The organism is Stenotrophomonas sp. 01N47 (genome assembly GCF_056399165.1).
On record NZ_JBFTQU010000018.1, the window covers coordinates 1 to 49,542 of the forward strand.

The window sequence follows — 49,542 nt, forward strand, 5'->3', positions numbered from 1 at the left end:
GCGCAGGGGACGCCGTGAATACGTCCCTGTAGGCTCGGGCGCGCCATCCATGGCGCTTACGCCCCTGCGCAACCCACCCGCCCGGCCCCCGACAGGTTCCTGTGGCGCCAGCCACGAGCGCAGGGGACGCCGTGAATACGTCCCTGTAGGCTCGGGCGCGCCATCCATGGCGCTTACGCCCCTGCGCAACCCACCCGCCCGGCCCCCGACAGGTTCCTGTGGCGCCAGCCACGAAAGACAGAGCAAAAAAACAAAAAGCAAAAGCCGGTCGCTGCGCTCTTCAATGCCTGATTTCTGGAATTTCCTGGTTGCCGGCAAGAAGCCGGCACTACCGGGGAGCATCCACGCATGGCGTGGATCTACCGCAGATCGCGGAAATCTGTCGAAGGCGGGGTGGGTCCGGTTGCGGGGGCGTGAGCCGCATGGATGCGGCGACCGAGCCTCCATGGACGGATTCACGGCGTCCCCCGCAACCGGACCCACCCCGCCATCCCACGGGAACCCGGCTTTTGCTTTGGCCGTTGCCTTGGCTTCGGCGGGTGCCGGGCGCCGCCCGGCCGAAGCCTATCCCCGCTTCCGGTACAATGTCGGGCCCGTTTCCCAACTACGGTTCCCCGGACATGATGGTCCTCGAGGGCGCGCCCGCCCTGTCGCCGTTCCGCCGCGAACGTCTTGAATCCCGCCTGCAGTCCATCGCCCCCTCCCTGCGCATCAGCGGTGCCTGGCACGTCTACTTCGTGCAGGCCGAGGGCACTGCCGCCCCCGACGTCGATACCCTGTGCCGCATCCTGGAAGCCCGCCCGCAGTCCGAGGCGGTCGCTGACGGTGCGGTCAGCCGCATCGTGGTGCCGCGCCTGGGCACGCTGTCGCCGTGGTCGAGCAAGGCCAGCGAACTGGTCCGCGGTGCTGGCCAGCCGGTGAGCCGGGTCGAGCGTGGCCTGCGCGTCGACGTGCAGGGCTGGCCGACAGACGCTGCCGCCCAGCAGGCGCTGGTCAAGGTGCTGCACGACCCGATGACGCAGTCGGTGCTGGAGCGCGTCGATCAGGGCCAGTCCCTGTTCTCGACCCCGGCCCGTGGCGAACTGGAGCGCGTGCCGGTGGACCAGCTGGAGGCCGCCAACCAGCGCCTCGGCCTGGCCATGGCGCAGGACGAGATCGACTACCTGCGCGAGCGCTTCACCGCGCTGGGCCGGTCGCCGTCGGACGTGGAACTGATGATGTTCGCGCAGGCCAATTCCGAGCACTGCCGGCACAAGATCTTCAATGCCAGCTGGACCATCGACGGCCAGGAGCAGGACCGCTCGCTGTTCCGGATGATCAAGAACACCCACCAGCAGACCCCGCAGCACACGCTCAGTGCGTACAGCGACAACGCGGCGGTGATCGAAGGCCATCCGGCCTCGCGCTATCGCCCGGACCCGGCCAGCGGCGAGTACCGCCGCGAACCGCAGGTGCCCAGCGCGTTCCAGATCAAGGTGGAAACGCATAACCACCCGACCGCAATCGCCCCGTTCCCGGGCGCGTCGACCGGCGCGGGTGGCGAAATCCGCGATGAAGGCGCGACCGGTCGCGGCGGCAAGCCGAAGGCCGGCCTGAGCGGTTTCTCGGTCTCGCACCTGCGCATTCCCGAGCTGCCGCAGCCGTGGGAAGCGCCGCGCGCGCTGAACCCGCGCATGGCGCCGGCGCTGGAGATCATGACCGACGGCCCGCTCGGCGGCGCTGCGTTCAACAACGAGTTCGGCCGCCCGGCACTGCTCGGCTACTTCCGCAGTTTCGAACTGCCGGAAGGCGCCGACCTGGTGCGCGCCTACGACAAGCCGATCATGCTGGCCGGTGGCCTCGGCGCCATTGATCGCGTGCAGGTCGACAAGATCCTGCTGCAGGACGGCGATGCCGTGATCGTGCTCGGCGGCCCGGCGATGCTGATCGGCCTCGGTGGCGGTGCCGCCAGTTCGGTCGCCTCCGGTGAAAGCGCCGAGGACCTGGACTTCGCCAGCGTGCAGCGCGACAACCCGGAGATGGAGCGTCGCTGCCAGGAGGTCATCGACCGCTGCGTGGCGATGGGTGCCAACAACCCGATCAAGTTCTTCCATGACGTCGGTGCAGGTGGCCTGTCCAACGCCATTCCCGAACTGCTGCACGATTCCGGCGTGGGCGGCATCATCGACCTGGGCAAGGTGCCCACCGACGATCCGTCGCTGTCGCCGATGCAGCTGTGGTGCAATGAGTCGCAGGAGCGCTACGTACTCGGTGTGGCGCAGGAGCGCCTGGCTGAATTCGCCGCGCTGTGCGCGCGCGAGCGCTGCCCGTTCGCTGCGGTCGGTGTCGCCACCGCAGCCGAACACCTGGTGGTGGCCTATGGTGCCGTGCCGGGCAACATCCCGGCCGATGCACCCATCGATTTGCCGATGGACGTGCTGTTCGGCAAGCCGCCGAAGATGCACCGTGATACCGCGCACCCGCCGGCACCACGCTGGCCGGCGCTGAAGACCGGTGGCCTGGATCTGCAGGAAGCCGGTCTGCGCGTGCTCGCGCACCCGACGGTGGCCTCCAAGAACTTCCTGGTCACCATCGGCGATCGTAGCGTGGGCGGCCTGACCGCGCGCGAGCAGATGGTTGGCCCGTGGCAGCTGCCGGTGGCCGACGTGGCGATCACCCTGGCCGATTTCGACGGCGTGGCCGGCGAGGCGATGGCACTGGGTGAACGCACGCCGCTGGCGCTGCTGGACGCTGCCGCTTCGGCCCGCATGGCCGTTGGCGAAGCATTGACCAACCTGTGCGCAGCCCCGGTCGACGCGCTCGATGAAATCAAGTTGTCGGCGAACTGGATGGCCGCTGCCGGCCACCCGGGCGAAGACGCGCTGCTGTACGACGCGGTGAAGGCGGTGGGCATGGAACTGTGCCCGCAGCTGGACATCAGCATCCCGGTGGGCAAGGACTCGCTGTCGATGCAGGCGCAGTGGCACGACCAGGGCGCGGCGCACAAGAGCGTGTCGCCGGTATCGCTGGTGATCACCGCGTTCGCGCCGGTGGCCGATGCACGCCAGCAGCTGACCCCGCTGCTGGACCGCGATATCGACAGTGAGCTGTGGTTGATCGGCCTCGGTGCCGGCAAGCAGCGCCTGGGCGGTTCGATCCTGGCCCAGGTGCACGCCGACCACGGCGACCTGCCGGCCTTCGCCGGTGCCGCCCCGGACTTGGACGATCCGCAGCGCCTGCGTGGCTTCTTCGAGCTGATCCGCGATGCACGCCAGTCCGGCCTGCTGCGCGCGTACCACGACCGCAGCGACGGTGGCGCGTTCGCCGCGTTGTGCGAAATGGCCTTCACCTCGCGCCTGGGCCTGGACATCACCCTCGACGCCTGGGGCGATGATCCGTTCCGCAGCCTGTTCAATGAAGAGCTTGGCGCCGTTGTGCAGATCGCCCGCGAAGACCGCGCTGCGTTCGCCGACCTGGTCGAGCGCCACGCGCTGACCGAATGCGCGCAGCGCATCGCCAAGCCGACCACCGCGCCGGTGGTGCGGGTGTCGCTGGGTGGTGAGTCGCTGGCCGAATGGCGCTGGGAAGCGTTGTTCGACGCCTGGTGGTCGGTCACCCACGCCATGCAGAAGCGCCGCGACAATCCGGCCAACGCCGATGCCGAGCGCGAGATCGCCCGCGCCTTCACCGCGCCGGGCCTGAAGCCGAAGTTGAGCTTCGATCCCAATGAGGATGTCGCCGCACCGTTCGTGCAGACCGGGGCGCGTCCGCGCGTTGCGATCCTGCGCGAACAGGGCGTCAACGGCCAGATCGAGATGGCCAACGCCTTCGAACGTGCCGGCTTCCGCGCATTCGACGTGCACATGAGCGACCTCATCGAAGGCCGCGTGGCGCTGCAGGACTTCACCGGCCTGGTCGCCTGCGGCGGCTTCAGCTACGGCGACGTGCTCGGTGCCGGCCGCGGCTGGGCGACCTCGATCCTGGAACGTACTGCGCTGCGCGATGCCTTCGCCGCGTTCTTCGCGCGCGAGGACAGCTTCGCCCTGGGCGTATGCAACGGCTGCCAGATGATGAGCCAGCTGAAGGACATCATCCCCGGTGCCGAACACTGGCCGCAGTTCCGCCGCAACGCCAGCGAGCAGTTCGAAGCCCGCACCGCGCTGCTGGAAGTGGTGGAGTCGCCGTCGATCCTGCTGCGTGGCATGGCCGGGTCGCGCCTGCCGGTGGCGGTGGCACATGGCGAAGGCCAGGCGGTGTTCGACAACGCCGTCGACCAGGCCACAGCCCGTGTCGCACTGCGCTACATCGATGGCAACGGCAACGTCGCCAGCCAGTACCCGCTGAACCCGAACGGTTCGCCCGACGGCATCACCGGCCTGACCAGCACCGACGGCCGGGTGACCATCATGATGCCGCACCCGGAGCGCACCCCGCGCGCGCTCAACCTGAGCTGGGCCCCGTCCGATTGGCAGGGTGATTCACCGTGGATGCGCATGTTCCGCAACGCACGGGTGTGGTGCGGCTGATCGCACACGTGTTGCGCAGCTGACGATGCCATCGCGTATGGAAACCCGCCGGGAAACCGGCGGGTTTTTCTTTTTGAATACGGAAACTCCTGTGCTGGCCATCAGTTACATACGTTTTCATATGTGAAGATTCCCTCACGTATACCTAACAAAATACGTAAATAAACAAGTGAAACAGTGAACTGCTTCACGGCAATGGCTTTTGCTGCGTCAAAGTCTTGACGATTCGCAAAGATGACGTTAACACTTGACCCCCGTTTCAAATCTGTTCATCCCGCAGTAACCGCACGGCGCATGCGCTCGGTTTTCTGTCCCTGCGCGCCGTTCGGCAATACCCCGCAGTAAATCACGCGAATAACGCCCCCAGGGGACGTTGAACCACGAAGGTTCGGCGGTGGCGTTGCTTTGCCCAAAACCAGTCCAATCAGGAGCCGTACCGATGAATCGGATTTATCGCAAGGTCTGGAACAAAGCATTGGGTCAGTTGGTGGTGGCCTCGGAACTGGCCTCTTCCGGCTCATCAGGCGGGGTCGTCGACCAGCGCCGCAGTGCGACGGATGCCGCGCCGGCACGACTGGCCGCAGCGTTGGCCTTGGCAATGGGACTGGGCATGACCGGCATCGCTGCGGCGCAGTCGGTTGAGATTGGGGGCAGCGCGAACTGCGTGGTGCTCAACAGCAAGGTGCTGGACAAGTGCGTGGTCGATGGCAGTGCCAGCGCCAAGGGCAGCAACGCGGTGGCGATTGGCGCGGGTACCAGCGCCACCGGCGCCAACAGCGTGGCGCTGGGTGCCGGTTCCAAGGCAACGCGCGCCAACACCGTTTCTGTCGGTGATGCCGGCAAGGAACGGCAGGTGACCAATGTCGCCGCCGGTACCGCCGCCACCGATGCGGTGAACAAGGCACAGCTGGATGCACAGGCGCGCGCCACGCAGGCCGCGCTTGCGCAGGCGGCGGCCGAGGGCAGCCGCTATTTCAAGGCCGATGGCGCTGGCGATGACAGCGACGCGGCAAAGATCGAAGGCCAGGGCGCCATCGCGGTCGGTAGTGGCAGCCAGTCGCTGGCCAACGCCACCACCGCGGTCGGCACCCAGGCGATTGCCGCAGGACTTGGTGCCAGTGCTTTCGGCCAGAACGCGCTCGCCTTCGGTGATGCCAGCGTGGTGGTCGGGCAGAGTGCGGCCGCCTTCGGCCTTGGCGATACGGCGGTAGGTGCAAGTGCCGTGGCCGCCAGCGAGAACGGTGCAGCCACCGCGTTGGGTGCACTGTCCGAAGCCAGCGCCGATGGCGCTACCGCGGTCGGCGCGGGTGCCGTGGCGATGGGCCCCGGCAGCACCTCGCTGGGCCGTGGTGCGACCGCCGCCAACGAAGCCTCCATTGCCGTCGGTGCGTTCAGCACGGCGGTGGGCGAATACAGCACCGCGCTGGGTTCCAATTCGGCGGCCGTGGCTACCGGCAGCGTGGCGCTGGGCGCCGGCTCGCTGGCCGACCGCGTCGATACCGTGTCGGTGGGTGCGGTCGACTACGGCCTGACCCGGCAGATCACCAGCGTTGCCGCCGGTACCGAAGATACCGATGCGGTCAACGTCGCTCAGTTGAAGGACGTGGCAGCGGTAGCCGATACCACCGCCAAGCGATTCCAGGCCACCGGCAGCAGCAGCAGCGATGCCGGTGCGTTGGCCGAGGGAGATGACGCGCTCGCCGCTGGCGAAGCCGCCAATGCGATCGGCAACGGCACGACCGCCGTCGGTGCAGGTGCGACCGCCGTCGCGCAGAACGCCACTGCGGTCGGCAACAACGCGCTTGCATCTGGTCAGAACAGCGCGGCCTTCGGCAACAACGCGCAGGCAGTCGGCCCGGGTAGCGTCGCCGTCGGCGGTGCTGCGGTGGATGCCGATGGCAATCCGCTGATCACCAGTGGTGGCGTGCCGGTAGAGACCGGCGCCACCAGTGCCGGGGTCGGTGGTACCGCCGTCGGCGCCAGCGCCGATGCCGGTGGTTTCGCAGCGTCGGCGTATGGCGTGGGAGCCTATGCGGCGGGTGCGCAGTCGTCGGCATTCGGTGCTGTCTCCAATGCCATCGGCGACTATTCCACCGCCGTCGGTACGCAGAGCAACGCTACCGGCACCAGCAGCGTGGCCATCGGTGGCCCGGCCGACCTGATCCCGGGCCTGGGCTTCTTCGTGCAGACCCAGGCCAGTGGCGAAGCGGCCACCGCCGTCGGTGCCGGTGCCATCGCCAGCGGCGACCAGGCCGTGGCCAATGGCAGCCTGACCGAGGCCTCCGGTGCCGAGTCGGTCGCAGTGGGCTACTTCGCCTATGCACCGGGCGAGAACGCCAGTGCGCTGGGCGCACAGACCTGGGCCAGTGGCACGCAGAGCACCGCCGTCGGCTACTACGCTACTGCGCGTGGTGCCAACAGCGTTGCACTGGGCGCCAATTCCGAAGCGGTGCGCGCCAACAGCGTGGCCGTGGGCAGTGCCGGCAACGAGCGACAGATCACCAGCGTGGCTGCTGGCAGCGAAGCCACCGACGCAGTGAACAAGGCCCAGCTGGACGCCGTGGCCAGCACCGCCGACACCACCGCGCGCTTCTTCCAGGCGCAGCCGGAAAGCGGCAGCGATGCCGGTGCCTACGCAGAAGGCGAGGGTGCGGTGGCGGCGGGTTCGGCCAGCAACGCCATCGGTGCCGGTGCGTTGGCACAGGGTGCAGGCGCGGCTGCAATCGGCGCCGACAGCGTGGCACTGGGTCGCAATACCTTCGCCGATGGCGATGGTGCGGTAGCTGTGGGTGGCCTCGGCCAGGCCTACGACGAATACAACCAGCCGCTGCTGGATGACCAAGGCAACCCGGTGCAGATCGGCACAACCGCTTCGGCCGGTTCCACCGCCGTCGGCAATGCTGCGCAGGCCACCGGTACCAGCAGCAGCGCCTTCGGCAATGCGGCACAGGCCACCGGCGACAACAGCTTCGCGGCGGGCGGCAAGTCGCGCGCTACCGGCAGCTATGCCGTCGCCATCGGTGACAGTGCCTTCGCCAAGTCCGACGACAGCACCGCCGTGGGTGGCTACAGCACTGCCAGCGAGGAAGGCGCCACCGCCTTCGGTGCCGGCGCGTGGGCCACCGGCCGCAATGCCTCCGCGTTTGGTCCGGCGGCATGGGCCAGCGCCAACGGCGCCACCTCCATCGGCTACAACAGCTGGGCCAACGGCACCAGTTCCACCGCCGTCGGCCGCGGCGCCTTCAGCTACGGCGACAACAGTGTTGCGCTGGGCTTCCAGGCGCTGGGCAACAGCATCAACAGCATCGCCATCGGCACCAACACGGTGGCCGGCGGTGAAAGTGCGATCGCCCTGGGCGCGGGCAGCACGGCCAGTGGTAACAACGCGGTTGCACTGGGTGCCGGTTCGGTGGCCAGCCGCGACCGCAGCGTGTCAGTGGGCAGCGCGGGCAACGAGCGGCAGATCACGAGTGTGGCGGCCGGTACCCAGGCCACCGATGCGGTGAACAAGTCGCAGCTCGACGCGGTTGCAGCCAGTGCCGCGACCACCGGCAAGTACTTCCAGGCCAGCGGCAGTGCCGACAGCGACGCCGGTGCCTACGTGGAAGGTGACAACGCGCTGGCCGCGGGTGAATCGGCCAATGCAATCGGCAACGGCGCAACCGCCCTCGGCAGTGGCGCCAATGCACTGGCCGGCAACGCACAGGCCATCGGCTTCAATGCGCTGGCCACTGCAGCCAATGCCAGCGCCATCGGTGCCAACGCGCAGGCGACCGGCGAATACGCCACTGCTCATGGTGCCGAGAGTGAAGCCAGCGGCGAGCAGAGTGCGGCCTTCGGTGCGGCCTCGGTGGCCAGCGGCGCCGGCAGCACCGCCAGCGGCGTGCTGTCCGAAGCCAGCGGCGAAGAAGCCGTGGCGGTGGGTTACTTCAGCAACGCCAGCGGTGAGGCCGCCACGGCGGTTGGCAGTGAAAGCGTGGCCAGTGGCACCGCTTCGGCAGCATTCGGCATTGGTGCCGAAGCGACCGGTGGCTACAGCACCGCCATCGGCGGTTACGCCAACGCCTCGGCATTCAACGCCACTGCCTTCGGCAACTTTGCCAACGCCTCCGGTTCCAACAGCGTCGCGCTTGGTGGCGATTCGGAAGCGTCCGGTGCCTACAGCACCGCCACCGGCCAGGGCAGCCTGGCTACCGGCACCAATGCCGTGGCCGTCGGTGGATCGTTGTTCGGCCTGCTGGCGACCGAAGCATCCGGCGACTATTCCACCGCGGTCGGTGGCGGCGCCTATGCGCCGGGCATCAACAGCACCGCGCTGGGCAATGCGGCTGAATCGCGCGGTGCCAACAGCGTGGCGCTGGGTGCCGATTCGATTGCCGACCGCGACAACACCGTGTCGGTCGGTGGCGGCGGCAACACCCGCCAGATCACCAACGTGGCCGCCGGTACCCAGGGTACCGATGCGGTGAACAAGGACCAGCTGGACGCGGTGGCTGCCGAAGGCGCAAAGACCAGCAAGTACTTCCAGGCCAGCGGCAGCGCCGACAGCGATGCCGGTGCCTACGTGGAAGGTGACAGCGCGCTGGCTGCCGGTGAAGCCGCCAATGCGATCGGCACCGGCGCTACTGCACTTGGCAGTGGTGCAACGGCGGTAGCGGCAAACGCCACGGCGGTGGGCTTCAACAGCCTGGCCAGCGGCGGCAATGCGGCTGCGGTGGGCAACAACGCACAGGCGACGGGCGAAGATAGTGCGGCGCTCGGCAGCGGCGCGGTGGCCAGCGAAATCAGCACCACCGCGACCGGCGCAGGCGCGCAGGCGACGGCGGTGTACAGCACCGCCAACGGTGCCGAGGCAGTTGCCAGTGGTGCGCAGTCGCTGGCCAGCGGCTTCCGTTCGGCAGCCTCTGCAGACGGCACCACGGCGGTGGGCGGCTACAGCGAAGCCAGCGGTCGCCTCGGCTCGGCGCTGGGCTATGGCACCGTGGCCAGTGGTGCCAACAGCACCGCTGCCGGTGTGTTCGCTGCGGCGTCGGGCGCCAGTTCGGTGGCGATGGGTGATTCCAGCGAAGCCAGCGGCGATGAGAGCGTGGCCATCGGTGGCAGCACCTTCTTCGGCCTGGTGCCGTCGCGTGCCAGTGGCTACGGCGCAGCGGCGTTCGGCGCCGGTGCCTGGGCTACCGACGACTATGCCACCGCCATCGGCTGGAACTCGTGGGCCGATGGCGCCGAGTCCACCGCGCTGGGTGCCAGCGCTACCGCCAACGGCGCCAACAGCGTGGCCCTGGGCGCAGGCTCCAAGGCCGACCGTGACAACACGGTGGCCGTCGGCAGTGCCGGCAGCGAACGCCAGGTGACCCATGTGGCGGCCGGCACCGAAGGCACCGATGCGGTCAACAAGAACCAGCTCGATGCTGTCGCCGCTACGGCGGACAAGACCAGCAAGTACTTCCAGGCCAGCGGCAGCGCCGACAGCGATGCCGGTGCCTACGTGGAAGGAGACAACGCACTGGCTGCCGGTGAAGCGGCCAATGCGATCGGCAACGGCGCCACCGCGCTCGGCAGTGGTGCCACGGCCGTGGCCGCCAACGCGACCGCCGTGGGCTTCAACACGCTGGCCACGGGCAGCAATGCGGCTGCGGTAGGCAGCAACGCGCAGGCCACCGGTGAAGACAGTGCCGCACTCGGCAACGGCGCGGTAGCCAGTGGCATCAGCGCCACCGCTACCGGCACCGCTGCACAGGCCAGCGGCGTCTACAGCACCGCCAACGGTGCGGAGGCCGTCGCCAGCGGTGCGCAGTCGCTGGCCAGTGGTTTCCGCAGTGCCGCTTCGGCCGATGGCACCACCGCCATCGGTGGCTACAGCGAAGCCAGCGGCCGCCTCGGCACCGCGCTGGGCTACGGTTCGGCAGCGACCGGTGCCAACACCACGGCTGTCGGCTTCGGAGCGGCGGCAGCAGGCAGCGGCGCCGTCGCCGTCGGTCAGTCCAGCGAAGCCAGTGGCGCAGAGAGTGTCGCCATCGGCGGCAGCACCTTCTTCGGCCTGATCCCGTCGCGTGCCAGCGGTACCGGTGCGGCGGCCTTCGGTGCCGGTGCCTGGGCCACCGATGACTACGCCACCGCGATCGGCTGGAATGCATGGGCCGATGCGGCTGACAGCACCGCTCTGGGTGCCAGCGCGACCGCCAACGGTGTCAACAGTGTCGCCCTTGGTGCGGGCTCGAAGGCCGACCGTGACAACACGGTGGCCGTCGGCAGCGCGGGCGGTGAACGCCAGGTCACCCATGTTGCCGCCGGCACCGAGACCACCGATGCAGTGAACAAGGGCCAGCTGGATGCCGTGGCCAGTGTCGCCGACAAGACCAGCAAGCACTTCCAGGCCAGCGGCAGTGCCGACAGCGATGCCGGTGCCTACGTCGAAGGTGACAATGCGCTGGCGGCCGGTGAAGCGGCCAATGCGATCGGCAATGGCGCCAGTGCGCTCGGCAGTGGTGCCACCGCGGTCGCGGCCAACGCCACCGCCGTCGGCTTCAATGCGCTGGCCAGTGGTGAAGACGGTGTGGCGATCGGCAGCAGCGCCAGCAGCACGGCCGGTGGCGCGATTTCCATCGGCGTGGAAAGCAGCAGCGCAGGCCCGGCCAGTGTGGCCCTCGGTGCGCAGTCCCAGGCGCAGGGCATCGGTGCGGTCGCCGTCGGCGGCATCGCCCAGGCCAACGGGCTGGCCGCAACCGCCGTCGGTTATGGCGCAACCGCTGATGGTCGCGAAGCCACCGCCGTCGGCAACTTCTCGTCGGCCAACGGCTGGCAGTCCACCGCCTACGGCGCCGGTGCCACGTCCGCCTTCTTCGGCACCGCGCTGGGCAGTGGCGCGCAGGCCGCCGAAGTGTCCACAGCCGTGGGCCAGGGCACCGTCGCGCAGATCGCCGGTGCTGGTTTCGGCGTGCAGGCGCGCGCCGGCCAGTTCGGTACCGCACTGGGCAACAATGCCACCACCGGGCTCAATGGCGTGGCGGTCGGCTTCAACGCGCTGGCCGGACAGGACGCCAACAGCGTTGGCACGGGCCAGCACACCACCGCGATCGGCAGCGAGGCATGGGCCACCGAGGACGGTGCCACCGTGGTCGGCTACAACAGCTATGCGCAGGCCACCAATGCCACTGTGCTGGGCAGCAATACCTGGACCACCAAGGACGCCGACAACAGCGTGGCGCTCGGTGCAGGTTCGCTGGCCGACCGTGCCAATGCGGTATCGGTGGGTGCGGCGCAGGAGTGGGTCGATGCTGCCGGGGTCAGCCACAGCGCGATCAACCGCCAGGTGACCAACGTGGCCGCCGGTACCCAGGCCAACGATGCGGTGAACAAGGGCCAGCTGGATGCGGTGGCCTCCACCGCCGACGCCACCAGCAGGCACTTCCGTGCCAACGGCAGCGGCACCGCCACTGCCAGCGGTACCAACGCAGTGGCGGTGGGCTCCAGTGCCACTGCCAGTGGCAACCGCAGCAATGCACTGGGCAGCAACGCCAGCGCCGTCGGCAACGCATCACTGGCCGTAGGCGCCAATGCCGCCGTCACCGGCAGCAACTCAGTGGCACTCGGTGCCGGCGCGCGTGCGGTGGATGCAAACGTGGTGTCGGTCGGCGGCGGCAACGGCACTGATGGTCCTGCTACGCGCCGCATCGTCAACGTTGCCGATGGCCGCATCGCCGCCGGCAGCAGCGACGCCGTGACCGGTTCACAGCTCAACGTCACCAACCAGCGCGTGGGTGCGGTGGAAACCCGGGTCGGTGATTTCGACTCGCGCATCGCCACCGTTGAAACCAGCGCGGCCAGCTCGGTCGGCTACGACGATGCCAGCCGTGACCGCCTGACCCTGGCCGGTATCCAGGGCACCACCATCGACAACGTCGGCGCCGGCAGCATCGCCTCCGGCAGCCGCCAGGCGATCAACGGTGGGCAGCTGTTCCAGTCGCTCAGCGATGCCGCCAGCTTCCTCGGCGGCGGTGCCAGCGTCGGCATGCAGGGCGTGTTCGTCGCGCCGAACTATGTGATCCAGGGGTCCACCTACAGCAACGTCGGCGACGCGCTGGGCGCACTGGACCGCAAGGTCAGCGAGATCGATCGTCGCACCGCCAGCGGCACGCGTTCCGGCGCGGCCAGCCTGCGTTCGATGGCCGCCCCGCTGGACGCAGACGCGTCCAACGTGGCCACGGCGTCGGCTGCCACCGACGCGAGCCTGGCGGATGGCGGATCGGCAACGGCCCGTGTGCAGGGCACGCCGACCGCCGCCAGCGCAGGCAGTGCTCAGCCGGCACTGGTCGCAGGCGGTGGCGTCAACGCCGTCGCGATGGGCGATGGCGCAGTCGCCAGCGGTGCATCGTCCACCGCTGTCGGCCAGGGCGCGAGTGCAACGGCGGCCAATGCGGTGGCGCTGGGCCAGGGCTCGGTTGCCGATCGCGCCAACACCGTCTCGGTCGGCAGTGAGGGCAACGAACGCCAGGTCACCAACGTGGCGGCCGGTACCACCGCAACCGATGCGGTCAACAAGGGCCAGCTGGATCGTGGCATCACCACCGCCAACAGCTACACCGACAGCCGCGTTCAGGCAGTCACCGACAGCTTCGATGTGTTCAAGGGCGAAGTTGATGGACGCCTGCGCCACATGGATCGCCGCATCGACCGCCAGGGCGCGATGAGCGCAGCGATGCTCAACATGGCCACCAGTGCCGCCGGCATCCGCACCCAGAACCGGGTCGGCGTCGGCATCGGTTTCCAGGGCGGCGAGTCGGCCATGTCGCTGGGCTACCAGCGTGCGATCAGCGATCGCGCCACGGTCACCGTCGGTGGTGCCTTCAGCAGTGATGACAGCTCGGTCGGCGTCGGTGCCGGCTTCGGCTGGTAAGTGCGCAACAACGTGCCGGTGGGCAACCCATCGGCACGTCGAGCAGTGAGCGCCAAAGGGGCGTGGCATGGCAACCCTGGTGGGCCAGCCAGGGCAGTCGCAGGGAGTGATGGCCGTAGTGAGCTCCGTCCGTGCAACGGGCGGAGAAGGAAAGCTCAACCATGACCTTGAAGAGGATTTCGAACGTGACCAAGAAGCAGACCCTTCGCATCAATGTGCTGGCTGCCGCCGTGTTGTCGCTGACTGTCGGCGTCGGTGCGGCGCATGCGGCCAAGCCGGGCGTGGCCAAGGAGCCGGCGCGCGTGGCCAGCACTGCCCAGCAGAGCGTGGACGGCATCATCGTGAAGTACCGCAACGGCACCGCGGCCGCCAGCGATCGTTCGACCAAGCTCTCGGTCGTGCAGTCGGCACTGTCGCGTGCCATCGTCAGCAGCGGCACCACCAGCCGTGCTGCGGCACTTTCCCCGCTGGTGGAGCGCAAGCTCGGTACCGGTGGCGACCTGATCCGCCTGAAGTCCCGGCTGGGCTCGGCCGACATGCAGAAGGTACTGGCTGAACTGAATGCCGATCCGTCGGTGCAGTACGCGGTGGCCAACGTGCGCCTGCAGCGCTCGGACCTGCGTGCCACCAATGCGCAGCCGGCACTGGTGCCCAACGATCCCAACTATGCGCAGTACCAGTGGAACTTCTTCAACGCCACCGGTGGTGTGAATGCACCGGCCGGGTGGGATCTCTCGCAGGGCGAGGGCATCGTGGTCGCCGTGCTCGATACCGGCATCCTGCCGGGCGTGCCGGATTTCGGCAGCAACCTGCTGGAAGGCTACGATTTCATCAGTGACAAGGAATCCTCGCGCCGCCCGAACGATGGCCGCGCACCGGGTGCCACCGACTACGGCGACTGGGTGGAAACGGCCAACGAGTGCTACACCGGTTCCGAACCGGAAGGCAGTTCCTGGCACGGCACGCACGTGGCCGGCACCATTGCCGAGGTGACCAACAACGGCAGTGCCCTGGCAGGCCTGGCCTACAAGGCCAAGGTGTTGCCGGTGCGCGTGCTGGGCAAGTGCGGCGGCACCCTGGCCGACATCAGCGACGCCATCACCTGGGCGTCGGGCGGCACCGTGCCGGGCATTCCGGCCAACACCAATCCGGCGGAAATCATCAACATGAGCCTGGGTGGTGGTGGCGCCTGCGATGCCGCCTACCAGGACGCGATCAACGGCGCCGTGTCGCGCGGCACCCTGGTGGTGGTCGCGGCCGGCAATGAAACCGACAACGCGTCCAAGTACCGTCCGGCCAGCTGCAACAACGTGGTGGCGGTGGGTGCGACCCGTGTCACCGGTGGCATCACCTATTACTCCAACTACGGCACCGCGGTCGACCTGTCGGCCCCGGGCGGTGGCGGCAGTGTCGACGGCAACCCGAACGGCTACATCTGGCAGGTCGGTTCCAGTTCGGAAACCACCCCGGACGCCGGTGAGTGGGTGCTGATGGGCAAGGGCGGTACCTCGATGTCCTCGCCGCACGTTGCCGCGGTGGCTGCCATGGTGCAGAGCGCGCTGATCGCCAAGGGCAAGGAGCCGCTGGCGCCGGCCGCGCTGGAAACCCTGCTCAAGCAGTCGGCGCGCAAGTTCCCGGTGACCATCCCGGCGGCCACCCCGATCGGTACCGGCATCCTCGATGCCAAGGCCGCACTGGATGCCGCGCTGAAGGAACCGTGCACCGAGAACTGCGAGCCGGAAGGCATTCCGCTGACCAACAAGGTGACCGTGGGCGGGCTGGCCGGTGCGGCCGCCAGCGAAACCGTCTATACCTTCGAAGCGGCCGCCGGCAAGACGCTGAGCGTGCTGACCTACGGCGGCAGCGGCAACGTGTCGGTGTACCTGGCGCAGGGCCGCGTGCCCACCGCGACCGACAACGATGCCAAGTCGACCCGCCCGGGCAATACCGAAACCGTGCGCGTGGCCAAGCCGGTGGTCGGCACCTACTACATCAAGGTGGTGGGTGAGGCCGCTTACAGCGGGGTGAGCATCCTGGCGACCCAGTAATTACCGACGGTCGTAAATGAATAAGCGAGGCCCGTCACCTGTGTGACGGGCCTCGTCTTTTTACGAAAGAAGAACCGGAGAGGGTGGAAACCATGGCTTAACTGCTAAAGTCGGGACGATCGACAGGAGAGTCATGTGAACGCGCTCGCTGCCACTGCCATCGACGACACTGAAGGCCGCATCCTCGATGCGCTGCTGGCGCGTGGTCGGCTCAAGGAAGGAGATCTGGCGCGTGCGCGGCCGCTGCATGCCGAGTCCGGAGGTAGCCTGCTTGGCCTGCTGGTACGGCTTGGGCTGGTGTCCGAACGTGACCAGGCACAGGCCAGTGCCGATGTGCTGGGCCTGCCGTTGCTGGAAGGACGGCAGCTGCCTGAATCGCCACCGCAGGCATTGGCCGAAGGCCTGCCGCTGTCGCTGCGCTTCCTCAAGCAGTTCCACGTGTGCCCGCTGGCGCTGGATGAACACGGCGTGCAGCTGTGGCTGGCCGATGCTCACGACCCTTACCCGCAGCAGGCCGTGCAATTGGCACTGGGCGTGCCGGTCACGCCGCTGTTGGGCATGCGTGCAGAGATCGATGACTTGGTCGAGCGCTGGTTCGGCCAGGGCCGCAGCGCGATGGGGGCGATCGTGGAAACCGCCGATGGCGAAGGCGGCGCAGTGGATGATATCGAGCACCTGCGCGATCTCGCCTCTGAAGCGCCGGTGATCCGCCTGGTCAACCTGGTCATCCAGCGCGCGGTCGAACTGCGCGCATCGGACATCCACGTCGAGCCTTTCGAAAACCGGCTGAAAGTGCGCTACCGCGTCGATGGCGTGCTGGTCGAAGGCGAGAGCCCGCCGGCCAACCTGACCGCCGCGGTGATCAGCCGCATCAAGATCATGGCCCGGCTCAACATCGCCGAGCGCCGCCTGCCGCAGGACGGCCGCATCATGCTGCGCGTGCAGGGCAAGGAACTGGACCTGCGTGTCAGTACGGTGCCCACCGCGCACGGCGAAAGCGTGGTGATGCGCCTGCTCGACCGCGAAACGGTGGTGTTCGACTTCCATCGGCTGGGCTTCACCGATGCCTTCCTGCCGCAGTTCCGCAAGGTGCTTGAACAGCCGCACGGCATCCTGCTGGTGACCGGTCCCACCGGTTCGGGCAAGACCACCACGCTGTACACCGCGCTGAGCCAGCTAAACACCGCCGACGTCAAGATCATCACCGTTGAAGATCCGGTCGAGTACCAGATCGAAGGCATCAACCAGATCCAGGCCAAGCCACAGATCGGGCTGGATTTCGCCAATGCGCTGCGCAGCATCGTGCGCCAGGATCCGGACATCATCATGATCGGCGAAATGCGCGACCTGGAAACCGCGCGCATCGCGATCCAGTCAGCGTTGACCGGCCACCTGGTGCTCTCCACGCTGCACACCAACAATGCCGCAGGCGGCATCACCCGCCTGCTCGACATGGGCGTGGAAGATTATCTGCTGACCTCCACCATCAACGGCATCCTGGCCCAGCGCCTGGTGCGCCGGCTGGAGCCGACCCACGCCGAACGCTACGAAGCCTCGCCGGAAGAGATCGAACGCTTCGACCTGCGCCGCCTGCAACCGGATGGAACGATCTACCTGTATCGCCCGAAGCCTTCGGCGCTGGCGCCGACCGGCTACCTGGGGCGCACCACCATCATGGAATTCCTGGTGATGAACGACGCGCTGCGCCGTGCGGTGATGCGTCGCGATGGCATGGGCGAGATCGAGCGCATCGCCCGCGAAGCCGGCATGCGCACCATGTACGAGGACGGCCTGAGCAAGGCCCTGAGCGGGCAGACGACCCTCGAAGAAGTCCTGCGCGTGACCGAGGAAGGCTGATGCGCGTGCAGGGACGACGCTGACATGCCGAACTACCGTTACAAGGCACTGAACCCACACGGTGAAGTGTTCGACGGGCAGATGGAAGCGGCCAGCGAGGCCGAGCTGGTCGCGCGCCTGCAGGACCAGGGCCATCTGCCGATGGAAACGCAGCTGGCCGACGGGGGGGCGGTTGGCGGCAGCAGCCTGCGTGGCCTGTTCCGCCAGCGTCCGCTGCAGGGCGCTGCGTTGCTGCAGTTCACCCAGCAGCTGGCCACGCTGCTCGGTGCCGGACAGCCGCTGGACCGCGCGCTGTCGATCCTGCTCAGCCTGCCCGAAGACGAGCGCTCGCGCCGCGCGATCACCGACATCCGCGATGTGGTGCGTGGTGGCGCGCCGCTGTCCACTGCGCTTGAACGCCAGCACGGCCTGTTCTCGCGTCTGTACGTGAACATGGTGCGCGCCGGTGAAGCCGGTGGCAGCCTGCACGACACGCTGCAACGTCTGGCCGATTACCTTGAACGCAGCCGTGCGTTGCAGGGCAAGGTGATCAACGCGCTGGTCTACCCGGCGATCCTGCTGGTGGTGGTGGGTGGTGCGCTGCTGTTCCTGCTGGGTTATGTGGTGCCGCAGTTCGCACAGATGTACGAAAGCCTGGACGTAGCGCTGCCATGGTTCACCAACCTGGTGCTGCAGCTGGGCCTGTTCGTGCGTGACTGGTGGGTGCTGCTGCTGGTGGTGCCGGGCGTGCTGCTGCTGTTGTTCGAACGCAAGGCGCGGCAGCCCGCGTTCCGTCTGGCACTGGATGGCTGGCTGCTGCAACGCCGCGGTATCGGCCGCCTGCTGGGCGAGCTGGAAACCGCGCGGCTGGCGCGCACCCTGGGGACACTGCTGCGCAACGGCGTGCCACTGCTGGGCGCGCTGGGCATCGCCCGCAACGTCCTTGGCAACCGCGCCCTTGCGGCAGACCTGGAGACCGCCGCCGACGAGGTCAAGAACGGCACCGGCTTGTCGCTGGCGTTGTCGCGCGGCAAACGTTTTCCCCGGCTGGCGCTGCAGATGATCCAGGTCGGCGAGGAGTCCGGCGCGCTCGATACCATGCTGCTGAAAGCTGCTGATACCTTCGAACAGGACAGCGCCCGCCGCATCGACCGCCTGCTGGCGGCGATGGTGCCGGCGATCACCCTGGTGCTGGCCTCGGTGGTCGGCGCGGTGATCGTGGCCGTGCTGGTGCCGTTGTACGACCTTACCAACGCCATCGGCTGACGATGGCCTCCTTCGCAACCCCGACATCCCGTACCTGAAAGGACCGACCATGATTGCTTCCCGTCGACCGATCCGCCTTTCCTTCACCGCCGCACGTCACCAGTCGGGCATGAGCCTGCTGGAGATCATCATCGTCATCGTGCTGATCGGCGCAGTGCTGACCCTGGTCGCCAGCCGCGTGCTCGGCGGCGCCGATCGTGGCAAGGCCAACATCGCCAAGGCGCAGGTGCAGACCGTTGCCTCCAAGGTCGACAACTACCAGATCGACACCGGCAAGCTGCCCGCGTCGCTCAACGACCTGGTGACCGCACCGGCCGGCGTCGGTGGCTGGCTGGGCCCGTATGCCAAGCCTGCCGACCTCAACGACCCGTGGGGCCACGCGCTGGAGTACCGCGCACCGGGCGAGGGCCAGGCGTATGAACTGATCAGCCTGGGCAAGGACGGCAAGGCCGGCGGCAGCAGCGTCGACGCTGACATCCGCTACCAGCCGTAAGCACGCATGCTGCTTTTCCTGCCGCGCCGGGTGTCACGCCCGCGCCTGCACGGCAGGCGCGCAGCGGGCCTGTCGCTGCTGGAAATGCTGCTGGTGATCGCGTTGATCGCGGCCATCGGCCTGATCACCGCCGCTGGCATGTCGCGCGGCTTTGCCGGCATGCAGCTGCGCAGTGCCGGCAAGGACATCGCCAACCAGCTGCGCATGGTGCGCGCGCAGGCCATTGCCCGCGGCGAACCGCAGCGCTTCGTGATCGAACCGGCGCAGCATCGTTGGCAGGGCGCCAGCCAGCGCCACGGTGAAGTGCCGGCCAAGCTGAAGGTGCAGTTCGAAGGTGCCGCGCAGTTGGCCACCGCGCCCGGCCAGGGCGTGATCGAATTCCATCCCGACGGCGGCTCCAGTGGCGGCCGCATCCGCCTGCAGCTGGACAGCGCCGAATGGCGCATCGATGTGGGCTGGTTGACCGGTGAAGTCCGTTCCGGACCGTGGCGGGCGCAATGAGGTCGCGCGCCCGTGGTTTCACCCTGCTGGAAGTGATCGTTGCCTTCGCCTTGCTCGGGTTGGCGTTGACGCTGTTGCTGGGCAGCCTGTCCGGCGGCGCGCGCCAGGTGCGCGATGCCGAGCTGCGCACGCGCGCGGTGCTGCACGCGCAATCGTTGCTGGCCGCTGCCGGCGTGGAAGCGCCGCTGCAGGCCGGCAGCCAGCAGGGCGAGTGGGAGCAGGGGCGTTATCACTGGCAGCTGCAGGTGCAGCCCTGGGCCGAGCCGCGTAGTGGGGCGCTGCCCGCTGCGCAGTCGCCGGGCGCACCCTGGCTGGCGGAACTGCAGCTGCAGGTGCGCTGGGGCGACAGCGAGCGCGAGCAGTTGCGCTGGCGCAGCCTGCGTCTGTTGCCGCCCGCGCTGGAGAATGCGCGATGAGGCGCCGCGCGCGGGGCTTCACCCTGATCGAAGTGATGCTGGCCACGGTGCTGCTGGCAGGCGGCCTGGCGTTGGCGTTCGCCAGCGTGCGCTCGGCGATGGCGATCAGCCAGCGCGGTGAGCAGATTGCCGCGCAGAGCGAACGCATGCGCGCAGTGCAGGCCCTGCTGCGGCGCCAGCTCGCCAGCGCCCTGCGCAGCCCGCTGGAAGTGCCCGATCCTACCCGCGAACCGGTGTTCTTCCAGGGTGACGATCAGGGCATGCAGTTCGTTGCCGACCTGCCGGGCTATCTCGGTCGCGGCGGCCCCTACCTGCATGCGCTGCAGGTGGATGGCGCAGCCGGCCACCGCCGCTTGCTGCTGGAACTGGTGCTGCTGCAGGAAGGCGAGCGCATCGAAGAGAACCCGCCGCGCCCGCCCGAAGTGCTGGCGGACGAGTTGAAGGACGTAAGGCTGCGCTATCGCGGTGTCGACGCCAGCAACGGGCAGTTGACCGAATGGTTGCCACGCTGGGAGGACACCCGTCGCCTGCCGTTGCTGGTGGAGGTGCAGATCGTGCCAACCCGGGGCACGCCATGGCCGCCGCTGGTGGTGGCACTGCGCGCCGGCGGCAGCGGAGGCGCGCGATGAAGCGTCCACGTGGTGCCGCGCTGGTCCTGGTGCTGTGGCTGATCGCGCTGATGACCGCACTGGTCGGCGCTTTTGCGCTCAGCGCACGGGTCGAACACCTGCAGCAGCGGGTGCTCGGTGACGATGCACGCGGCCAGGAGCGCGCCCGTGCGGGCCTGGAGTACGCGCTGCTGCGGTTGCAGCCAGACCCGCAGCGTCCACCGTGGCAGGCCGACGGCCGGGCCTATCGCTGGCAGTTCGACGACGCCCGCATCGAGATCCGGGTGCTGGACGAGAACGGCAAGATCAACCTCAACCTGGCCGATGCGGCCCTGCTGTCCGCATTCATGCAGGCACTGGGCGAGCCAGCAGAAAGCGCCAGGCAGCTGGCCGGTGCGATCATCGACTGGCGCGACGAAGACAGCCTGCTGCAGCCCGGTGGTGGTGCCGAAGCGCCCGAGTACGCCGCCGCAGGCCTGCCCTATGGCCCGCGCAACAAGCGCTTTGAAACCCTGGGCGAACTGCAGCGGGTGCTGGGGATGCGCGGGCCGCTGTATGCCGCGATGCTGCCGCACCTGACGCTTTACAGCCGGCAGGCGCGACCGGATCCACGCTTCGCCAGTGGCCCGGTGTTGACCGCAATGGGCCTGGATGCGGAACAACTGCTGGCGCAACGCGCCCAGCAGGAGCGTGACGGAGATAACGCTGCGGGTGCATCGGCGCTTGCCAGCGGCAGTGGCACCTATAGTATCGAGTCCCGCGCCACTGACGGCAGCGGACGCCTGTCGGTGCTGCAGGCGGTGGTGCGCAACGGATCGGGCGGGGTGCCCGGCCGGACCTACACAGTGCTTCGCTGGGAGCAGGGAATGGCAGCAAGATGACGGCGTGGCAGGACAGTCTGCGGCAGGTGCAGGGCCAGATCGGCCCCGGTGCCGGCCGTTTCCTGCGCTGGTGGCGGCAGTCGTTGCTGGCCTGGGTGCCGATGCGTTGGCAATGGGCGCTGGGCTGGTCGCAGACCCGCCTGCTGCTGCAGTGCGAAGACGGGCAACTACAGGTCTGGCGTGAAACCGGTGACGGCCTCGAGCCTGTGGCCCGCCTGCCATGGCCGCTGCAACCGGCGGACCTGGACCGCGTGCTGGAGCCGCGCCTGCGCAGCCTGCCACGGGTGTGGCTGCTGCCGGCCGGGCAGGTCCTGCGGCGTACTCTGCGTCTGCCTGCCGCGGCCGCTGACCGCCTGCGTGCGGTGGTCGGCTACGAGATCGACCGGCAGACACCGTTCGAAGCCAGCCAGGTCAGCTATGACATCCGTGAGCTGGGCAGTGCCGGCGAAGGCCTGCTGCAGGTGGAGCTGGTGGCCTGGCCGCTGCGCCAGCTGGATGACTGGCGTGCGCAGATCGGAGAGTGGGCCGATGTGCTGGCCGGTGTCGATGCGATCGATGCCCAAGGCCGCGCGCTGCAGGTCAACCTGCTGCCGCCCGCGCAGCGTCAGCAGCGACCGGACCCGATGCGGCGCTGGAACCTGCTGCTTGCCATGGCTGCGCTGGTGATGCTGGTGCTGGCGGCGATGCAGCTGCTGGACAACCGTCGTGACGCCGTCGATGCGCTGCGCGCAGACGTCGAGCGCAGCGCCCGCAGTGCGCGTGGCGTGGCCAGCGAACGCAGCCAGCTGCAGGCGCTGCTGGATGGAGCGGCGTTCCTGGAAACACAGCGCAACCAGCGCGCCAGTACCGTCGAAGTCTGGAACGAGCTGACCCGACGCCTGCCCGATGGCACCTACCTGGAAAAACTGGCGATCGAGAACAACAGCCTGCAGTTGATCGGCCTCAGCAGCGAAGCATCTCAGCTGGTCCCGTTGCTGCAGGACGCGCCGCAGTGGCGCAAGGTCAATCTCACCGGCGTGCTGCAGGCTGACGGTGCCGCCAGTGGCCGCGACCGCTTCACCCTGACCGCCGAGCTGCAGCCATTGCCTTCGGCAGCACCGGCGCCGGCACCCGCCCCGACTGCAACCACGGAGGCGGCCAATGCCGATGCCAAGCGCACGCCGTGACCGCTGGCTGGCACTGGCACTGCTGTTGGCAGTGCTGGGCCTGGCCTACCTGCTGCTGGTGCACCCGTGGTTCACCCAGCCGCTGCGCGCGATCGATGCCGATGCCGCTGCCCTGCGCGAGCGCCAGCAGCGCGTGCAGGCGCAGCTGCAGCAGCAGCCGCAGATCGAACAGCGGCTGCGCGCGACCCGCGACGCCCTGCAGCAGCGCCCGGGTTTCCTGCAGGAAGCCACCGCCGAGGCCGCTGCGGCCGCGCTCGGCGCACGCCTGCAGGATGCGGTGGCGATGGCCAGCCCGGGCAACCGCAGCTGCACCATCAGCAACCGCACCCCATTGAGCGACAACCGTCGCGATGCCGCCTTCGTGCGCGTGGCCATGCAGGTGCGCCTGCGCTGTGGCGTGGCCGAACTGGCCACCGTGCTGCACAGTCTGGAGACCGGCAGCCCGCGCCTGTTCGTGGACAACCTCAACCTGATCGCGCAGCGCTTCCAGCAATCGCCGAACGAATCCGGCCTCGGCCTGGATGTGTCCTTCGAGCTGGCCGGCTACCTGTTGCCGGGTGCTGCCGCCGATTCCTCCACAGCGCCCGTGGCCACACCGCCTGCAGCGGCGCCGGTGGTGTCGCCGCCGGCACCTGTACCTGCACCAGCGGAGCAGCCTGCTGCCGATGCGCAGGAGGTGGCCGATGAAGCTTGAGCAGATCAACCTGCGCACCGGGTTGTTGCTGGCGGTGGCCGGATGGGCTGCGGCGACCTGGCTGGCCACCGGCTTCGGGCTGGGCAGCCAGCTGCCCACGGTCAGCACAGAGGGCGACGCCCAGGCCGCGCTGCCGGCGTTGCCGGTGCTGGCGCCCGAACGCATGGCCGGCGCAGACAGCTACAGCGTGATCAGCGAACGGCCCCTGTTTGCCGAAGACCGCAAGCCGCGCCCGTATCTGCTGGGGGGCAGCGAAGCGGCCGCCAGTCCCGCGCTGCGCCTGACCGGCGTGCTGATGACCCGTGATTTCAGCATGGCCACCTTCACCACCGAGCAGGGCCGGTCGCTGCGCCTGCGCCTCAATGGCGATGCAGTCGATGGCTGGCAACTGGTCGCATTGGAACCGCGCCAAGCCACGGTGATCGGCTCCAGTGGCAGCCAGGTGCTGGAACTGACCGTGTTCAATGGCCAGGGCGGTGAAGCGCCAACCGCGCTGCGCGGGGCCAATGGCACACCGCCTGTGCCTGGCGCGGTGGTTCCGCCGCCACCGCCACAGCCAACGCCCAGCCAGACCCTGCCCAACCCCCGTGCCGCCGATGGCAACGTGGCTCCCGCCTCGCCTGCACCGGCCGCAGCCGCCGCACCCCCTGCAAATACCAACGGTCCCAGCGAAGCGCAGATGCAGGCCATCCGCGAACGCATTCAGGCCCGCCGCCGTCAGCTGCAGCAACAGCAGCAACAACCGTCGCCGCCCCCGGGCGATGGCACCAACCGATAGAGTGAATGCATGAATCTGCGTTTTCTTCCCTGGTCCCTTGCCCTGACACTGCTGGTCGGCTGCAGCACCGTGTCGGCCCCGCATGTGCAACGCAACGGCAACCTGCAGCCATCGGCAAGCGCCGGTCAGGCCGCCACCGATGCGCAGACCGAAGCGGCCGATCAAGCCCAGGGAACGCCGCAGGCGGTGATCCGTCGCGGCACCGGCACCATGATCAACCGCGAGGCCGCGCGCAAGCCGTCGCCCGCGTTGCATGCGGCCAGCTCCGGCGAAGCCACCTTCAACTTCGAGGGCGAGTCGGTGCACGCGGTGGTCAAGGCCATCCTCGGTGACATGCTCGGCCAGAACTACGTGATCGCCCCGGGGGTGCAGGGCACGGTGACCCTGGCCACGCCCAAGCCGGTGTCGCCGGCACAGGCACTGAACCTGCTGGAGATGGTGCTGGGCTGGAACAACGCCCGCATGGTCTACAGCGGTGGTCGCTACAACATCGTCGCCGCCGACCAGGCACTGGCCGGCACCGTGGCGCCGAGCACCGCGCCGGCATCCAGCGCACGCGGTTTCGAAGTGCGCGTGGTGCCGCTGCAGTTCATCTCCGCCACGGAGATGAAGAAGGTACTGGAGCCGTATGCGCGGCCCAATGCCATCGTCAACGTCGACAGCGGCCGCAACGTGATCACCCTTGGCGGCACCCGTGCCGAACTCGAGAACTACCTGCATACCGTCGAAATCTTCGATGTCGACTGGCTCTCGGGCATGTCGGTGGGCGTGTTCCCGATCCAGTCCGGCAAGGCCGAGCAGGTCGCCGCCGATCTGGAGAAGGTCTTCGGCGAAGAGAGCAAGACGCCCAGCGCGGGCATGTTCCGTTTCCTGCCGCTGGAAAACGCCAACGCGGTGCTGGTGATCACCCCGCAGGTGCGCTACCTGGACCAGATCCAGCAGTGGCTGGACCGCATCGATACTGCCGGTGGCAGCGCGCGCCTGTTCTCGCATGAGCTGCGCTACATCAAGGCGCGCGACCTGGCCGAGCGCCTCAGTGAAGCCTTTGCCAGCAGTGGCAACCGTGGCGGTTCCGGCTCGGCAGCACTGGCGCCAGGCGCCATCCCGTCGCAGCTGGGCAGCGATGGCGACCGTGGCATGGATGCGGGCAACAGCAGCAGTTTCAACAACCAGGTCGGCGGCGGCAGCAGTGGTAGTGGTGGCAGTGCCGGCAGCCTGAACCTGCCGCAGCGCCAGTCGGGCAACGTCAGCATCAGCCTGGAAGTGGAAGGCGATCGTGTTGGCGTGTCGGCGGTGGAGGAAACCAACACGCTGCTGGTGCGTTCGACGCCGCAGGCCTGGCGCTCGATCCGCGAAGTGATCGAGAAACTGGACGTGATGCCGCTGCAGGTGCACATCGAAGCGCAGGTAGCCGAAGTCGGGCTGACCGGCGACCTGAAGTACGGCGTCAACTGGTATTTCGACAACGCCGTGGCAGGGCGCGCGCTGACCGGTGCGCTGTCCGGGTTGTCACTGCCGGCGATGGCCGGCGGTTCCTGGAACACCTTCGCCGGTGCGGTGACCGGCACCGACGGCGCCAACTGGGCCTTCACTGGCCATAACGGCGCTGCCGTAGTCAGTGCACTGGACAAAGTCACCGACGTGCGCCTGCTGCAGACACCCTCGGTGTTCGTGCGCAACAACGCCGAAGCCACGCTCAACGTGGGCGACAAGGTGCCGATCAACACCACCACGGTCAACACCGGTGTCGGCACCAGCAGCTACAGCTCGGTGCAGTACATCGACACCGGCGTGATCCTCAAGGTGCGCCCGCGGGTCACCCGCGACGGCACGGTGTTCCTGGATATCGTGCAGGAGATCAGCAGCGCCTCGGACGTACCGGAGAACTGCAATCCGCAGGAGCGCAACTGCAATCCGCGCATCTCCACCAAGAAGCTGGCCACCGAGGCGGCGGTGCAGAGCGGCGACACCATCATGCTGGCCGGCCTGATCACCGATTCGGCCACGGATGGCAGCAGCGGCATTCCCGGCCTCAGCCGGATTCCGGTGCTGGGTGCACTGTTCGGCCAGAAGAGCCGCACCAGCCGTCGTTCGGAAGTGATCGTGCTGCTGACTCCGACCATCGTCCGCAACGGCCAGGAAGCACGCACCCTGACCGACGAATACAGCCAGCGCTTCCGTGCGATGGAGCCGCTGAACCAGCCGGGCTCAAAGAAGTAAGGGGTTCGGCCGGGCTGCGCCCGGCACCCGCCGAAGCCGAAGCAACAGCAACAGCAACAGCAACAGCGGGTTTACTGGGGGAGGGCGGGGCACTGTGGGTTTGCGGGGACGCCGTAAATACGTCCATGTAGGCTTGGTCGCCGCATCCATGCGGCTCACACCCCGCAAACCCACAGTGCCCCACCTTCGACAGTTTCCTGCTGCTGTTGGTAGGTGTCGACCTTGGTCGACACATCTTTCAGATATCGAAATACAGGAATGGGGTCAGATCCGTTTTCCTGTGGAAAACGGATCTGACCCCAGGAGTCGTTCCGACAGTTCGCGGAAAACTGTCGAAGGCGGGGTGGGTCCGGTTGCGGGGGCGTGAGCCGCATGGATGCGGCGACCGAGCTTACATGGACGTACTTGCAGCGAGCCCAGCTGTTGCTGTTGCTTCGGCCCTGGCTTGAAGCCTCTGCAGGTGCCGGGTGCAACCCGGCCGACACCCACCCGATGCTACGCTGTGGCCACCGACAACCACGGAGGCGGGATGGGGGCGATCGTGTTGTTGCCGCTCGGCGTGGACGACGCGGTGCTTGACCGCTGCCTGGCCGCGCTCGATGCCGGTACCGCAGCGGGGACATCGATCTGGCTGGGCGATGACGCGCAGGCCGGGCCACGTGCACAGGCGGTGGTCGAACACTGGCTGGCACATACCCCGCTGCAGGCCGAATACACCCGCCGCGCCAGACCCCTTGGCGAGGTCGCCCATCTGGACGAAATGCTGCGTGCCTGCGATGGCCTGGACGTCGCGGTGCTGGCCCCGGACAGCGTGCCTGCACCGGGATGGCTGCAGCAGTTGCAGGCCACGTTCGCTCGTGACGCCGCCATCGCCACTGCCACGCCGTGGTGCAATGTGGGCGAAACCGCTGCGTGGCCACGGTTGGGCGAGCTCAACACCGAGCCGAGCGACCCGGCGCTGCTGGCCCACGTCTGCGCGGCGCTGCCGACCCTGCATCCTGAACTCCCCTCGGCAGTCACTCATGCGGTGCTGGTGCGCGCCAATGCGCGGCGGCGCGCCGGTGGCCTGGATGCAGAAAGCTACCTGGGCTGGAACGCGGCGCTGGTCGATCTGAGCCTGCGCATGGCCGGCCTCGGCTGGCGCAACGTGTTGTGCGAAAACGCCTTCGTCGGCCGTGCCAATGAAGCACCCAGCCGCGACGGCGATCTGGAGGCACTGGCCGCGCGCTGGCCGGGCTGGGTACCGCGGCTGGCTGACTTCCTGATGCACGATCCGCTGCACACGCTGCGCCAGAACCTGCAGCACAACCTGCAGCAGGCGATAATGCCGCGCGGGCAGGGCGACCTGTTCGTGCCGCCATCACCGCTGGAGCCGCCTGTTTGAATTCCGCCATTGCCGCCATCGTCGTCACCTACCAGAGCGGCAGCACCATCGATGCCTGCCTGTCGCGACTGCGCCAGGCGCAGGACGTGGCCGAGATCCGGGTGATCGACAACGGTTCGCTGGATGACACCCTGGAAGTCGTGCAGCGCCACGCCAGCCACGATCCGCGCGTGCGTTTCATTGCCAACCCAGACAATCCCGGTTTCGCCGCAGCGAACAACCAGGGCGTTGCTGATTCACGCAGCTCGTGGCTGGCCTTCATCAATCCCGACCTGATGGTCGAAATCGATACCCTCGCCGCACTGCGTGACCGCGCTGTTGCGGTGGGCGACAGTCTGCTGGGCGTGGAGCAGGTGGACGAGCACGGCCAGGCCGATGACGCGGTACGGCGTCGTGATCCGGACTTCCTCGCCATGCTGCGCTCGCCCGGGCGCGGCGCGCGGTTGGCCATTGCCCGCGACCCGGTGCAGCCGTTGCAGCAGGTACCGGCATTGTCCGGTGCGCTGCTGCTGATGCCGCGCGCCTTGTTTGATCGCATCGGCGGCTGGGATGCCGGTTACCGGCTGCATGCCGAAGACCTGGACCTGTGCCGCCGCGTGCGTGAGGCAGGTGGCGTGGTCGCCATCGCCAACGACCTGAAGGTGACCCACGTGCGCGGGGTGTCCAGCCGTTCGCGCCCGTTCTTCGTGGAATGGCACAAGCATCGCGGGCTGTGGCGCTACTTCAGCAAGTTCGAAGCGTCGCAGCGGTCGTTGCCGGTGCGGGTGGCAGTGTGGGGCGCGATCTGGGCCCACGCCCTGGTGCAGGTGCCGAGACTGCTGCGCAGGTCGCTGTAACCCGCTGCCACAGGATCATCCACGCATGGCGTGGATCTACTGCAGAGCCGCACCGTGGGTGAGGGCGCCACCTCCCCGCGGACCCCGGTTCACCCCTACAGGCGCATAATTCCAGCCATGCCTATCATCCAGTCCCTGCTCGACACCGACCTGTACAAGTTCACCATGATGCAGGCGGTGCTGCACCAGCACCCCGGCGCGCAGGTTCAATACCGTTTCAAATGCCGCACCCCTGGTATCGAACTGGCCCGCTTCATCGACCAGATCGATGAGGAGATCGACCACCTGTGCAGCCTGCGCTTCAGCAATGAAGAACTGGATTACATGCGTGGCCTGCGCTTCGTGAAGCCGGATTTCGCCGACTTCCTCGGCCTGTTCCACCTGGATCGCAAGTACATCCAGCTGCGTGCGTCGAAGACGGTGCCCGGTGAGATCGAGCTGGATATCACCGGTCCGTGGCTGCACACCATCCTGTTCGAAGTGCCGCTGCTGGCGATCATCAACGAAGTCTGGTTCCGCAACACCACCACGGCGGATTTCGCCGAAGGCGAACGCCGCCTGCAGGCCAAGGCCGCGCTGCTGCGCGATACCCCCGGCTTCGAACAGTGCCGCATCGCCGACTACGGCAGCCGCCGCCGCTACTCGCGCGACTGGCATGCACGCCTGCTGCCGCTGCTGCGCGACGCGCTGGGCCCGCAGCTGGTCGGCACCAGCAACGTGCACTTCGCGCGCCTGTACGGCATGACCCCGCACGGCACCATGGCCCACGAATACCTGCAGGCATTCCAGGCGCTGGGCCCGCGCCTGCGCGATTCGCAGGTAGCGGCACTGGAATCGTGGGCGCGCGAGTACCGCGGCGACCTCGGCATCGCGCTGTCCGACGTGGTCGGGCTGGATGCGTTCCTGCGCGACTTCGACATGTATTTCTGCAAGCTGTTCGATGGCGTGCGCCATGATTCCGGCGACCCCTTCGACTGGGGCGACCGGATGCTGGCCCACTTCCAGCAGCGCCGCGTCGACGCGTGCAGCAAGGTGCTGGTCTTCAGCGATGGGCTCGACATCACCAAGGTGATGCGCCTGTACGACTACTTCCGCGGCCGCTGCCAGGTGGCGTTCGGCGTGGGTACCCATCTGACCAACGATCTGGGGCCGACCCCGCTCAACATCGTCATCAAGATGGTCCGCTGCAATGGCCAGCCGGTGGCCAAGCTCAGTGACTCACCGGGGAAGAGCATGTGCGATGACCCGGGTTACCTGTCCTACCTGCGGCAGGTGTTCGAACTGCCGGACCCGGCTCAGGGATAGTCGACCACCACCAGATAGGCGCCTCGCAGCGGTTGGCGCTGGGAGGCCTCCAGGCGATAGCGCTCGGAGAACGACAGGTCGCCGGCACGCAGCGTGCGTGCGGCCACGGCCAGCTGCTGGCCATGGCGGCTGCCTTCGCGCAGCGTTGCCGTTTCACCTTCGCCCAGCGCCGTCACAGCCACCTTGGCGCCCTTGGCCGACGGCGGGCACGCTTCCAGGCTCAGCTCCTGCTGGGACAGGCGCGTCGTGCAACCGGGATCGACGATGCGACCGCTGAAGCGGACGCTTCCGCTGCTGGCCTGGGCCAGTGCGCTGACGGACATCAAGGCCACGCACAGCAGGATCGAGCTCTTCATGACACGTTCTCTGGTTCGGTGTGTCCTAGTTAGCGACAACCGAGAGCAGTCATTGATAGGCAGTGTTTCGTTCTGCTAGGGCCATCACCTGAGAAGGGTGATGCGCGTCAAATAACGCCGTTTTTACCTGCAAACGCGGTCGATGATCGAGTGCCATTTGCGTCGCACGCCAAGCCTGCCTTGGCTTCCCGGGTACCCTCCATTTTTGAGCTATCACGTCAATTTATTGGCGTCAAGATGTTGTGTTCATAAAAAATTATGAGACGTGGGTCACATTTATGCATATACTTGCGTCACGGATTCAGGGAGAGGTACGTCCGAATCCGGCGACAGGTGAGACGCAAGGAAGGGTCCGATGCCCGGCAGTGCTCCTTGCTTCCTCCTCTACTTTCCATCTCTTCAGTAGGGTTAGGTACAAGCAATGCACAAGATCAAATTCATCGCGGTTCTGATGCTGGCTGCCGCTCCGCTGGCCGCCAATGCTGCCGACGGCACCATCACCTTCAACGGCAAGGTCACCGACAAGACCTGCACCATCTCGACCCCGGGTGGCAAGGACTTCTCTGTCAACCTGCCGACGGTCTCCAAGAGCACCCTGGCTGCCGCCGGTGCCGTTGCCGGTCGTACCCCGTTCGCGATCAACCTGACCAAGTGCAGCGCCGGCAACGTCGCAACCTACTTCGAGCCGGGTTCGACCGTTGACTTCAACAGTGGCCGCCTGAACAACCAGGCTGCGGCCAACGCTGCCGGCAACGTGCAGCTGCAGCTGCTGGGCTCGAACAACCAGTTCCTGCCGATCAAGGCCTCGGGCACCAACCAGGCCCAGGACAACTCGCAGTGGGTGACCGTGGCTGCCGATGGCACCGCCAACCTGAACTACTACGCTGAGTACTACGCGACCGCCGCCGCGTCTGCCGGTGAAGTCACCAGCAACGTCAAGTACACGATCATCTACAACTGATCGTAGCCGTACCCCGCATTGGCCGGCGTACGCGCCGGCCAGTGCTTCGCGGCCCCTGGCCACACATCTCGAGCGTAGTAATTCCGATGAAAGCAATCTTTCCCCGGGCGCTGCTGCTGGCAGCGTTCACGCTGCCCTTCTGCCAGAACGCTCTGGCCGGCGTGGTGGTCAATGGCACGCGAGTGATCTACCCGGCGCAATCGCGCGAAGTCACCGTGCAGGTCGACAACGTGGGCGACTCGCCCGCGCTGGTGCAGGCGTGGGTCGACAGTGGCGACGCCAACCAGACCGCTGATACCAGTGATGCACCGTTCGTGCTGACGCCGCCCATCAGCCGTGTCGAGCCCGGTCGCAGCCAGGCGCTGCGCCTGATCTTCTCTGGCGCGCAGCTGCCGACCGACCACGAATCGGTGTTCTGGCTCAACGTGCTGGATGTGCCGCCGTCGCCGGAAAGCGCCGACAGTGGCGAACAGAACTACCTGCAGGTCGCGTTTCGTTCGCGCCTCAAACTTTTTTACCGGCCGCAGGGCCTGAAGGGCGTCGCCAACGACGCGCCTGCAGCACTGCGCTGGACCCGCAGCGGTGATCGCCTGCGGGTGGAAAACCCCAGTCCCTTCCACGTGACCCTGGCTGAAGTGCATGCCGTGACCGGCAGCGGCGAGCGGCCGGTCGAAGAGCAGGGAAAGATGGTTGCACCGAAGCAGAGCCTCGATTTCGCGGCTCCGGCCGGCATCGAGCAGGTCCGCTTCATCACCATCAACGACTACGGTGGCCGGGTCGAACACACGATCCGCCTGTCCGCTACCGGGGGCTGAAAGCGCCGCGTGGGCCATTGGCCTGCGCATCCCGCAACTGCCGCCGTGCGGCGAATTGAAGGAATGTCAGTGTGATCGGAAACAGATTGACATTGTCGATCCATCAGGCGCTTTGCCTGTTGGCTGCTGGCGTCGCCTGCCCAGGATGGGCACTGGCTGCACCGGCCAATCTCGGCGAACAAGCGCTGATGGCGCAGAGCGGTGCGGCGACGGCGCGTGCGCCGGAACAGGCGCAGTTCAATTCCAGCTTCCTGTCTGGCCAGGCCACGCAGGTCGACCTGGCAGCATTCTCCAATGGCAACCCGATGGTCGCCGGCAACTACCGCGTCGATGTCTACGTCAACGGCGCCTGGCAAGGCCGTCGCGACCTGCAGTTCAAGGCCGATGCGCAGGGCCGTGTCGATGCCTGCCTGGATGTTGCGACGCTGGAAGAGCTGGGCGTGGACAGCGAAGCGGTCCTGCTCCAGCAGGAGCCGTCCGCAGCGCTGGACAAGAGCACCTGCGTGCCGGTGCAGCAGCGCATGGCCAACGCCTACGGTACCTATGACAGCGGCAACCTGCGCTACGACCTCAGCATCCCGCAGGCGTTCATGCGCCGCGAAGCCCGAGGCTACGTCAATCCCGCACTGTGGGACCGCGGCATCAATGCCGGTTTCGTTGGCTACAGCTTCAATGCGATTGACAGTGACAGCCGCACCGACGGTGGCAACCGCAACCGCAGCGCCTACCTGGGCCTCAACGCAGGCCTGAACCTGGGCGGCTGGCAGTTCCGCCACGATTCCAACCTGACCTGGAACGAAGGCGACGGCCGTCATTGGCAGAGCATCGCCACCTACGCGCAACGCGGTATTCCGCAGGTGCGCGGCATGCTCACCCTGGGTGAGGCCTACACCAGCGGCGAGCTGTTCGAGTCGATCGGCTACCGCGGCGCCAGCCTGGCCAGCGACGATCGCATGCTGCCCGATTCGCTGCGCGGTTACGCGCCGATCGTGCGTGGCATCGCCGAGACCAACGCGCGCGTCGAGGTCCGCCAGAACCAGCAGCTGATCTATTCGGCCTCGGTGTCGCCGGGCAACTTCGTGATCGACGACCTGTACCCGACCGGTTACGGCGGCGACCTGGAAGTGAGCGTGGTCGAAGCCGATGGCCGTCGCCGCGAGTTCAAGGTTCCGTTCGGTTCGGTGCCGCAGATGCTGCGCGCCGGTGTATCCCGCTATGCGATTACTGCCGGCCAGGTCCGCAACAAGCAGCTGCGCGATGAGCCGTGGCTGATGCAGGGCACCTATCAGCGCGGCATCGGCAACCAGCTGACCCTGTACGGCGGCAGCGCGTTGAGCGATGGCTACCTGTCGCTGCTGTACGGTATCGGCGTGTCCACACCGCTGGGTGCCTTCGCCGCCGATGTCACCCATGCCCGTACCTCGTTCGATCATTACGGCAACAGCACCGGCGCCAGCGTGCGCCTGAGCTACAGCAACATGATCGGCGAGACCGGCACCAACCTGAACCTGGCTGCTTACCGCTATTCCACTGAAGGCTTCTACAGCCTGCAGGATGCGCTGTACGCACGCGACGCCGACGATCGTGGCATCGACCCGAGCACCCGCGGCCGCCAGCGCAGCCAGTTCCAGCTGACCCTGAACCAGCCGCTCGGCCGTCGCTGGGGCGCGCTGTACGTGACCGGCTCGGTGCGTGACTTCTACGATCGCCCCGGTACCGCCAAGCAGTACCAGGTGGGCTACAACAACGCCTGGCGCTCGGTGAACTTCGGCTTCTCCGCACTGCGTACCGAAGAAGGTGCGCTGGGTCGTTCCGATACCCAGTACCTGTTGTCGATGAGTGTGCCGCTGGGCCGCGGAACCCGCCCGGTCTCGCTCAGTGCCGATGTCGGTGTGCGCGAACGCGGTGGCTACGACAGCAGCCGTGTCGGCATCACCGGCGCCGCAGGCGTGGACAACAACTTCAGCTACGGCGTGGCCCTGTCCGATACCCGCGACGGTGGCACCACCGCCGTCGGCAATGCCGAGTACCGCAGCCGCTACACCGCGTTGAACGCGACCTACGGCCATTCGCGTGACTTCCGCCAGGCATCGTTCGGTGCCAACGGCAGCCTGGTCATGCACAGTGGCGGCGTGACCCTGACCCCGCAGCGTGGTGAAACCATGGTGCTGGTCGAGGCACCGGGTGCACGTGATGCCATGGTCAGCAACGCGCCGGGCCTGCGCATCGATGGTCGCGGTTACGCCGTGGTGCCCTACGTGTCGCCGTATCGCCTCAACACCGTGACCTTGGACCCGCAGGGCATGGCTCACGATGTCGAGCTGGAAAGCAGCAGCCAGTCGATCGCTCCGTTCGCCGGTGCCATCAGCTACCTGCGCTTCGATACCCGCAAGGGCAATGCACTGCTGATCCAGGTGCGCAACACCGACGGTCGTACGCTGCCGTTCGGCGCGCAGGTCAAGGACGAAACAGGCCAGCCGGTGGGCATGGTCAGCCAGGGCGGCCGCCTGTACGTACGCAGCGAGAAGAACCAGGGCAGCCTGCAGGTTGAATGGGGCTCCGGTGCTGACCAGCGTTGCACGGTTGATTACCAGGTACCGGCGGGCGCCGATGCGTCCAAGACCGGCTTCATCCCGCTGGAGGCAGCATGCCGATGATTCTCTTCCGTGGCCGCAAGGCGCTGGCCACCCTGGCCGTGCTTGGCGGCGTGCTGCTGGCCAGCCCGGCGCTGGCCACCTGCTATATCAACCAGCAGGGGTTCGTCGCGCAGGACGTGCAGATGGACATGGGTCAGATCGTCATCCTGCCCAATCTGCCAGTCGGTGGTGTGATCAAGGAACTGATCGTGCCGATCAACCAGCGCGACAACATTGGTTACTGTGATCGGTGGGGCGGCAGCGCCAACGGCCGCTTCGTCAACGCAGCGCAACAGAGCGCTGTGCCAGGCTTCAGCAACGTCTATGCCACCGACGTAGCGGGTGTCGGTATTCGTGTCTATCGCGATTCGGGCTCCATCCAGACCTATTACCCCCACACTCTGCAATTGGGGGGCAACCGCAACTTGACCCTCAATGGCGGCCGCTTCCGGGTGGAACTGATCAAGACTGCTGCGCAGACTGGTTCGGGCACCATCGCGCCCAATGGTCGCTTCACTACCTATTATCTTGATGGCGACGGTCCCGGCCGTCCGGAACTGACCTCCACCTTCAAGGGCTCGGGCACCACCGTGGTCAGCCCGACCTGCGAAGTACAGGCCGGCAGCCGCAACATTCCGGTGGATTTCGGCAGCGTGCCCAACACCAGCTTCACCGGCGTCGGCTCCAAGGCCGTCAACCGTGATTTCGACATCCGCCTGAACTGCCAGGGCAGCAACCTTGCGCAGTTCCAGAGCAAGGTCGGCATCCGCCTGGATGCCGACCAGGATGGTTCGAACATGCCGGGTGTGCTCAAGCTCAGCGCCGCTGCCAACAGCGCCACGCGCATCGGCATCCAGATGGTGCAGCGTGATGGCAGCAGCGAGCGCGAAGTGCGTTTCGGCCAGACCATCAACGTCGGCACGACCACTATCGGCAGCTCTACGTTGAGCCTGCCGCTGCGGGCCCGCTACGTGCAGACCCAGGCCGGCACCGTGGGTGCCGGTATTGCAAACGGGCAGGCAACCTTCACCATCCAGTACGAGTGAAGGCCACGCGGCATCGGGTAGTGCCGGCCGCTGGCCGGCAACTGCAGGATTCCCGAGACATGTGAGAAGTTGCCGGCCAGCGGCCGGCAACAGCCACCGGCTTACTCCAGCGCGTAGCGCAGCACGAACAGCACCGCCACCAGCCACACCGCCGGATGCACCTCGCGCCAGCGGCCGGTGCCCGCCTTCAGCGCGGCATAGGCAATGAAGCCGAAGGCCAGGCCGTTGGCGATGGAATAGGTGAACGGCATCGCCAGCGCGCACAGTGCAGCCGGCACCGACTCGGTCAGGTCGCTCCAGTCCACTTCCACCAGTTCACGCAGCATCAGCCCGGCCACGAATAGCAGCGCCGGCGCGGTGGCATAGCCGGGCACCATGGCCGCCAGCGGCGAGAACAGCAGCGCGGCCAGGAACAACGCGGCCACCACCAGTGCGGTCAATCCGGTACGGCCGCCCACCTGCACGCCGGAGGCACTTTCGGCGAAGGCGGTGGTGCTGCTGGTGCCCAGCAGCGAGCCGGCGACAATCGCCGTGCTGTCGGCCAGCAGCGCGCGCCCGAATCGCTTCTGCGCGCCTGGCAGTTTCAGCAGGCCGGCACGACCGACCACGCCATACAGCGTGCCGGTGGCATCGAACACTTCCACCAGCACGAACACCAGCACCACCTGCAGCAGCACCGCAATCGGCGCACCACCGTTGTGGTGCAGCAGGCCCGGCAGGTCCAGCTGCAGGAAGGTCGGTGCCAGGCTCGGCGGCAGCGACACCAACCCGTGGTACTGCAGGTCGCCCAACGCCCAGCCGGCCCCGGTCACCGCAAGGATGCCGATCAGGATCGCGCCGCGCACACGCCGCGCTTCCAGGATCGCGATCAGCAGGAAGCCGCCCAGCGCCAGCAGCGGCGGCGCGGTGTTCAGCGGGCCCAGCGCGACCAGCGTGTCCTCGTTGCCGATGATCACGCCGGATTTCTGCAGCGCGATGATCGCCAGGAACAGGCCGATGCCGGCCACGATCGCCGACCGCAATGACGCCGGAATACCCGACACCAGCCACGCGCGCACGCCGGTCAGCGACAGCACCAGGAACACCAGGCCCGAAATGAACACCGCCGCCAGCGCCTGCTGCCAGGGCAGGCCGGCAGCACCGACCACGGTGAAGGCGAAGAACGCATTCAAGCCCATGCCCGGGGCCATGCCCACCGGGAAGTTGGCCGCCAGTGCCATCACCACCGAGCCCAGCGCTGCGGCCAGGCAGGTGGCCACGAACACCGCACCTGCATCCATGCCGGTGGTGCCCAGAATCTCGGGATTGACGAAGACGATGTAGGACATCGTCAGGAAGGTGGTGACACCGGCCAGCAGTTCGGTGCGCACGGTGGTGCCGTGCTGCTGCAGCTGGAACAGGCGTTCGAACAGGGACATCGCAGATCTCTCGTACCTGCACGCCCTGCCGCCCGAAGGACCGGCGGGTGCGTCGCCAGGCGGTTAGAAGTGGTAGTTCAACTTCAGCGTAACGCTGCTGTAGTTGGTATGGAAGCTGCGTCGCGCCGCAGCGGGGTAGTTGGGATCTTCCAGGTAAACCGGGCTGGAGCCCAGATGGGTGTAACGGTACTCCGCACCCGCCGAAAGCTGGTCGCTGAAGCGGTACAGCACGCCTGCGCCGACGTTCGCGCCGGTGGATACATGGGATGCGCGGGTTTCGAATTCGGCCACGCGGCAGCCGTTGGTGGCCTCCACCAGCGACTTGTCGCAGCCCAGCGAAAACTCCTGGCGGGCCACGCTCACGCCGGCGCTGACGTACGGCAGCCACTGGCCCGCCGCGTAACCCAGCTTCAGGTTGATCGCACCCGAACGGGTCACCGCATCCTTGCCGTAGTAAGGGCTGTACCGATGGTTGTCGCGGTCCTTCCACTCCTGGTTGACGTTGCCGAAGGAAAGGGCGCCTTCGATCCCGGCGACCACATTGTTGTCGAACTGCCAGTTGCGGCCGGCCTGCAGCCCGCCAGCAAAGCCGCGGATGCTCTTTTCAGAGGCATTGGTGTTGCTGCGGTCCTGGCTGTGGCCTTCGCCATGGCTGGCATGGGCACCCAGGTAGATGCCTTCCCAGTTCGCCGGCGCGGCCGCGGCAGTGCCGGACAGCAGCAGCGCTGCCGTGGTGGAGATCAATGCTTTCATGGTGTTTTCCTACGAGGGGGATGAATCGGGTGCGTAGGAAAACCGAAGCGTTGGGCCGGGAACATACAACGAGTTGCAAAGTACGGAGGACGCCGTGTGCGACAAGGAATCAACACTGCTTTACACGTGCAGCCTTCAGCCGGGTGGCGTTGAAGCGCGTCGCGAAAGGGTCAAAAGCGTCAACAAAAATCGATTGCGGCCCCTGAAAGGCGAAAGGCCGCGCGAGCGCGGCCTTTCGTTGTTCCTTACTTCAGTGCCTTGAAGCGCAGGCGCTTCGGCGCAGCGTCGTCGCCCATGCGGCGGCGCTTGTCTTCTTCGTACTCGCGGTAGTTGCCCTGGAAGAACTCCACGTGCGAATCGCCTTCGAACGCCAGGATGTGGGTCGCGATGCGATCCAGGAACCAGCGGTCATGCGAAATGACGAAGGTGTTGCCCGGGAACTCCAGCAGCGCATCTTCCAGCGCACGCAGGGTTTCGATGTCCAGATCGTTGGACGGTTCGTCGAGCAGCAGCACGTTGCCACCCTGCAGCAGGGTCTTGGCCATGTGCAGGCGGCCACGCTCACCACCGGACAGCGAACCGACCATTTTCTGCTGGTCCTGGCCCTTGAAGTTGAAGCGGCCGATGTAGGCGCGCGACTGGATCTCGATGCCGTTGATGTTGAGGATGTCCAGGCCGCCCGCGATTTCCTGGAACACGCTGTGGTTGCCTTCCAGCGCGTCGCGGCTCTGGTCCACGTAGGACAGCTGCACGGTCGGGCCGACCACGATCTCGCCGGTGTCCGGCTTTTCCTGGCCGGTGATCATCTTGAACAGGGTCGACTTACCGGCACCGTTGGGGCCGATGATGCCGACGATGGCGCCCGAGGGCACCAGGAAGTTCAGGTTGTCGAACAGCAGGCGGTCGCCGAACTTCTTGGAGACGTTCTTGAATTCCATCACCGCCTGGCCCAGGCGCTCGCCCGGCGGGATGAAGATTTCATTGGTCTCGTTGCGCTTCTGGTAATCGACCGACTGCAGCTCTTCCAGGCGGGCCAGACGGGCCTTGCCCTTGGTGCGGCCGCCCTTGGCGTTCTGGCGCGACCACTCCAGTTCCTTCTGGATCGCCTTCTGGCGAGCCTTTTCCTGGTTGTCTTCCTGCTTCAGGCGCTCATCCTTCTGGGTCAGCCAGTCGGTGTAGTTGCCCTTCCACGGAATGCCGCGGCCACGGTCCAGTTCCAGGATCCACTCGGCGGCGTTGTCCAGGAAGTAGCGATCATGGGTGACCGCCACGACGGTGCCGGTGTAGCGCGCAAGGAACTGTTCCAGCCATTCCACCGACTCGGCGTCGAGGTGGTTGGTCGGTTCGTCGAGCAGCAGCATGTCCGGCTTCTGCAGCAGCAGGCGGCACAGCGCCACACGGCGCTTTTCACCACCGGACAGCTTGCCGACGATGGCATCCCACGGCGGCAGGCGCAGCGCATCGGCAGCCACGTCCAGCTGGTTTTCCAGCGTGTGCGCATCGCCGGCGGCGAGGATCGCCTCCAGGCGTTCCTGTTCCTTGGCCAGCGCGTCGAAATCGGCGCCTTCTTCGGCATAGGCCGCGTAGACCGCGTCCAGCGCAGCCTGTGCCTGCAGCACTTCGCCAACGCCTTCTTCAACCGCTTCACGCACGGTCTTGGTCGGGTCCAGCTCCGGTTCCTGCGCCAGGTAGCCAACCTTGATGCCGGCCTGCGGACGGGCTTCGCCCTCGAAATCGGTGTCCACGCCGGCCATGATCTTCAGCACGGTGGACTTGCCGGCGCCGTTCAGGCCCAGCAGGCCGATCTTCGCGCCCGGGAAGAAGGACAGCGAGATGTCCTTGATGATCTGCCGCTTGGGCGGGACCACCTTGGACACGCGGTTCATGGTGTAGATGTATTGCGAGGACATGAGGTCTCCGTAGGCGCGACCCTGCGCCCGGTCCGTCACGGGGAACTTCCCGTTGCGGCAGCGGGCACAGACTGAATGGAATACCCCCAATTATAGCCGGAACCGCTTACGCCCCGCGCCGTCCGCAGCGCCCGGGGCTGGCCGAGGACTGAATGGGCCGTCACAGTCCCGCAGCGGGAAGCGTTTCCAGCCGGAAACGGTTCAGATCGAATGCGCAATATGGGCTCACCACCCACCCAGCAGAGGTCTCCCATGCACATCCATCGACTCATGGCCGGCGCCGTGGCCTCTGTACTGGCGTTGGGCGCCATCGCCCCGGCCTTCGCCGACAACGACCACCGTGGTCGCGACCGCGACCGCCGTGAATGGCGAGAAGATCGCCGCGAGTGGCGCCACGACCGTCGCGACTGGGAACGCGACCGCCGCGAAGCGCGCCGTGACTACCGCCACGACCGCCGCTACGACCACGGCTATTACCGCCCGGCACCGCCGCCGCCGCGGGTGGTCTACAGCCCGGGCTACCGGCCCGGCTATGGCTATGGCTGGCAGCGCGGCCACCGCTATCGCGATTACTACCGTGGCCCGATCTACGTGGTGAACGACTACCCGCGCTACCAGCTGCGCCGCCCGCCGTACGGCCACCACTGGATCCGCGACGACCGCGGCAACATGCTGCTGGTGGCCGTGGCAACCGGCATCATTGCCGACTACATCATCAACAACCGTTGATGCAGCGCCGGGGTCGGATCCCTTTCCGCAGGAAAGGGCTCTGACCCCACAACGCCATTCAACACCATACGGGGCCGGATTCGTTCGTCGAATCCGGCCCCGGTCGTTTCGGCCCCAGCAGGCCGGGGCGGGGCTACAATCAAGGGCTGAGCCGTACCCCTTTCCCCGCCTGCTGGAGTACCCGATGTTCCCGCGTGACGTCCGCATCGAAACCTACGATCCCGAACTGGCCAAGGCCATCGCCGCTGAGACCCAGCGCCAGGAAGACCACGTCGAGCTGATCGCCAGCGAGAACTACACCAGCCCGGCGGTGATGGAAGCCCAGGGCAGCCAGCTGACCAACAAGTACGCCGAAGGCTACCCGGGCAAGCGCTACTACGGTGGCTGCGAATACGTGGACATCGCCGAACAGCTGGCGATCGACCGCCTCAAGCAGCTGTTCGACGCGGACTATGCCAACGTGCAGCCGCACAGCGGCTCGCAGGCCAACCAGGCCGTGTACTTCGCGCTGCTGCAGCCGGGTGACACCATCCTCGGCATGAGCCTGGCCCACGGCGGCCACCTCACCCACGGCGCCAAGGTCAATGCCTCGGGCAAGCTGTTCAACGCTGTGCAGTACGGCGTCAACGACCAGGGCCTGATCGATTACGACGAAGTCGAGCGCCTGGCCCTGGAGCACAAGCCGAAGATGGTCGTTGCCGGCTTCTCGGCCTACTCGCAGGTGATCGACTGGGCGCGCTTCCGCGCCATCGCCGACAAGGTCGGTGCCTACCTGTTCGTCGACATGGCCCACGTCGCCGGCCTGGTTGCTGCTGGCGTCTACCCGAGCCCGCTGGAACACGCGCACGTGGTCACCTCGACCACCCACAAGACCCTGCGCGGCCCGCGCGGCGGCATCATCGTCGCCAAGGGCGCCGACGAAGACCTGGTCAAGAAGCTGCAGTCGATCGTGTTCCCGGGCATCCAGGGCGGTCCGCTGATGCACGTCATCGCCGGCAAGGCCGTGGCCTTCAAGGAAGCGCTGGAGCCGGGCTTCAAGACCTACCAGCAGCAGGTGGTGAAGAACGCGCAGGCGATGGCCAACACGCTCATCGCACGCGGCTACAAGATCGTCTCCGGTGGCACCCAGAACCACCTGATGCTGGTCGACATGATCGGCAAGGACGTGTCCGGCAAGGACGCGGAAGCTGCGCTGGGCAAGGCCCATATCACCGTCAACAAGAACTCGGTGCCGAACGACCCGCGTTCGCCGTTCGTGACCTCGGGCCTGCGCCTGGGCACCCCGGCCGTGACCACCCGTGGCTACACCGAGCAGGACTGCGTGGACCTGGCCAACTGGATCGCCGACGTGCTCGACGCCCCGGCCGATGAAGCCGTCATTGCCCGCGTGCGCGACGCGGTCAGCGCGCAGTGCCGCAAGTACCCGGTCTACGGTTGATCGGGCACTGGGGTCGGATCCCTTCCCTGCGGGAAGGGCTCTGACCCCGGCACCGGAGTACCCGCGCATGGATGAGCGCCGCCTCAAGTATCTCTATGCAGCCTTGGCTGTGCCGTTGGGCGCACCCAGCGTGCTGTTCGGTGGCGCGATGGCGGTGGTGGGCATGGCGGGAAGCGTGCTTTCACTCGCCGACGGCACCGTCAACCTGCCCGGGCAGGCATTGATGCTGGTGTGGGGCCTGGTTGGCCTCGCCGGCTGCCTCGCCTGGCTTGATCTCAGCTGTGGATACTTGTTCGGAGGACGCAGCGCACTACGCACCCGCAGCCGGGTGCAGTGGGGCGCGCTGCTGCTTGGCATGCTGGCTGCGCTGCCGCTGTTGGGTATAGGGCTGTGGCTGGGCATCACCCATGGCAGCGAAGGCTTCGGTCTGCTGCTGATGGGGCCTTCGCTGCTGGTCCCGGCTGGCATGCTGTTGTGGCTGCGACCTCGCGCTTGAAGCGAGCGACCTGCAAGGAGATTCGAACGCATGGATGAGCGCCTGCACAAACGCCTGTATATCGCCCAATGCCTGCTGCTGGGGTTGCCTGCACTGGTGGCCGGTGGCGGCGTCGCCGGCTTCGGCATCTACACCTTCCTGACCCGCCACGGCCTGATGCGCGGCGACGAAGGCGCGGTGCTGTTGCTGTGGGCGCTGGCGGGGGTGATCGGGTTGCTGGCCTGGTTGTGGCTCAGCATCCGCTACTTGAAGCGGGGGCGCGATGGCCTGCGGCACACCGCCCCTATTCCCTGGATCGGTTTGGCGCTGGGCGCGATGGCGGCGCTGGCGGTGATCGGCGTGGTGCTTTTCAGCTTGTTTGCCGGCAGCCCCTGGCAGGTACTGGGCTACCTGATACTGGGCGTGCCGCTGCTGGTGCCGGCTGCGCATCTGGTGTGGCTGCGTCGCGCTCCGGGCCTTGCCGGACAAGGCTGATTGCCGCCTGCATTTGCTGCAAAACCCCTTCTCAGGTACCGTTGCGACGCTACCACGACCGTGGCAGCAGGTATTTCCCCTGAGCCAGGCGTTCAATGCATTGCCCCTTCTGCCAGCATGCCGATACACGGGTCATCGACTCGCGCGTCTCCGAAGACGGCGCGACGATTCGCCGTCGGCGTGAGTGCGAGGCGTGCAACGAACGCTTCAGTACGCTGGAAACCGTTGAACTGAAGCTGCCGGCCATCGTCAAGAGCGATGGCACCCGCGAAGCCTTCGATGCCCGCAAGGTCCGCGCCGGCTTCGACCGCGCGCTGCAGAAGCGTGCGGTGCCCGAAGAGAAGATTGAAGCCGCGGTACGCGCGGTGGTGCATCAGCTGCGCATCAGCGGCGAACGCGAAGTGCCCTCGATCAAGGTTGGCGAGTTCGTGATGAACGAACTGCGCAAGCTCGACCATGTTGGTTACGTGCGTTTCGCTTCGGTCTACCGCAGCTTCGAAGACGTGGCCGATTTCCGCGAGGAGATCGAGAAGCTCGAACGTGATCTGCCGTCGAGCACCGAACAGCTGCAGCTGCTGGGCGATGTGATTGCCCTGACCAAGAAAAAGAAGGGCTGACGGCCTCTGCATCGGTAGCTGCCAACCTTGGTTGGCGCCGTGTCGCCCATCCACGCATGGCGTGGATCTACTGGGCTCTGCCAACCTCGGTTGGAGCCGTGCTGCCCATCCACGCATGGCGTGGATCTACTGGGCCCTTGGTTGGCACCATGCTGACGGCGGTACCATGGCGGCATGAGCACATCGTTCACCGTCCTTGACCACCTGCACATGGCGGCCGCATTGCGGCTTGCCGAACGGGGTGCCTATACCACCCGTCCCAATCCGATGGTCGGCTGTGTGGTCGCCCATGGCGAGCGCGTGGTCGGGCAGGGCTGGCACCAGTGCGCTGGCGGTCCGCACGCCGAAGTGTTCGCCCTGCGCGAAGCCGGCACCGAAGCGCGTGGTGCTACCGCCTACGTTACCCTGGAACCGTGCGCGCATTACGGACGCACGCCACCCTGCGCATTGGCACTGATCGATGCCGGCGTGTCGCGCGTTGTTGCTGCGATGCGCGACCCGTTCCCGAAAGTCGATGGCGGTGGTTTCGACCTGCTGCGCGACGCCGGCATCGAGGTCGCCGAGGGCTTGATGGCCGCGCAGGCGCGCGAGCTCAACAAGGGATTCCTGTCGCGCGTGGAACGCGGTCGTCCGTGGCTGCGGGTGAAACTGGCCGCCAGCCTCGATGGCCGCACCGCGATGGCCGACGGCAATTCGAAGTGGATCACCGGCCCCGCCGCGCGCGAAGATGTGCAGCACTGGCGCGCGCGCGCTGGCGCGATCCTCACCGGCGCCGACACCGTGCTCGCCGACGACCCGATGCTGACCGTGCGCTTGGCTGACACTGAAGTCATGCCGCCACTGCGCGTCGTCCTCGATTCGCGCCTGCGCTCGCTGGAATGCAGCCGTGTGCGCGAGGGTGGGGCGCCCACGCTGTACCTGCACGATGCAATGATCAGCCCACCCGACGCCGCCGACGCGGCCTTTGCCAGCGTAGCCGTCCGCCACGGCCGCCTTGATCTGGGCGCGGTGTTGGCACTGCTGGCCGAGCGCGGCATCAACGAAGTGCACACCGAAGCCGGTGCAACGCTGGCCGGCGCACTGGTGCGTGGTGGCTGGGTGGACGAACTGCTGATGTACCAGGCGCCAACACTGCTGGGCGACAGCGGCCGTCCGTTGCTGGCCGACCTCGGCATCGACGTGATGGACCAGCAGCGTCGATTGCATGTGGTCGACCAGCGCCAGGTGGGTGAGGATCTGCGGTTGCTGCTGCGGCCATGAAGAAGGGGACGGAGGGGATTACGTCGTTTGTGGCAAAAACGCCGTAATCCCCTCCGTCCCCTTTTTCAGTTCAACGATCCTCGCCAGGCGGGTGCTCGTTCCACTCGAAGAATGGCAGGAACGCATCGGCCAGCCCGCCCATCAGCGGCGAGGGGTTCTGTACGCGCCAAGCGCCACCGTCATGATCGCGCTCGAAGGACACGGTGATGATCCTCTCCCGGTCCGGTGCCGTCGCGATCATCTGCGTATACGCCGTGGCCAGTTCGCTCGACATCTGCGGTGGATGTGGTCCGTTGAATGGCACCGGATGCGCACGATAGACGGGCAGCAGGGCCGTCAGGTCCGGCAGGTGGCAACGGTAGTCAACATCGGCGATGTCTGCCTGCGGATGATGCACGCTGTTGACACTGCAACGCACCGATGTCTGGCGCCTGCGCAGGGCCGCGGCGGCCTGCGGCCAATCGGCCATTTCAGGCGCTTGCTCGAGATGACTTACGCTCGCCAGCGCCGCCGCGATCGCCGGGCCCTTGGCTGTACCCAGATAGCGGCCCAGCTCGGCCTGGGCCGCGGTATCGCCGTGCACGATCACCTGTGCGTACAGCTCGAACACGTGTCCGGGCGTCGGCACAGGCGGCGCCGCCAGTACCGCAACCGGGGCCAGCAATGCAGCCAGCCCCAGTCGCTTCAGCGCAGTGAACTCACGCGCACGCATCGGTCCACATCATCTCGGCCATCGGACGCAGTGCCTTGCACTCCTGCGTCATTTCCTCGGCCGACATCACCTGCGTCTTGGCCTTCAACTCTTCGGTCATCGCATCCACACCGCTGATCTGGTCCGGTGCGATCTTCGCCACGCAGCTGCGGTGCTGCTGCAGCAGCAGATCGCAGGCCGGCACGCCGGTCACCTTCGGTGCCTTGGCTGCTTCAACGTCCTGCATCCAGCCATCGAACGGCGCCAGCGCATCCAGCACCGGGCCCACCAGATCATCGAAGTTGCTGCTGTACCAGTAGCCCTTGTCCTTGGCGGTGTACAGGGTGAGGGTGCCGGTCACGGCCTTGCGCGGGCCACTCTGCAGGGCCTGGGTATAGGCCTCGGTGAAGCGCGCGCGCGGAGCCTTGTCCTCACCCGTCAGGCTGGCCAGGAACAACGGCTGTACGCTGCCCAGGTCGGCCAGCTGGCAGCTGAAATCAACCTTGGCGATCTTCTGGTCGTCCACGAATTCGTTGTCTTCCACCGTGCTGCGCGTGGCACGGCACTGCGAGGCCTTCAGCGCCTTGGTGTACATCGCTTCCGCCGCTGCAGGATCGCCCTTCACTCCAGCCACGGCCAGCACCGTCTGCCACGGCTCGGCCAGGGCCTGGGCCATCATGCCCGGCACCGGCGTTACCGAGTCCTGGCCGTCGAAGGCCGGCTTCAATGCGTCGTTGAGCGTGCGCGTGGCGGCGGCATCGTCTTCCAGCAATGCGCGTGCGTACAGATCGAAGGTCTGTTCGGGCGTCAGCTGCGCCGGGGCGGCCGCGGCGAACAAGGGGGCGCACAGCAGTGCGGTGGCCAGCAGGCCGCGGATCGGGGTCTTCATGACGGTGTTCCTGTTCCAGAGGGCGGCAAGCCTAGCGCAATTGTCATTGCATTCGATGGCGTGCCGCAGCCAAGCGCATTGCGCGTGGCGGCCAACAAAAAACGGGCCCCTTGCGGGACCCGTTCGATCACACGACGAGGATCGGGCAATCAGAAGCTGGCGCGCACGCCGGCCGAGTACTGGGTGACGTCGCGGTAGCCGGAGATCTCGCCGACCAGACCCCAGGTACGGGTGAAGTTGATCTGGCCACCGAGGGTACCGACCCAGGTGCCCTTGAACTCGTTGCCACCGTCCATGTAACCGGCCTTGATCCAGGCTTCGGTCATGCGCGAAGGCTTGCCACGCAGGCCCATGGTGGCGCGCACCAGGTTGGTGTGGTCCTTAACGCTGAAGCGGCCGTAGTCCACGTCCTTGACGGTGATTTCAGCCTGCTGGCGGACCCAGGCGATGTCGGCGGTGTAGTCGACGCGGTCGCTGAAGGGCATGTGGTAACCGATGCCCAGCTCCGGCTGGTTCAGCTTGAGCTTCATCGAGCCGTAGTCGTAGTCGTACGACTTGCTGCCGTAGTTCCAGCCGCCGAACACGTGCACCTGCTCGGCCAGCGCGATCGAACCGCGCACGTAGCCACCATCAACCTTCGGGTCGTTGAACACGTCGTCGTCGGTCTTGACCTGGGTCCAGCCGCCTTCGACGTAGGTGTAGCTCAGGGCGTCGGCGGAGGCCGAGAACGGGGCAGCGGCCAGCAGGGCGGCCACGATCAGGATCTTGCGCATGGGAATTCCTGTGAATTTCAGTCCATTGGCGGCCCACCTGTGCGGCAGTCCGTGGCGACCTCATGTCGTCCGACCGCCGATTTTAATGAAAGTTTTACGAAATGCGAGCGACGGCCGTCACAGGCTCGGACGCGCCCGGGTGGGGTCAGGGCCCTTTCCTGGGGAAAGGGATCCGACCCCCGGGGGCATCCGACCCCGTTCAGCCCGGGCTGTTACACTTGGCGGGCCGGTTCGCCGGTACACAAACGTCTTCAGGGCGGGGTGCAATTCCCCACCGGCGGTAGGTGCGCAAGCACGAGCCCGCGAGCGCCCCGGCCTTACCGTCGGGGGTCAGCAGATCCGGTCCAATGCCGGAGCCGACGGTCATAGTCCGGATGAAAGAAGACGGTGCCACAGGGCCTTTGCGGCCCTGCGCCCGCCTGTTTGCCTTGCGGCGTTTTTCGCTCACTTTTCGCGGAGAACGTTACTTGTTTACTGGAATCATCGAAGGCGTCGGCCGTCTGGCCGCACGCGAATCCATCGGCGGCGATGTCCGCTTCACCTTCAATGTCGGCAACCTGCCGTTCGACAACGTGCAGATGGGCGAGAGCATCGCCATCAACGGCGTCTGCCTCACCGTCATCGCGTTCGATGCCGGCAGCTTCCAGGCCGATGCGTCCACCGAGACCCTGGGCCTGACCACGCTGGGCCAGCTGGCCGAAGGTGCAGTCATCAACCTCGAACGTGCCATGCGCCCGACCGACCGCCTTGGCGGCCACCTGGTCAGCGGCCACGTTGATGGCCTCGGCCAGGTGCTGTCCATCCACGAAGATGCCCGTGCCCAGCGTTGGCGTTTCGCCGCGCCGGCCGCGCTGCGCCGCTACATCGCCAAGAAGGGCTCCATCTGCGTGGACGGCGTCAGCCTCACCGTCAACGAAGTGGATGACGAAGGCTTTGAAGTGGCACTGATCCCGCACACCGTGGCCAATACCGCGTTCTCGGCCACCGGCGTGGGCAGCGCGATCAATCTTGAAATCGATCTGGTCGCTCGTTATGTGGAACGCCTGATCAGTGTGCCGACCAACGGTCTGCACCCACAGGGAGATACCCCATGAACTTCGCCCCCATCCCCGAGATCCTGGAAGACATCCGCCTGGGCCGCATGGTCGTCATCGTCGATGACGAAGACCGCGAGAACGAAGGCGACCTGATCATGGCCGCCGAGTTGGTCAAGGCCAGCGACATCAACTTCATGGTCACCCACGGCCGCGGCCTGGTGTGCCTGCCGTTGAACCGCACGCGCGCTGCGGACCTCGGCCTGGCGCCGATGGTGCAGGCCAATACCGCGCAGTTCCAGACCAACTTCACCGTCAGCATCGAAGCGGCTGAAGGCGTCACCACCGGCATTTCCGCCCACGACCGCGCGCACACCATCCGCACCGCGGTGAAGCCCAATGCCAAGCCGGCCGACCTGCACCAGCCGGGCCACATCTTCCCGCTGATCGCCCAGCCGGGTGGCGTGCTGACCCGTGCCGGCCACACCGAAGCAGCCGTGGACCTGGCAATGCTGGCGGGCCTGGAGCCGGCCGGCGTGCTGGTGGAGATCCTCAACCCGGACGGCAGCATGGCGCGCCGCCCGGAGCTGGAAGTGTTCGCCCGCGAGCACGGCCTGAAGATGGGCTCCATCGCCGACCTGATCGCCTACCGCCTGGCCACCGAAAAGACGGTCGAACGCGTGGACGAGCGCGAGATCGACACCGAATTCGGCCCGTTCAAGCTGGTTACCTACCGCGACCGCATCGCGCACGACCTGCATTTCGCGCTGGTGCGTGGCACCCCGGATGCCGACACCCCGACCCTGGTGCGGGTGCAGGTGGAAAACCCGCTGGCCGACCTGCTGCACTGGCGCCGTGACGATTTCGGCGTGGCCGCGACCGATGCCCTGCGGGCCATCGATGCCGAAGGCGCCGGCGTGATGGTGGTGCTGCAGGCCCCGCGCGACGGTGAAGCCCTGCTGGCCCGCCTGCGCCAGCAGCCGGCGCCGGTGGTCCCGGGCAAAGACAAGGACGTGAGCCAGTGGCGCCGCAACGGTGCAGGCGCGCAGATCCTGTCCGACCTGGGCCTGGGCAAGCTGCGCGTGCTGGGCACCCCGCGCCGCCAGATCGGCCTGGCCGGGTACGGCCTGGAAGTGGTGGAGACGGTCACCCCGTAACCGCCCCATGACCGGTAGTGCCGGCCGCTGGCCGGCAACCCCAGGAAATTCGGTAGTGCCGGCCGCTGGCCGGCAACCACAGGAAACTCCGGTAGTGCCGGTCGCTGGCCGGCAATCTCAGGAAATTCGGTAGTGGCGGCCGCTGGCCGGCAACCTCAGGAAACCCCGGTAGTGCCGGCCGCTGGCCGGCAACCACAGGAAACTCCGGTAGTGCCGGCCGCTGGCCGGCAACCACAGGGCACCGCAGTTGCCGGCC

Annotated in this window: 36 protein-coding genes and 1 riboswitch; of the genes, 29 read left to right on the top strand and 7 right to left on the bottom strand. The window is 67.0% G+C overall.

Annotation, left to right across the window (positions count from 1 at the left end; translation table 11 throughout):
- Window positions 1–620 precede the first annotated feature (620 nt).
- From purL to pncB, 17 genes are all read left to right on the top strand, one after another.
- Entirely contained in the window at window positions 621–4,505 is a 3,885-nt protein-coding gene (purL, locus tag AC1DKR_RS20690) for a phosphoribosylformylglycinamidine synthase (RefSeq protein ID WP_478034969.1), read from the top strand.
- A 439-nt stretch (window positions 4,506–4,944) separates the two neighbouring features.
- Window positions 4,945–13,401, top strand: a complete 8,457-nt coding sequence (locus AC1DKR_RS20695) for an ESPR-type extended signal peptide-containing protein (protein ID WP_478034973.1) — start codon at window positions 4,945–4,947, stop codon at window positions 13,399–13,401.
- A gap of 161 nt (window positions 13,402–13,562) precedes the next feature.
- The gene (locus tag AC1DKR_RS20700) at window positions 13,563–15,449 is read left to right on the top strand and encodes a S8 family peptidase (protein WP_478034975.1); all 1,887 of its coding nucleotides are present in this window, start codon (window positions 13,563–13,565) and stop codon (window positions 15,447–15,449) included.
- A gap of 135 nt (window positions 15,450–15,584) precedes the next feature.
- Entirely contained in the window at window positions 15,585–17,306 is a 1,722-nt protein-coding gene (gspE, locus tag AC1DKR_RS20705; protein WP_025876711.1) for a type II secretion system ATPase GspE, read from the top strand.
- A gap of 24 nt (window positions 17,307–17,330) precedes the next feature.
- On the top strand, window positions 17,331–18,551 hold the full coding sequence (xpsF, locus tag AC1DKR_RS20710; protein WP_223494196.1) for a type II secretion system protein XpsF: 1,221 nt from the start codon (window positions 17,331–17,333) through the stop codon (window positions 18,549–18,551).
- A 49-nt stretch (window positions 18,552–18,600) separates the two neighbouring features.
- Entirely contained in the window at window positions 18,601–19,044 is a 444-nt protein-coding gene (gene gspG, locus AC1DKR_RS20715; protein WP_032951922.1) for a type II secretion system major pseudopilin GspG, read from the top strand.
- A 6-nt stretch (window positions 19,045–19,050) separates the two neighbouring features.
- The gene (gene xpsH, locus AC1DKR_RS20720; protein ID WP_127564701.1) at window positions 19,051–19,545 is read left to right on the top strand and encodes a type II secretion system protein XpsH; all 495 of its coding nucleotides are present in this window, start codon (window positions 19,051–19,053) and stop codon (window positions 19,543–19,545) included.
- Window positions 19,542–19,961, top strand: a complete 420-nt coding sequence (xpsI, locus tag AC1DKR_RS20725; RefSeq protein WP_025876704.1) for a type II secretion system protein XpsI — start codon at window positions 19,542–19,544, stop codon at window positions 19,959–19,961. Before xpsH ends, xpsI begins: the two co-directional genes overlap by 4 nt.
- Window positions 19,958–20,590 (top strand): type II secretion system protein J, encoded by a 633-nt coding sequence (locus AC1DKR_RS20730; protein WP_442244687.1) that lies wholly within the window; start codon window positions 19,958–19,960, stop codon window positions 20,588–20,590. The genes xpsI and AC1DKR_RS20730 overlap by 4 nt, the downstream gene beginning before the upstream one ends.
- Window positions 20,587–21,450 (top strand): type II secretion system minor pseudopilin, encoded by an 864-nt coding sequence (locus AC1DKR_RS20735; RefSeq protein WP_117309501.1) that lies wholly within the window; start codon window positions 20,587–20,589, stop codon window positions 21,448–21,450. The genes AC1DKR_RS20730 and AC1DKR_RS20735 overlap by 4 nt, the downstream gene beginning before the upstream one ends.
- The gene (locus AC1DKR_RS20740; protein WP_478034985.1) at window positions 21,447–22,616 is read left to right on the top strand and encodes a PilN domain-containing protein; all 1,170 of its coding nucleotides are present in this window, start codon (window positions 21,447–21,449) and stop codon (window positions 22,614–22,616) included. Before AC1DKR_RS20735 ends, AC1DKR_RS20740 begins: the two co-directional genes overlap by 4 nt.
- Complete coding sequence (gene gspM, locus AC1DKR_RS20745; RefSeq protein ID WP_425518182.1) at window positions 22,591–23,310, top strand: type II secretion system protein GspM; 720 nt, start codon at window positions 22,591–22,593, stop codon at window positions 23,308–23,310. Before AC1DKR_RS20740 ends, gspM begins: the two co-directional genes overlap by 26 nt.
- A complete protein-coding gene (locus AC1DKR_RS20750; RefSeq protein ID WP_478034988.1) occupies window positions 23,300–24,088 on the top strand; it encodes a hypothetical protein in 789 nt (262 codons plus the stop codon). Before gspM ends, AC1DKR_RS20750 begins: the two co-directional genes overlap by 11 nt.
- A 9-nt stretch (window positions 24,089–24,097) precedes the next feature.
- Window positions 24,098–26,308: a type II secretion system secretin GspD gene (gene gspD / locus AC1DKR_RS20755; protein WP_312787995.1), complete on the top strand. Its 2,211-nt coding sequence runs from the start codon at window positions 24,098–24,100 to the stop codon at window positions 26,306–26,308.
- Between the two features lie 529 nt (window positions 26,309–26,837).
- Complete coding sequence (locus AC1DKR_RS20760; protein ID WP_312785959.1) at window positions 26,838–27,692, top strand: glycosyltransferase family 2 protein; 855 nt, start codon at window positions 26,838–26,840, stop codon at window positions 27,690–27,692.
- The gene (locus AC1DKR_RS20765) at window positions 27,689–28,528 is read left to right on the top strand and encodes a glycosyltransferase family 2 protein (protein WP_312785960.1); all 840 of its coding nucleotides are present in this window, start codon (window positions 27,689–27,691) and stop codon (window positions 28,526–28,528) included. Before AC1DKR_RS20760 ends, AC1DKR_RS20765 begins: the two co-directional genes overlap by 4 nt.
- A 117-nt stretch (window positions 28,529–28,645) precedes the next feature.
- Window positions 28,646–29,833 carry a nicotinate phosphoribosyltransferase gene (pncB, locus tag AC1DKR_RS20770; RefSeq protein WP_478034996.1) on the top strand — a complete coding sequence of 396 codons (1,188 nt, stop codon included), beginning with the start codon at window positions 28,646–28,648 and terminating at the stop codon, window positions 29,831–29,833.
- Here pncB and AC1DKR_RS20775 read toward each other — a convergent pair.
- The gene (locus AC1DKR_RS20775; RefSeq protein ID WP_312785961.1) at window positions 29,824–30,189 is read right to left on the bottom strand and encodes a hypothetical protein; all 366 of its coding nucleotides are present in this window, start codon (window positions 30,187–30,189) and stop codon (window positions 29,824–29,826) included. The genes pncB and AC1DKR_RS20775 overlap by 10 nt on opposite strands.
- A gap of 421 nt (window positions 30,190–30,610) precedes the next feature.
- On the opposite strand from AC1DKR_RS20775, the gene AC1DKR_RS20780 reads away from it, so the two are divergent.
- The 4 genes from AC1DKR_RS20780 (at window position 30,611) to AC1DKR_RS20795 (ending at window position 35,647) form a co-directional block, all read left to right on the top strand.
- Complete coding sequence (locus AC1DKR_RS20780) at window positions 30,611–31,150, top strand: fimbrial protein (RefSeq protein WP_312785962.1); 540 nt, start codon at window positions 30,611–30,613, stop codon at window positions 31,148–31,150.
- Window positions 31,151–31,236: 86 nt separating this feature from the next.
- Window positions 31,237–31,965, top strand: a complete 729-nt coding sequence (locus AC1DKR_RS20785) for a fimbrial biogenesis chaperone (RefSeq protein ID WP_089238705.1) — start codon at window positions 31,237–31,239, stop codon at window positions 31,963–31,965.
- A gap of 92 nt (window positions 31,966–32,057) precedes the next feature.
- Window positions 32,058–34,622 carry a fimbria/pilus outer membrane usher protein gene (locus AC1DKR_RS20790; RefSeq protein ID WP_478035022.1) on the top strand — a complete coding sequence of 855 codons (2,565 nt, stop codon included), beginning with the start codon at window positions 32,058–32,060 and terminating at the stop codon, window positions 34,620–34,622.
- Window positions 34,613–35,647 carry a fimbrial protein gene (locus tag AC1DKR_RS20795; RefSeq protein WP_312785963.1) on the top strand — a complete coding sequence of 345 codons (1,035 nt, stop codon included), beginning with the start codon at window positions 34,613–34,615 and terminating at the stop codon, window positions 35,645–35,647. The genes AC1DKR_RS20790 and AC1DKR_RS20795 overlap by 10 nt, the downstream gene beginning before the upstream one ends.
- 101 nt (window positions 35,648–35,748) lie before the next feature.
- Here AC1DKR_RS20795 and AC1DKR_RS20800 read toward each other — a convergent pair whose 3' ends face one another.
- From AC1DKR_RS20800 to ettA, 3 genes are all read right to left on the bottom strand, one after another.
- Window positions 35,749–37,065 (bottom strand): NCS2 family permease, encoded by a 1,317-nt coding sequence (locus AC1DKR_RS20800; RefSeq protein ID WP_312785964.1) that lies wholly within the window; start codon window positions 37,063–37,065, stop codon window positions 35,749–35,751.
- A 63-nt stretch (window positions 37,066–37,128) separates the two neighbouring features.
- The gene (locus AC1DKR_RS20805) at window positions 37,129–37,818 is read right to left on the bottom strand and encodes an outer membrane protein (RefSeq protein WP_312785965.1); all 690 of its coding nucleotides are present in this window, start codon (window positions 37,816–37,818) and stop codon (window positions 37,129–37,131) included.
- A 245-nt stretch (window positions 37,819–38,063) separates the two neighbouring features.
- Entirely contained in the window at window positions 38,064–39,728 is a 1,665-nt protein-coding gene (gene ettA / locus AC1DKR_RS20810) for an energy-dependent translational throttle protein EttA (protein ID WP_025876664.1), read from the bottom strand.
- Between the two features lie 252 nt (window positions 39,729–39,980).
- On the opposite strand from ettA, the gene AC1DKR_RS20815 reads away from it, so the two are divergent.
- From AC1DKR_RS20815 to ribD, 6 genes are all read left to right on the top strand, one after another.
- On the top strand, window positions 39,981–40,457 hold the full coding sequence (locus AC1DKR_RS20815; RefSeq protein ID WP_312785966.1) for an RcnB family protein: 477 nt from the start codon (window positions 39,981–39,983) through the stop codon (window positions 40,455–40,457).
- Window positions 40,458–40,641: 184 nt separating this feature from the next.
- Window positions 40,642–41,895 (top strand): serine hydroxymethyltransferase, encoded by a 1,254-nt coding sequence (gene glyA / locus AC1DKR_RS20820; RefSeq protein WP_223494218.1) that lies wholly within the window; start codon window positions 40,642–40,644, stop codon window positions 41,893–41,895.
- 67 nt (window positions 41,896–41,962) lie between these two features.
- Window positions 41,963–42,391 (top strand): hypothetical protein, encoded by a 429-nt coding sequence (locus tag AC1DKR_RS20825; RefSeq protein ID WP_049469471.1) that lies wholly within the window; start codon window positions 41,963–41,965, stop codon window positions 42,389–42,391.
- Between the two features lie 30 nt (window positions 42,392–42,421).
- Window positions 42,422–42,865: a hypothetical protein gene (locus tag AC1DKR_RS20830; RefSeq protein WP_478035007.1), complete on the top strand. Its 444-nt coding sequence runs from the start codon at window positions 42,422–42,424 to the stop codon at window positions 42,863–42,865.
- Between the two features lie 95 nt (window positions 42,866–42,960).
- The gene (gene nrdR, locus AC1DKR_RS20835) at window positions 42,961–43,482 is read left to right on the top strand and encodes a transcriptional regulator NrdR (RefSeq protein ID WP_025876654.1); all 522 of its coding nucleotides are present in this window, start codon (window positions 42,961–42,963) and stop codon (window positions 43,480–43,482) included.
- 174 nt (window positions 43,483–43,656) lie between these two features.
- Window positions 43,657–44,742, top strand: coding sequence for a bifunctional diaminohydroxyphosphoribosylaminopyrimidine deaminase/5-amino-6-(5-phosphoribosylamino)uracil reductase RibD (gene ribD / locus AC1DKR_RS20840; RefSeq protein ID WP_478035012.1), 1,086 nt, complete (start codon window positions 43,657–43,659; stop codon window positions 44,740–44,742).
- A 70-nt stretch (window positions 44,743–44,812) separates the two neighbouring features.
- On the opposite strand, the gene AC1DKR_RS20845 is transcribed toward ribD, so the two are convergent.
- From AC1DKR_RS20845 to AC1DKR_RS20855, 3 genes are all read right to left on the bottom strand, one after another.
- Window positions 44,813–45,454, bottom strand: a complete 642-nt coding sequence (locus AC1DKR_RS20845) for a hypothetical protein (RefSeq protein ID WP_478035014.1) — start codon at window positions 45,452–45,454, stop codon at window positions 44,813–44,815.
- Window positions 45,441–46,322: a hypothetical protein gene (locus AC1DKR_RS20850; protein WP_336024640.1), complete on the bottom strand. Its 882-nt coding sequence runs from the start codon at window positions 46,320–46,322 to the stop codon at window positions 45,441–45,443. The genes AC1DKR_RS20845 and AC1DKR_RS20850 overlap by 14 nt, the downstream gene beginning before the upstream one ends.
- Before the next feature lie 149 nt (window positions 46,323–46,471).
- Window positions 46,472–47,095, bottom strand: coding sequence for an outer membrane beta-barrel protein (locus AC1DKR_RS20855; protein WP_132825968.1), 624 nt, complete (start codon window positions 47,093–47,095; stop codon window positions 46,472–46,474).
- A gap of 243 nt (window positions 47,096–47,338) precedes the next feature.
- Window positions 47,339–47,485, top strand: a riboswitch (FMN riboswitch).
- A gap of 77 nt (window positions 47,486–47,562) precedes the next feature.
- Here AC1DKR_RS20855 and AC1DKR_RS20860 point away from each other — a divergent pair.
- Together AC1DKR_RS20860 and ribB are read left to right on the top strand one after the other, a co-directional pair.
- A complete protein-coding gene (locus AC1DKR_RS20860) occupies window positions 47,563–48,189 on the top strand; it encodes a riboflavin synthase (RefSeq protein WP_478035017.1) in 627 nt (208 codons plus the stop codon).
- Window positions 48,186–49,286 (top strand): 3,4-dihydroxy-2-butanone-4-phosphate synthase, encoded by a 1,101-nt coding sequence (ribB, locus tag AC1DKR_RS20865; RefSeq protein WP_478035019.1) that lies wholly within the window; start codon window positions 48,186–48,188, stop codon window positions 49,284–49,286. Before AC1DKR_RS20860 ends, ribB begins: the two co-directional genes overlap by 4 nt.
- Window positions 49,287–49,542 lie beyond the last annotated feature (256 nt).

What these genes read in the sequence shown, in the direction of transcription:
- AC1DKR_RS20855 (WP_132825968.1), bottom strand. Translation starts at nt 47,095, where the DNA reads ATGCGCAAGATCCTGATCGTGGCCGCCCTGCTGGCCGCTGCCCCGTTC.
- AC1DKR_RS20700 (WP_478034975.1), top strand. Translation starts at nt 13,563, where the DNA reads ATGACCTTGAAGAGGATTTCGAACGTGACCAAGAAGCAGACCCTTCGC.
- AC1DKR_RS20750 (WP_478034988.1), top strand. Translation starts at nt 23,300, where the DNA reads ATGAAGCTTGAGCAGATCAACCTGCGCACCGGGTTGTTGCTGGCGGTG.
- gspD (WP_312787995.1), top strand. Translation starts at nt 24,098, where the DNA reads ATGAATCTGCGTTTTCTTCCCTGGTCCCTTGCCCTGACACTGCTGGTC.
- AC1DKR_RS20760 (WP_312785959.1), top strand. Translation starts at nt 26,838, where the DNA reads ATGGGGGCGATCGTGTTGTTGCCGCTCGGCGTGGACGACGCGGTGCTT.
- pncB (WP_478034996.1), top strand. Translation starts at nt 28,646, where the DNA reads ATGCCTATCATCCAGTCCCTGCTCGACACCGACCTGTACAAGTTCACC.
- glyA (WP_223494218.1), top strand. Translation starts at nt 40,642, where the DNA reads ATGTTCCCGCGTGACGTCCGCATCGAAACCTACGATCCCGAACTGGCC.
- AC1DKR_RS20780 (WP_312785962.1), top strand. Translation starts at nt 30,611, where the DNA reads ATGCACAAGATCAAATTCATCGCGGTTCTGATGCTGGCTGCCGCTCCG.
- AC1DKR_RS20850 (WP_336024640.1), bottom strand. Translation starts at nt 46,322, where the DNA reads ATGAAGACCCCGATCCGCGGCCTGCTGGCCACCGCACTGCTGTGCGCC.
- AC1DKR_RS20740 (WP_478034985.1), top strand. Translation starts at nt 21,447, where the DNA reads ATGACGGCGTGGCAGGACAGTCTGCGGCAGGTGCAGGGCCAGATCGGC.
- purL (WP_478034969.1), top strand. Translation starts at nt 621, where the DNA reads ATGATGGTCCTCGAGGGCGCGCCCGCCCTGTCGCCGTTCCGCCGCGAA.
- AC1DKR_RS20830 (WP_478035007.1), top strand. Translation starts at nt 42,422, where the DNA reads ATGGATGAGCGCCTGCACAAACGCCTGTATATCGCCCAATGCCTGCTG.
- AC1DKR_RS20775 (WP_312785961.1), bottom strand. Translation starts at nt 30,189, where the DNA reads ATGAAGAGCTCGATCCTGCTGTGCGTGGCCTTGATGTCCGTCAGCGCA.
- xpsI (WP_025876704.1), top strand. Translation starts at nt 19,542, where the DNA reads ATGAGGTCGCGCGCCCGTGGTTTCACCCTGCTGGAAGTGATCGTTGCC.
- AC1DKR_RS20805 (WP_312785965.1), bottom strand. Translation starts at nt 37,818, where the DNA reads ATGAAAGCATTGATCTCCACCACGGCAGCGCTGCTGCTGTCCGGCACT.
- AC1DKR_RS20815 (WP_312785966.1), top strand. Translation starts at nt 39,981, where the DNA reads ATGCACATCCATCGACTCATGGCCGGCGCCGTGGCCTCTGTACTGGCG.
- xpsH (WP_127564701.1), top strand. Translation starts at nt 19,051, where the DNA reads ATGCTGCTTTTCCTGCCGCGCCGGGTGTCACGCCCGCGCCTGCACGGC.
- AC1DKR_RS20735 (WP_117309501.1), top strand. Translation starts at nt 20,587, where the DNA reads ATGAAGCGTCCACGTGGTGCCGCGCTGGTCCTGGTGCTGTGGCTGATC.
- xpsF (WP_223494196.1), top strand. Translation starts at nt 17,331, where the DNA reads ATGCCGAACTACCGTTACAAGGCACTGAACCCACACGGTGAAGTGTTC.
- nrdR (WP_025876654.1), top strand. Translation starts at nt 42,961, where the DNA reads ATGCATTGCCCCTTCTGCCAGCATGCCGATACACGGGTCATCGACTCG.
- ribB (WP_478035019.1), top strand. Translation starts at nt 48,186, where the DNA reads ATGAACTTCGCCCCCATCCCCGAGATCCTGGAAGACATCCGCCTGGGC.
- AC1DKR_RS20845 (WP_478035014.1), bottom strand. Translation starts at nt 45,454, where the DNA reads ATGCGTGCGCGTGAGTTCACTGCGCTGAAGCGACTGGGGCTGGCTGCA.
- AC1DKR_RS20730 (WP_442244687.1), top strand. Translation starts at nt 19,958, where the DNA reads ATGAGGCGCCGCGCGCGGGGCTTCACCCTGATCGAAGTGATGCTGGCC.
- ettA (WP_025876664.1), bottom strand. Translation starts at nt 39,728, where the DNA reads ATGTCCTCGCAATACATCTACACCATGAACCGCGTGTCCAAGGTGGTC.
- AC1DKR_RS20785 (WP_089238705.1), top strand. Translation starts at nt 31,237, where the DNA reads ATGAAAGCAATCTTTCCCCGGGCGCTGCTGCTGGCAGCGTTCACGCTG.
- AC1DKR_RS20695 (WP_478034973.1), top strand. Translation starts at nt 4,945, where the DNA reads ATGAATCGGATTTATCGCAAGGTCTGGAACAAAGCATTGGGTCAGTTG.
- gspG (WP_032951922.1), top strand. Translation starts at nt 18,601, where the DNA reads ATGATTGCTTCCCGTCGACCGATCCGCCTTTCCTTCACCGCCGCACGT.
- gspM (WP_425518182.1), top strand. Translation starts at nt 22,591, where the DNA reads ATGCCGATGCCAAGCGCACGCCGTGACCGCTGGCTGGCACTGGCACTG.
- AC1DKR_RS20825 (WP_049469471.1), top strand. Translation starts at nt 41,963, where the DNA reads ATGGATGAGCGCCGCCTCAAGTATCTCTATGCAGCCTTGGCTGTGCCG.
- AC1DKR_RS20795 (WP_312785963.1), top strand. Translation starts at nt 34,613, where the DNA reads ATGCCGATGATTCTCTTCCGTGGCCGCAAGGCGCTGGCCACCCTGGCC.
- ribD (WP_478035012.1), top strand. Translation starts at nt 43,657, where the DNA reads ATGAGCACATCGTTCACCGTCCTTGACCACCTGCACATGGCGGCCGCA.
- AC1DKR_RS20800 (WP_312785964.1), bottom strand. Translation starts at nt 37,065, where the DNA reads ATGTCCCTGTTCGAACGCCTGTTCCAGCTGCAGCAGCACGGCACCACC.